Source organism: Paenibacillus sp. J22R3, from assembly GCF_056269305.1.
Genome location: NZ_JBWDNS010000002.1, coordinates 1,095,758 through 1,153,428, shown reverse-complemented (window position 1 = coordinate 1,153,428; position 57,671 = coordinate 1,095,758). Strand labels below are relative to the sequence as shown.

The following is a 57,671-nucleotide window of genomic DNA, read 5'->3' as shown; positions in this document are numbered from 1 at the left end:
CATGGAGCTTCTCCACGATTTCATCGTTCTATGATTCTCTTTAACCCATTTCTATCAGTATACCGATTCCACGCGCAAATAGCGATTTCACTCTAGTTGCCACTAACTTCCGATAATTGCAAAAAACCGGCCAAGCTCTGCTGGGGGGCGAGAGCCGGACCGGGTGATACCGAGCTATTATATTATTGTTTCCGGAATAGTCTTGGCGGCAAGCTGAACCGTTTCTTAAAGGCACGTTCAAAATGCGGCAGCGTATTAAAGCCGGAAGCGAAGCAAATTTCCGTGACAGGCAGCTGTGTGGTCTTAAGCAGCGACTTGGCAAATTGCAGCCTTAGCTCCTGAACGTAGCTTTGGAAAGTGGAGCCTGTCCCTTTACGGAAGCATTCGCTAAAATAATTAGCGGACAATCCGCAATAGGACGCCACTTCCTCGAGCGGGATAGCCTCGCGGAAATGATGCTGGATATAAATCAGCGCTTTGCGCACGGATGATTGAACCGGCTGCATAGGGTCAGGCGTAGCAGTCTGCGTCGGCTGAGTTCCTTTGCATTTGCGTGACAGGTCAATGAGCAAGCGCTCTACGCTGCCTTGAATCAGCAAATCGCTGCCCGCTTGCCAGTTCAGCGTCTCATCCCAAATGCGTTCATACTCCCGCTCAATTGCATCAATTTCTTCACCGACATACCAGTACGTATGCTCCGTATTCGGACCGAACAACAGCTCGAAGAGCGGTTCACGGATGAATTGTTCTTTGAAAATAAAATCGTACAGCTGGAGTGTCTCTCCCGGATCGGACTTTAAGCTGTGAAAATCCGCTGGAGTCAGTAGAAAAGCCGAGCCTCTCGTAAGCCGAGTAGGCACGCCATTCAGCACATGCGTACCGCTTCCCGATACGACAAAGCCCATTTCAAAAAACTCATGCCAATGCGTATCGATCAATCCGTCAATGGAATGCTTGAAGAGGCGGAAGGGAGCAGACAAAGTCATATAACTGTCGTTTAATAATCGTTCTGGGCCTTTATAGACGGTCATCCCACTCTACCTTTCGCCTGTTGTTGTTGTTCGTATGGTATTTAAACCGTTATCCGTATTATACGTTAACGAAGTCGCTTCCTGCGATATCTTTGCCGCGAGCAAGCCAAATCTTGAAGTTCGGGTTCTTCTCCGGAATGACGCGAGCTTCGGTCGAGAAGTAACGCATGGTGTATCCGCAACGGCGGAACGGGCTTGGATTCGGTGTTGCGCCGTGAATGATCCGCGAATCGTGAATCGAGCATTGTCCCGGCTCAAGCTCGAAGTAAACGGCTTTGGATTCGTCAATGTTCTTGATCTGCGTTGTGAAGATGCTGTCATCGGTATCGATGTCTTCGTAATCGGAGAAACCGTTGCTGTGTGTACCCGGAATAACGCGCATGCAGCCATTCTCTTTCCAGCTGCGGTCAATCGCGAGCCATACGGTAGCGATTTTGTCATAGCGGCTCAGACGGCCTTTCCAATACGCGGAATCTTCATGCCAAGGTGTCTGTTTGCCGATAAGCGGCTCCTTACAGATAAAGTGACTCGACCACAGACCGATGTTCGGTCCAAGGATAGGTTCTACCAAATCAAGCACTTCATCACTTAGCAGAAACTTCAAGAGACGCTCGTCGCGGAAATGCGGCGTGTCGAGCTCACTGTTCAGACGACGTCCTACCAGCTCCCATTGTTCTTCGAAGATAGCGGATAATTCTGCTTGTTTCTCCGCACCGAATACTTGGTTCTTATACAGCGAGTACCCATTTGTATTGTAAAAATCCACTTCTGCTTGTGTCAATCGACCGTTTGCGATATTGGACATTGTAATGCCTCCTTAGCGATATGATCTATGGATCTATTATCGCTCGGTTCGCCATCCATCCGCTTCGCATCTTCACCGATAAACTATGCATATCTTCGGCAATCCATACAAGCCGCATCACCATCCGGTGCTGCGGCTCGCATTATCAGCTCATTTAATGATACGTAAATTCTCCCATTTCCACGCCGCACGGACCGCCATCCGGATTTCCTTCCAGCTCGACCTTCGTTCCATCTGCTTTATAGAGCGGGTTGTAATGCACATTAATCCGGCTTGCGGAAGAATTCGCATAATGGCAAATGAATGCACGACGGAACTGGTCCTTCGTCTTGTTCCGATAGGAGCCGTGGATCAAATTGCCGTTAAAGAATAGCACGTCGCCCTTCTCCATGATGACCGGCATGACAACACCGTCTTTGGGCGGTTTCACGTAGTGGGTCGTAAAGGATTCATTCGTATCCGCCTGATCCGGACATGAAATTTCATGTGCATGCGTCTTCGGAACAACTAGCAGGCCGCCATTGTCTTCATAGGCATCATCGACTGCCGTCCATGCGGCAATGCAGTTGCCGGGTTCGACCTGCAAATAGAAATTATCTTGATGAAGCGCCTGGCCTCTGGAGCCCGGCGGCTTGTAGTAAAACATACTTTGTGCTGCATACGCCTCTTCGCCGTATAGATCTGCCAGCACTTCCATAACCGGTTGATGAAGCATATATTTCATCGCTGTATCGTTGTAACGATGCGGATGCATGACACGCGGAAAACGCTGCAGCGGATCGGTAACATTCGGCTCAAGGTTAGGCTCAAAATAACCCGGAATCGTCTCGTGACTCATGGTATCGAAGGTCTCTACAATTTCAGAAAGATGTGAAGGCGCGAACAACCCCTTCACAATGAGATAACCTTCCTTATCGAATTGCTGCTTTTGTTCCGGCGTGAGAACTCGCAAAGCTTCTGACATTCTTCTTCCCCCTAATAAGTAGATGATGACAGTCCATCACTGTATCTTTATTGTAGAGAATTTTGCGGTTATGCAGAAGTAAGAATGTTGCTAATAATTCCTACTATCCTGCTATAATGAGTGTCAGAGGAGTGAGCCGGACATGAGCACAAAGGGACCCGAATTGCCTTCCTACATCAGGGAACAAGGCGGAAATATGGTTATCGCCAACCATTTTCAACAGCCTGACAACTACTCCATTAAACGGTCGGAAGGGATGGGGGATTGGCTCATCACCTATACGATTGCAGGCGAAGGTTATTTTCTGATTGATGGAGAGGAACGATTCTGCCAGACGGGCGATGTTACCTTGATGCATCCCGGTGTACCGCACCAATATGGCACGCGTAAAGGAAGCAACTGGAATTTCGTATGGGCACATTTCACGCCGCGGTTCATGGAGACTAGTCTGCTCCCAAGCGAGAGGCTGCTTATTCATGCGATCGATAGCAACGTGGCAAGGACTCGCATCCATCAAGCATTCAATCGGCTGATCTCCGATTCCATCGAGCGCAGCTTGTACTGGAACGAATTATGCGAGAGTACTATGCGCGAAATCCTGCTGCTGCTGGCTCAGCGGTTATCCAAGAAAGTGGATCCCCGTATAGATGAGATCCAACATTTGCTCTCCTCGCGTATGCAGGATCCCATTCGAATCGATGAGCTAGCTCGGGCAGTCGGTCTATCGCCATCACGATTGTCCCACTTATATAAGGGATCCACAGGGTCATCCATCGTTGACTCACTTAACGACATGCGCATCCGCCAGGCTGCCCTCCTGTTGGAGCATACCGACCGTCAAGCCTCCGAAGTCGCGCTCGATGTCGGCTTCCAGAACTACAACCACTTCGCCGGCCAATTTCGCAAACGGTATGGTATGAATCCACGAGCGTATAAGAACCGCGAGTTGTGATTATGCGAGCTCGGGGCACCAGCTTTCGCATCAACCTCAGATTGTTGCATAAACTGCAACAATAATACGCTAAAGTAGCTGAAAACTACTATTTGTTGCAGAAAATACAACATTTTTCTATCTATTCCCCTCTAGAGGTTACATTCCATTATTATTGTTGCATTTTTTACAACATTCGCTTCGAAACTCCTTCACGGTGAGCTAAATGTTGCAGAAACTGCAACTTTTGACTGCTTGCGAGACTGCTTGCGAGAGACAATGACTGTATTAAATCACTCATTCCTCTTGCCAGCTGTCATGTGCTATAATTTCCCTAGACGAAGAACGTCCTATTTAGCCGAGTGCGGCGATGGGGCGTTCTTTTTTTATTTTATTATGGAAATAGAAAGGAATAGGTGGTTAACATGCCAGACTTTGAAGAAGAGCATGCACTGTTTCTGGAACGACATCTGTCCAGACGATCTGGTGAGCGTAGAGGGAGATTATTAAGAGGGCATCAATATGCGGAAAAACTATTGCTGCAAAATGTTTGGTGGCCGCTCTTCGGCAGCTTCGATCACTTGCATCCGGAATATGAAATTCATGATTGGAACCGCAAGTCTCAGTTTCTTGACTTCGCGTTCCTCCCGCCTTACGGACGTTTTGGCTTAGAATGCGACGGTTATCAAAGTCATATTAAAGATATGGATCGGGATAGTTTCAGCTATTCTCTCAATCGAGATACTTATCTCACAGGAATGGGCTGGAAAATGATCCACTTTTCATTCGACGATGTACAGAAACGTCCAGATGTCTGCCGTATGCTGCTGCAGCTGGTCATCGGACCTTACTTGATTCGTCCGAATTCACCGGAGTTACTCCCAGCCGACGAAAAGGATGTACTTCGGTTTGCGCTTCAGTTGACCAAACCAATACGACCTAGGGATGTTATGCTTCATTTAGCTTCCGAAGCGCTCGAAATCTGTTGCAAAACCTGGTCCGTCGTAGTCTGATGCACCCCATAACTCGTAACAGCTATACCACCTGCCGCCCCCTTCAGAAAACAAAGAAAGCCCGAACCCGGGCTTTCTTTGTTCAACCGATCATCCTTCAGACATGGATGCTTCCAATTGTTCATAAACCGCGACGCGGTTACGTGTCTTCTTCGCTTCGTAGAGGCATTTGTCGGCGTAGGCCACAAGCATCTCTTCGTCTTGTTCGAAAGTTGGGATCAACGTCGCCGCTCCCAAACTGATTGTCAGATAACTGCTCACGGTCGACTTGCTGTGAGGGATGCGGTTATTCTCCACGCGTACCCTCACGAGCTCCGCCAATTCGGCCGCCTCTTGTTTCGTTGTATTCGGAAGCACAATGCCGAACTCTTCGCCGCCGTAACGAGCGATGAAGGAATCCGGTATCAGGAGCGCATCCCGAATTTCGGATGCGACTGTCTTGAGGCACATATCGCCGCCTTGATGACCGTAAGTGTCATTGTAGCTTTTGAAGAAATCGATATCCAGCATAATGAGCGACAATGGCGCTCGATCAACCACATGTTTCTCCCACTCCACACGCAGCTGCTCATTGAAATATCTGCGGTTGTACACGCCTGTCAACCCATCCATGGAAGACAGCTTCTTCAGCTCCTCGTTAGCCAGTTGAAGCTTGGATTCCACGGCAATTCGGCTGGTGATATCCGACAACGAAACCAGCACGCTTGTAATCTGCCCGCGACTGTCCAGAACCGGCGCAGCATTACAGGATACGATGACCGTGGACTCGTCGGCCCGTTTATACACGAATTCGGAATTGGATACGACTTGCCCCGTGCGAAACACATGTGCAACCGGATAATCCACCTTCGGCATCAGATTTCCGCTATAGTCGTACAACACCCAAGCATCGTCCGCGTAAGTCCGACTGAGTATCGCATCTTTATCTAGTCCGAAAATATCCTCAGCCATCTGGTTGGCCATCGTAATTTGACCGGATCCATCCACGACGACAATCGCATTCGGGACGGTTTCGATAATGGTGCTTAGTCGCGATTCGCTCTCTTTTGCCGCATGCTCGAGTTCTTTACGCTGGGTCACATTCTGGAAGTAGATAGAGAGTCCATCCTTAGACGGATAAATATGCACCCCATACCACGCTTGCAAGAACGGAAGATATTCCTCCGTAAAGATGGGCTGCTGCTTCTCCATCGCTTCGCGATACGAGCTGAATATGGCAGTTCCGATGATCTTAGGGAAACAGTCCCACAGCAGTCTGCCCATAATGTTCTCGCGATTCTTGCCAAGAATTCGCTCAGCTTCACTATTAACGTAAGAAAACGTCCAGTCATTGTTCAGTGCTATAAAAGCATCTGTAATACTTTCCAAAATATTATTCAAGCGGGTCTGAGTCACCTTGAACGCTTCTTCTGCTAGCTTCAGCTGCGTAACTTCTCGGCTGACGGAGACGACACCTTTCACCTGGCCGCCGTTATCACGTAAAGGCGAGTACGAGGTTTGATGATAGGTAGAACCTGTTGGCGAGCTGATCGACCAGTCGAGCACGGTGTGTCTCTCAAGCAGCGCTTTCTGCTGAGCTTCTTCATGGAGACATGCGTTGTCGGCATTGAGCAGCTCATGAATGGTTTTGCCGGAATAGAATGCATGCGGATCATGGATAATCGAATCCATCGATCTGCCGTATATGCCCGTGAGCTTCAACTCCCTATCAAAGGTAGACACCACTTCGTCCATCGACCCGACCAGCAATCGAATCCGTTCTTCATTCTCAATCATTGCCTGCTCAACCGAACGCTGCTCCGTAACATCAATGCCGATGCTTATAATCGAATCACGCTCGCCCTGCTGCCCTTTCAGAATCGTATTGGACCAAGCAATCAGCCGAAGCTCTCCGGTCCGTGTCCGCCAATGATTCTCATGACGAATCTTCCCGTTCGCACTTATCAGGTTATAGAAATGCACGCGGACAGCCGACTGTTCTTCAATCGGAACCAGAAAATCAAAGATCGAACGCCCCTGAACCTCTTGAGAGTCATGACCTGTAATTTGTTCACAGCTTTGATTAAACCGAATGATATGACCATCCGGATCGATGACGACAACAAGAGAAGCAGCCGTCTCGATGATCGAAGAGACAAAGTTTCGTTCCGTACTGAGAGCCCCGATCTGTTCCAAAATCGTATCCGACATGGAGTTATACAATTTGCACAGCTGCTGAAACTCCAGCGTTGCGTTTCTGAATACTTCCGGTTCGATGCGGTAATGGTATCCGCCTTCTTTGATCTGTTTCACGCCTGTTAGCAAATGGTTCAGCGGATCTGTAATCTTCCTGGCCGTTCGAAACATGATGAACACCGCTGCCGCCATCGCGATTAGAATAAATAGACTCGTATATTTGAGTTCGGTATAGAGCGAAGCAAATACATCTGCCTTGGCCGCTTCACCAATTACCAGCCATCTGCCGTTATTCGCATAAGTGTACGCACCATAGACGGTTTCACCACGGTAGTTCGTATAAGCTGACTTGGACTTGCTGCTCGTCTTTGCCCTGTCTACGATGGCAGAATCAATCGCCTTCGAATCGAATTCAACCGTTCCTGCGCCTGCGCCCGTAATTAATTGATCATCCGAATCGACCAGATAGGTTTGTCCACTCTTGCCGTACACGAATTGCTTCATTAAATGCTCGATTGTCGTGAGATCAACCGTACCCGCGACAACGCCAATGAACTGTTGATTCGCGTCTAGTACAGGAGCAGCGAACACGATGATCCGCTTGCCATCCTTCCTTGATACAATCACATCTGATATGGACTCTTGGCCTTGCTGTGCAGCGATAAAATAAGGACGGTCCTTCACATTCAAATCACTCTTCGATAAAGCGCTGTAGCCTTCATTATCGATCAAACCCATCGCTTTAAATTCTGCATGTTTGCTCTGGGATAAGTTAAGAACAGAAGCAATTTCAGTAAGCTCCCATTTCTTCACAGCAGACAGGCTGGCGATCATACTCATTTCCGACATGCGGTCGGACATCCATTTATCAATATACTGCTGCTGCAGTCGAATCGTTTGTTCCAATTGATTATGAATATCGCGTTCTTGATGATCCTGCTCGAAGTAGGAGAAGATAGCTGTACAGAAAACACCAACGATGAGTACGAAAACGACACCTAGCATACGGAGTCTGCTGTTTAACATATGGAGCTTGATTCTTTTGTGAAGAATGGTTTTCATTGGCAGTCAACTCCCCAGCTGTAAGTCGTAAACATATTTATCCTTCTTTTAGCATTTATTCGACATTCGTTCGGGCAAATCCTCTAAGCGAAAGCTTAAATATTGTCGAGTTATGTCGAGGAAAAAAGCATCAAAAAAGCCCGCAACGAGGCGGGCTCTCTCCGATCTATTTCTCACAAGCAATGCCGTCGCGATCTCCGTCAAGCTTCGTACTGTAGCCGGGATCGCCTTTGCGCAGCGGGGCTTTGCCGGCTTCCTTGACGGCAGCGCAGCTCCGATAAACAACGGTCTTGTCTGATGCTGATTTTGCATCTTGAGTAACGGCGGAATTCTCTGCTTCGTCTAACGGAGATGTAACTTCAAGTGCATCCTCCGCGATAATCGGCGTTATCGCTTGAAACCCACCCGTGTCCTCCCACATCTCTTGAAATTGCGCTGCGAAGGACTGTGCAACCTCGCTGTTTCGAAGCACCATCAGCACTTCATCGTTGTCGGTGCTTGCCGATTTCGAATAATTGAACGAACCTGTCGTCGCTATTGCGCCATCGGCAATCGTCATTTTCAAATGCATCAACCCGCTGTGCTTGTTGACCTTCATCGGAATGCCCGCGCTGCCGAGCAGCTTGAGCGCTTCCTTCTGTGCTTTGCCGCCTGACTGCGTCTTGTCGGTGATGATCCGAACGTTAACTCCGCGTTTCTTAGCCTTCTTGATCGCATCGACGATGTCCGGTTTCGTCAAGCTGTAGATCGCGATATCAAGAGAGGTTTCTGCGTCATTGATCACGCCTATAAGCAGTTGATCCGGCTGCCCGCCATCCTGCGTAAAAGCCCATTCCGCTTCGATATTTTTCACGGTAGCGGGCTGGGAGGACGAGGAAGAAGCATAGATAACGCCCACTGCAGCACAAGCTGCCAGAATAATAACGGAAAGGATGTATTTCATGATTTTCATGCTGAAGAGACTCCTTCATTTACCCGTTTTATCCTAGTCTACCACGAAGCGGCTATTATCAGCCAACGAACCGTTGCAGCTAATCCTACCTAATACAGTGCTGACCCTTCTATTTGCATAAAAATCCCAGCCGATCTTCATACTAAAGCGAAGCCATTATAGGATACGAAGAAAGTGTGGAATTCGTTGTGAAGGATGCTGGGAAGAAAACGGAACCGGAACTGCTTAGCCGTACGCTTCAAGCGCTCGATCATTGTGCGGACCTCGTGCATCAGAAGTTTCCCCTTCATGCCATAGATCTGATTTATTTCGCTCATCTGACGGGAAAAGAACAACTGCGCAAAGATGTGCTGGAACCGTTCGGTGCAGTTGACAACCACGAAGCTGTAATCAAAGAGAAGCTTACGCAAAGCCAATATGTCCAAGCCGCTACTTCGGAGCAGGTAACGCAAGGCATACTTGGCGGGCAAGTTGCCATTTACTACGGCGGGCAAGCTTATCTGTACGACTCGTATTCGCCGGATGCCCGCTCCATCACGTCATCGGATACTGAAACCGTCATCAGCGGACCGCAGGATTCGTTCACGGAATCGCTAAGCACCAATTTATCCCTCATCCGCAGACGACTGCAAGACGCGCGGTTAAAATCGCTCTCCTTCAAGCTCGGCAGTAAATCAGGCTCTACGATGTCGCTTCTCTATCTCGAAGGCGAAGCCGACCCTGATGATGTGCAGCTGATGTACGAGAAACTGCGTGGCAATCACACGGATACCGTACTGGATACGAACACGCTCACGCAATATTTGGATCCCAGAAGTTTCACGGTTTTCCCGCAGTTTCTAACAACCGTACGTCCGGACGTAGCTGTAAGTAAGCTTGCTAAAGGCAAATTAGTCGGCCTGCTGGACGGAAGCCAGGTCGCATTCAGCGCACCGGCTACCTTCTATGAATTTTTCTCCTCAACGGACGATTACTATATGTCTTGGCTTGTCTCTTCCGCTATACGGCTTCTGCGGTATATCGCATTGTTTATTACGCTGGGCTTTACGGCGTTCTACGTTACTGTTGTCACCTATCACTACGAGATGATTCCCCCTTCGCTGCTAAATAACTTGATGGAGTCTCGTAACAAGGTTCCGTTTACGCCTTTAATGGAAGCCATTATTATGGAATTCACCATCGAGCTGCTGCGAGAAGCAGGAGCCCGTCTGCCAACCAAGGTCGGGACAACCATCGGTACCGTCGGAGGAATCGTCATTGGCCAAGCTGCCGTACAAGCAGGGATAACAAGCAACATTCTCATTATTTCCGTTTCGATTTCCGCAATTGCCTCCTTCGTCATTCCGAGCTATTCCATGAGCTCGGCGATTCGGCTGTTTCGGTTTGGCATCATCGTACTGGCCGGTTTGCTTGGCAACTTCGGATTCGTTATCGGGCTCGCATTGTTCGTCATCCAGCTGTCCGGTAAAAATGCCTTCGGCGGTGCCGGTGCGTACATGTCCCCCGGCAATTGGCTCGATATAATCGTACGCGCGCCGGTGCAATGGATAGATAAAGCCAGAAAGCACGTCAAATCGCCCTTAAGCTAGGAGTTCCATATGAATGCGAAACTAACCTTTTCTCAAGTCATTATCCTGGCCATTACGTTGCAGTACGGCATTATTTCGTTCGAAATGCCGCGCCTTCTCGCCGAAGAATTTGGCTATAATGGGTGGCTGGCCCTGTTCGGATTCGGTGCGATCGCATCCCTAAATCTATGGCTGATTGCTTTAGTCTATCGGTACGGCAAAGGTGTCAGTATTTATAAGATCGCAAGACGCGTACTGCCTTCCGGCATTGCGGTTCCGCTCTTCAGTTTGCTTACCCTGCAATGGACCGTGTTAGGCGTCCTGATCAGCAAGCAGTATTTACTTATCTTGCGTTCCACGTCGTTTCCGACGATAAACCCTCTCTACTTATACATCCTGCTCGGAGCTCTAGTTCTATTGATGCTTAGCAAAGGCATCATCGGTATCGCCACGGCTTCCGTGATTTTCTTTGTTTGTGTGTTCTGGCAGCTTATTTTGGTACCAGAAACGTTACTCAATCAATTCAGCTTTGCTCGCTTCACACCTTATATGTTCAAAGATGCGGGGCTTACCTTACGGGGTATACTCAACATCTATTTTGCATTTCTAGGCTATGAATTAAGTCTATTGCTGTTTCCCTATTCAGGCAAAAAGACCCGCTTAATGACTGGTTTTCAAATCGGAAACCTAGTTGTGACGCTGGTTTATTGTTTTATTGCCCTCCTGACCTTCAGCTTCTATAGCTTTGAACAGTTGAAACAGCTTGCCTATCCGTCCTTAAATACATTATCGTTTATCCGCTTCCCGTTCGTGCAGCGCGTCGATGATTTCATCTTCAATCTCTTTCTGCTGCGGGCACTTATTATTACGACCATGTATCTTTGGGCGGCAATTGAACTGGTCAAAACCATGGTGGCAAGTGCAAAGAAAAGACTTATTCCTTATCTGGCATTTGCACTTCTCGCTGCGATTTCCGTGACGTGGAATCGCGGTGATTTACAGAAAACAGAACGATTGCTTCACTATATGGGAATTACAGAAATCGGGGTCGCGTTCCTTCTGCCGGCATTGCTGCTTGTACTCCTATATATTCATCATTGTAAGGGGCGTCGAAAACATGTATAAACGAGGTTTTATATTGCTTCTGCTCCTCCTGCTAACCGGATGTATCAAAGAACAAAAGCTTGAGGACTTGGGAATGGTAACCAGCGCTGCTATCGATGCGGTGAAACAAGAGGATGGCAATTCGAAAGGTCACAAAATCTCGGTTGCCATTGCAATACCCCGTATTGGCCTCGGGGGACAGATACAAGTAACCAATTTGCAAACAGAATCGGAGTCTACAAAGGAAGCACGCCGCAAGCTTTCACTGAAAACAAGCCAAATACTCGTCTCCGGCCAACTGCAAAACTTGATTTTCGGCAATGAACTAGCTGCAACCGGCATATGGACATACTTGGATTCCTATCGTCGGGATTATTCGGTTGGTGAGAAGATCCGTATCGTCGTTGCAAATGGGAACTCTGTTCATTTACTAACTTATCCATACCCTGGCATCCCCTCGATTAGCGATCATATCAGCGCTCTCGTCGAGCAGAAAAGTAAAATAAACGAAGTGCCTCCCGGCGGCCTATACGAATTTGTGCGCGATTATTACGATGACGGCATCGATCCGATCCTGCCGCTCATTGCACAGGAGAAAGACTATGTAGAAATTGATGGGATCGCACTGTTTAGTGGAGATAGCTATAAGGGAAAGATGGCTTCCGACGAGGCTGTCCCGTTCTTCGTGCTGCTCAGAAACGTGAAGAACGGTGAGCTGCTCATTAAATTTTCCAATAGCGTAACGGGCATACAAGAAAGGGCCATGCTCTCTCAATTGATTACGAAACGCTCGATCTCCGTTAATAAAGTCGGTTCCTCGCACGAGGTTACGGTAAACGTCCGAGTTAGCGGCGTTATCCTCGAATATGAAGGCAAACAGCATTTGGACAAAGATACCCCCTTCACGCAGCTGGAGCAAGATATGTCGAAGGCATTGCATGAAGAATTACAGATCATCGTTAACCGGCTGCAATCGCTTGGCACCGACAGTTTAGGTTTCGGCATCGCCGTGCGAAACAGCATGCCATATGAAGCTTGGAAACGTCTCGATTGGAAAACCGTCTATCCTACAGTTCCCGTCAAAGTTAACGTCGTCATCAACGTCCGAGATGCGGGGATGATTGAATCCTAAGAGACAGCAAACAAGGATGACCCAGGGCCATCCTTGTTCATTCCGCATAAAATTCGTCGTCAACCCAAATTCATTCCCTCTACATAGAACTGCTCCGGCGTCACCGGACCATTCATCGAAGTAACGGTAAGTTGTTCCCCCGGAAGCAAAGTCAAATAATTGCGATCCAGATGAATAAGCTGTCCGGCATCCCGCTGAATCAAATACACGCCAACTGCGGCAAACTCTGAGCGATTGACCAAAATGAGCTGTTCCGGAAGGTCGCCTTGACGAACGCGAACATCTGCCGAAGGCAGTCTCCTGAGCGGCTCAAGCGGACAAGCAGCGTTCACGGTAAACAGGTACTCATTCGTTGCAATCTGCTGATTATGCTCGTCGCATACAGCCAAACGCAAGATCAGCACAGAACCCGGCACATCCTCTACTTGCCATTCCAGCTTGCCAATATAATCGTTCACACGCCCGACTGAAACCAAGAAGCGTTGGCTCTCAAGTACCGGTCCGTCTGCCCGCACCAGTTGTGCTTCCACTGCAAATGGCACCGACTGCTGATCCGCACGATCCGCATGCAGGAAAATCTCGCCGCCAAACGATTCGCCAGCACGGTATGAAAGGCAATCATACTGCGCAGATACATGCAAGCCGCCAAACACTTTCTTCATTGCATAGTAAACCGGCTTTGGCATCCCGTCATATTCAAGCATGGAGGTGTTGGCATTATTGGCGAATGGTTCATTGCCCATCCAAATAATGAAGCCCGAGGATCTGGGCTCTCTCCTACGTGTCGCCTCCGCCATGTACCGCAGCGATTCCAGCTGCAAATACCGGCTAGCCTGACAGTACTGCTCCAGCTCATCCCGCTCCTTGTCCCAAGGACCAAACATATCGGAGAGCTGCTCCCACTGAATCCACCATGCGCCGCGATGCAGCCAATAGGCGTTCTCCTTCGTCGGCGGCCATGGGGACATGCGATCAGCTAACCCGCGAATCCGCTCCACCCTTGAGGTTCCCGGCGTTCCTGTCTCCGTCTGCACCAAGCTGTCATTGTGATTGAAGAATCGATAGTGGTTCTCTTCCCCCAGATACAACCACGGACCATGAACATCATGATGAAGCCCTTTGCCGAACTCCTCCTCGGTTGCGCCGAATCTCGGGCCGGACGCACTTGACGGGAAGAACGGACGACCGGGGTCCAGCTCTTCTACCAGCCTCTTCAGCATCGCAATGTTCCCATGTCTCTCATCGACCGGAGAGAAATTCTCCCACATCAGCTCATTGCCGCCGCACCATGCCATCAGACTTGGATGCGAGCGCTTCTCGAAGACGGCCGCCCGCGACACGCGCGCCAGTTCTTTCAGAAAAGCAGCATTATCCGGCGGACAATTATTCAGCCCGCTTGAGGACTGCAGAAACTCCTGCCAGACGAGCAGCCCATTCCGGTCACAGTACGCATAGAAATCTTCCTTCTCCGTAATCGCGCCGCCCCATACGCGGAGTACATTTACGTTCATCGCCTTAAAACGACCCAGGTAATGCGCATAATCTTCGCTCGTTACGCCGCCGAAGTACGGTGAAATCGGCACCCAGTTCACGCCATTCAAGAATACCCGCATACCGTTCACCAGCAGCGTATAAGGCAGTGCATCCGTAGGGGAGTCCTCGTTCTGAACAAACCGAAGCGTGCGAAAAGCAACCGTCTTCCCATCTGCGGCACATACTCGATCCTCCTCATCATAAACGGTGACTCTCGCCTGATAGAGCGGCTGATCCCCATAGCCATTAGGCCACCAGCGGCGAACAGCTTCAAGGGACATTTCATGCTCTATTCGATGTATTCCGCCGCGACGGAGCTCACAGGTATTCTTTTCCCTATGTACGATATCGCCCTCTGCATCGACTAATTCATAAGCCAGCATGTAGCTTCCGGGCCGCCAAATCTCAGCTTCCACACTATACAACACCGTACCGCCGTCGCCATCCTCGGCCGGAACAGCCTTCGGATAGCAATCAATCAGCTTCAGCGCAGAGTAAGTCCGCAAACTTACATCCTTCCATATCCCAACAGGCACGATGCGCGGGCACCAGTCCCAGCCGTAATTGAAGCGAGACTTCACCTTGCTGATCTCATTCGAGTATCCGATCTGCCCATCCACCTCAGGACTCGGCAGGAATACAAGCTGAAGCCTGTTCTCATTTCCCGCCCCTACACGCAGCTTAGCCGCAACATCGATCGTTACCGGAAGAAACATCCCTTCAAATTCTGCAATTTCCTCGCCGTTTAGATAGATGAGTCCCCTATAATCCAATCCTTCAAACACCAATTCGCAGCGGTCCTGCATCCAGCCATCCGGCACCTCGAACCTTCGCTCATACACCCAATCCCGATGGTTCACCCACTCCTGCTCCATACTGCGCAAGCCTTCGTTTGGATCGGGCAGCCAGCCAGACGCGATTAAATCACTTTGCACTGCCCCTGGAACCTTAGCCTTAATGGCCGGGAGCATCGGATTGATGCTAAAGCCCAGCTCCATGCTCATGCCAAGCTTCCACTGGTTGCGATTCCATCCGGTCACTGTCCATTCACTGCCGCTAAGCGATATACGACTGCTCATTTAACAAGCCCCTCTCGAGAGTTCTTGTGCTAGATGGAACGACTGTCCACCTTATGCTGCTTGTAAACAGAAAAGGCGGGACAATGCCCCGCCTTCCCTACTGGCTCCCCTTACTTCCCTGCTGTAAACGCTGCATATTGCTTATTCAATTCGTCAACGATGACTTGTCCTCCTGCTTCTTTGGCCGCATCGACGGCAGATGCAAATCCTTTCGAGGAATCCAGCACGCCGAGTCCGAGCGGCTTCAGAATATCGGTTTCGATCGGTGTCGCTTTGGCAAGCTCGGTCTTAATGGAATCTGTGTTGGCTACAAAACCATCATAAGGAGATGCCGTAAAGTTGTTTGCATCACGCGCATAATCGAACCATTTCTTATCATCCGGCATCATGGTAACGGAAGTCCGAACAAGCGTCGGTCTCCAAGTCAGCACATATCCGGGGAAAGAATAGCCGCTGCCTTCTACGATTTCGTACTGATCGTCGCCGACGGCTTTCCAATGCTTTCCTTCAATACCAAGCTCAAGCAGGTCATGATTCTCTTTCACGGATAACCAGTCGGACAGCGCAAGCACTTTCTCCGGATGCTTCGAATTTTTGTTCACGACAAGGAAGTTCCATTGTTTAAAGTCGGAATAAGGCTTCGGCGTATCCAAGTTGTAGGCCGGCACGATCTCCAGCTGCGCACCCGGAAGCTTCAGCGCATCCAGATACTTCTTGCCTTCTTCGCCGTCTGCTACGTATTTGATCGCAGCGAACTTGCCCAGATTGAAGAGCGAAGGAGCATTCTCTTCTTGTGCGATATTGTTGGAAAAGATACCGTCTTTATAGAACTTCGTCATTTTCTCCGTAAAGGATTTGTACGCCGGTACATCTGTCAATGCTGTAATCTTGCCTTCTGAAGTGCCTACGAAGAACGATACGCCGATCGGCATATATTTGTTCAGCGCTTCCCATGAAGTTTCGGAGAAATAATTCTCCCAGAGCAAGCTGGCATCCATTGCATTCATGCCGAATGGCGTGATATCCTTCTCGTTCTCTTTCACTTTATATAAGAAAGCTTCCATATCCTGCAGGCTCTTGATAGGACCTAATCCGTATTTCTCTCTAAGGTCTTTACGAATGACAAAACCATTGATCTTCCCTTGTGCGATACCGAGCGGAATACCGAAAATCTTACGCTCGAACTTGTTCGCTTCCCACATTTGCTGCGGAATGGCCTTAACCAGATTCGGTGTTTTATCGCTGTTAATATATTCATCCAGCGGAATGATCGAGCCGCTTGTAATCATTTGGTTCATGTGCAGCCACGGTGCATCCAGGAACATATCGAAATCTTCGCCGGCGGAAGCTTTGACAGAAACAAGATCGCCATAATCCGACCATGGAATAAATTGAATGTTTAATTTCACGCCAACGTTATCTTTCGCCAGCTTCTCGTTCACTGCCGAGAGCACGGTGTCAAAATCCTGCGGGGGATCTCCAGGAAATAATCCTTTCACTTCTACCGTTTCAACCGAGCCCGTATCATTGGCTGGAGCGTTTGTCTTCGTTTCTTCTGCCCCATTCGCAGTAGGCGTATTGGCACCATTATTGCCGCCGCAGCCCGAGAGTACAGTTGCAATCAGGATTAGGATCGTCATCATGGCGAGCATCCTATTGTGTTTCATGAACCCCTTCTTAGTTGCAATCATCGCGAAATCCCCCTCTAAGTTATATACGCTTAACTGAGCCTAAACCCAGGAACAGCCGTCTGTCTAGCCCTTAATGGCCCCAATCGTCAGCCCTTTGACAAAATACTTCTGAAGCAGCGGATACAGCAGCACGATCGGCCCGATCGTGATAAGCGTCGTCGCCATTCGAACGGCGAGGCTTGGGAAGTTCGTGACATAATTTGCACCCGCAGGCATTAACCGCTTGGACGCTTCGATGTTCGAAATCAAACGACGCAGCACAAGCTGCAGCGGGAACTTGCTGTCGTCGGTGATGAAGAGAAGGCCCATAAACCAATCGTTCCAATAGGCCAGTGCAAGGAACAATCCGACAGAAGCGAGAATCGGCTTCGACACCGGAACGATGATGCGGAAGAACACCGTCAGCTCATTAGCACCATCAATTCGCCCCGCTTCCTCCAGATCATCCGGTATCGTCCGGAAGAAACTAACCATGAGGAAAACATAGAAAGGCTGAACCGCAATCGGCAGAATGAGTGCCCATAATGAATCGGACAAGTGAAGCCAGTTGGACATTAGAATATAGAACGGCACCATGCCCCCTTGGAAGAGCATCGTGAAGTACACATAGAATCCGATTCCGTTACGCAGCGGATTCCGCCGGCTTGCGATGGAGTAGGCCAGCATAGAACTGATCGTTAGACCGATCAACGTTCCGGTAACGGTAATAAACGCAGTGACCATATAGCTGGACTTAATAACCGGTGATCGAAGTACTGCTTCGTAAGCAGCCGTCGACAGTTCCTTCGGAATGAGCGAGTAACCGCTTAACAGCAGCTCCTTCTCCGTGCTAAGCGAGCCTGCAATCATAAGCCAGAACGGAATCAGGCAAAACAAGGCAAACATCGCGATAAATAGGTAAGAGATAAGTTTAAAGGTTTGATCGCCGCGACTTTCTTTCATGTTGCATACTCTCCTTCTCTAGAACAATGCGGAATCTCGCGAGAATCGCTTCACGAGGCCGTTAGCAAGCAGTACGAATAGAAAACCCATCACCGATTGGAACAAACCGACGGCCGATGACATACCGAAGTCATGCAGCTGCCTCATTGATCGATACACGAACGTATCGATGACATCCGTAGTCGGGAACAGGATCGAATTATCTTGAATAATGGCGTAGATCATCCCGAAATCGGCGTTAAAAATCCGTCCTACCGCAAGTAAAATCAATATGGAGACGGTAGGCGTTAACAGCGGCAGAGTGATCCGTCGCATGATTTGGAAGCGGGAGGCTCCGTCCATTCTGGCCGCCTCAACCATATCCTCCGGTATGCCGGAGATGGCGGCTAAGTAGATAATCGCCAGATACCCTGCTCCTTGCCAAACTCGGATGACGGTTAAGATGTACGGCCACAGCTCCGCATTGAAATACCAATTGACTTCGGGCAAGTGAAGCGAGATTAACCAGTGGTTCAAGGTAGGCTCCTGCCCGCCTAGGAAAGCATTCACAATCATGCTGATGACGACCCAGGACATGAAGTAGGGCAGGAAGATCAGCGATTGGGAGACGCGCTTAAACCATTGCACTCGGATTTCATTTAACAACAGGGCAATCGCAATCGCGAACACGGTCGTCGATCCGATGAACAAGGCATTCAGAAACAGCGTGTTCTTCACGACGAGAAGCAGCTTATCCGAGGATAAGAAAAACTCGAAGTTCTTGAAACCTACCCACTCGCTTCCCAGTATGCCTTTGGAAATATTGAAATTCTTGAAGGCAATGAGTATTCCGTACAAAGGAACATAATTGAATAGAAACAGAAACAGCATACCGGGCACCGCCATCAGAAATAAGTACGGGCTCTTCTTCATCGTCTTCCATAAGTTAGCGTACATGCTCATCGTTTCCTTTCGTGCAGCACTCGTTGTGTCTGACCCTCATCGTTTCGGGTACAACCTAAGCCTATCAAGCCCTACCTCTTATGAATATTGCCTGGAAGAACAGAAGAATCTAAATTGCTCGGAAAACTACATCTGAAAAGCATAGATTCATCAGATAAACAAAGGTCATAAAACGAGAGCTATAAGAAATGCTAGTCTTTCGCGTTAGCCGACAACGATTATGCTATAATAAGCGCTAGCATAAAGGCCTACGGAGGGAAAAGAACTTGGCACGCAAACGACTATTACTACGCCTACAGAACCGGCAAACCTACTTGCGTATCCTGCTCTATTTTGTCAGCATCAGCTTAGGTGCAGTGACGATCAGCACTTTCTCCATCTATACCATGTTCTCGCGTTCGGCATCCGGGGAGATCGGCGACCACTCCGTTGTATTAATGAAGGAACGTGCCAGCATTGCTTCTTCATTGCTCGAATCCACCGCGACTTATGCCATCAATTGGAGCCGAAATACCGATTTCGAAACGTATGCCTTGCAGAACTTCAATGACGCTTATCGAGACAATCAAATCTGGGTGAAGCTCAAGGATGTGCTGAAATACAACCCGTTTATTGATTCCGCGTACATTGTAAACGGCTATACGAATCAAGTACTGACTTCCAATTACGGACTCCTCCCCATAGAAGGCTTCTGGGACAAAGAGGTGCTCACGAACATTCGTGCGACGGACAAGGTGTATAATGTATCGTTTCTGCCGCGGCAGCTCACGAAGTTTCCGATTGGCCATCCCGCGCCCAAGAACCTGCTGTCTGTTATTATTTCGTATGAAACGAACCGCTCCATCTCTTCCTTTGTCTTAAACGTCGATATGAAGAAGCTGCATTCCTATGTAGGGAATGAATTCCAAAACGGCGGGACTGCGAACGAAATCGCGTTCTTCGACGAGCGACGTCAGCTCGTAACAAGCAGCAATTCACTGCCGGTCATGCAACAGCTGCCGGTATTATCTGAACCTGGTGAGGGTTGGACCAACGTAGATATTGGCGGCGATGATTACTTGCTCGCGTATGTCGAAATTCCTTTCCAAGGCATAAAGGGTTGGACGATGACAGAGCTCATTCCGAAGAACAAACTGTTCAACCATTTACATCTCCTGCGCAATTTAACATTCGTTTTCTATGGGGTATTCTTCTTAGCCCTGCTTATTACGATCTGGCGGTTGTCGCGGCGCATCTACTCCCCGCTCGAGGAATTAATTGCGGATGTGAAGAAGAACCATGCCAGCCTCAGTCTCACGCAAGATGATTCGAATCAGCAGACCGATAATGAACTCTCTTATTTGTCCCAAATCTTTAATCGCCAGAGGAGCCAGTTGGGTCAGCTATCCAACTATTGGCGGGAGAATCGGCTTGCATCCAAGGAATCCGTCATTCGAGAGCTGCTGCTCCATCCGGCGGAGAAGCATTCCGATCGCATCTTGGAGCTGCTGCGGGAGCAGGAAATTTCGTTGAACCCGGATCGTCTGTGTGCTGCCATATTCCGGATCGACCACTATACGGCTTTCTGCGAAACGAATAACACGCGCAACCAGCGTCTGATCAAATATGCGATGCAAAATATCGTGAAAGAGGATCTTGCGGCAGCGCGCCTCATCGAAACCTCCAGCCTGGACGGCGATCATATCGCGGCTGTGTTCAATCTGGAGAGCGATGTAGCGCCTAATGATTTACTGCCGCAGCTCAATCAAATCCAAGCGCATTTCAACCACTATTTATCGTTATCCGCTACGGTGGTCATCAGTGAAATCTGTCATTCTTTCACCTCTCTTCATAGTGCATATTCGGATGCAGTGGAACGTTCGAATGAGCGGTTTAAACGCGGGAGGGGGCAGGTTTTCTTCCTTGAAGTACAGAGCGAGGGAGCCGCTGACTATATTTATCCGGAAGAACAGGAACGTGCCGTATTGTCTGAACTGCGATTAGGCCATCAGGAGGAATGCATCTCTCATCTGGAGCAGTTTGTCGGGCATTTGGTTCCTTACTCTTACTCCGAGTCTAGGCTTGCATTAACGCATTTCATGCTCAACCTTGGCAAGACCGTCCGTCAAATCCGGCATGATTACAGCGAGCCGCATCTGTGGAGTTTCACGCATATCGAGATGCAGCTTGACCGAATGGAGACAATCAGCAACGTTATGGAATGGCTGCACTCGGTAATCGCTTCCGTGCTCGAGACCAATCAGAATGCCAAGTCAAACCGCCATTCCAAATTAATGAATGACATTCGCGACATCGTGGAATCCAACATCAGCAATGTGAATCTCTCATCCAAATTTGTCGCTGATTCACTGGGCATGTCCGTCCCCTATTTACGGCCATTATTCAAAGAAATTATGAACCAATCCTTGTCCGACTACATTACGGGGCTGCGCCTCGAAGAAGTCAAACGGCAGCTCGTTGATACGAACCGGACAATTGAAGAAATTTCTAGAAACGCCGGATTCTCGGCACTGAATTCCTTCTATGCGATCTTCAAGAAGAACTACGGCATTACGCCGGCGCAATATCGTAAAGAAAACCAGCATGTCCGAGATGAACTGGCCGTGAAATAAGAAAAGGATACAGCAAGGCGACGTTAGTCGCTGCTGTATCCTTTTTCATCATTAATTGATCGTTATTTTATCGAGATTACCTGCTGTAATGAAGCTGCCGCCCATCGTAGTCGCATCATCGGCATCGATCTGAATCTTAATCGTGCCTTGAACCGCTGCACTCACCGTTACCGTACTGAACGTATTCCAGCTTCCGGTAGTCGGTAGTACGATTTGCGCCACATCTACACCATTCACGTAGAGGCTTGCACGTCCTGTAATCGTCGAGCCGTTGGCATAACGCACAGTCAGACTGCTTCCGCTCGCTGCTCCGCTGAATGTCAACGAACCTCCTTGGTAGAAGCTGCCGACGATCTGTCCGCCGGATGCAACGCTGTTCGTGTAGATTGCAGCTCCACCGACAAGTGCAGCTGCCTCTGCCTCGAAGCTTGTTTGACCTCCGCCGCCTCCGCCCGTGCCGGAAACCGTGATTTTATCGATATTGCCTGCTGTTGTGAAGCTTCCGCCCATTGTCGCCGCATCATCGGCATCAATCTGAAGTTTAACCGTTCCGCTTACGGCAACATTTACCGTTACCGTGCCGAACGTATCCCAGCTTCCTGTCGGCGGCAATGTTACTTGCGCGACATCCGTGCCTCCTACATACAAGCTTGCCTTCCCTTGAACCGTCGAGCCGTTCGCATAACGAATTTGCACGGAACTGCCTGACACGACATTAGCAAAGCTGATTGCCCCTCCCTGATAGAACGAGCCGGCAATTGATCCACCTGAAGCATAGCTGTTCGTATAGGTTGCTACTCCACCGGTCAATGTTGCACTTTCTGCTTCATAATTGCCTGAAGGTGCTGCTGGAGAGGAGTAAGCCTTCCAAGTTGCCGCTAAATCGACCGGCCTTAGAAAATGATAGTTTCGGCCGCCGGCATTGTTAAGCATGATTGCCTTCGCTAGTGCAGCATCCTCCGAAGGGTCCCCCGAGTGACCGCCGTCTCCAACCGAAACAACGACAAACGCAGGCGTTCCTGCAGCAGTTTGATCGGCTACGTATTTGGCAGCATTGGCGATCTCTTGCGGTGTTGCAGTGGATTGCGTGGAGCCGCTAATCGTTGTATTCGGAATCTGACCAATGGAAGACCAAGAAACAGGATTGCCGTTCGTTCCCCCTTGGTAGCCGCGAATGGAGAAGTAAGGATTGATTGTGGTAATGATGCTATTCGACGCTGCCGAAGTATCAAAATAGTTCATGGTTCTAAACAGCCCATTGGAATTGCTTATATAATCCTTATACGCAGTTATGAATGCCGTTTCGCCTGCTGCCGTATTTGGCGCGCTTCCATCATTGTAATTGGCGATAAGCTCATAGTTGTTGGCGTAATTGTTCGCCGATAGCCACTGCAGCTTCTTCGGATACAGATCAAGCAGCATCGGCGGCAAGGACCAGCCCATCGGAACTTGACCTTTATACGGTGAATTACGCCAGTAGTTATGGTGATTATACTCCGCAATACTCAGGTTATCGCCATCGGTGACATAGAAGGCAACGTAGACACCGTTATTGTCGATTGTCGATGCTGCGGGAGCAGTTGGTGCCGTAAACGTCGCAGGATCAGATGCGTACGAGCTATGGACGGAGTAATTCGCACCATCTAGGAAGGTGAAGAAATAACCGCGATCCTCGATTTCCTGCAGCTCCGAAGTCTCACCATTAATCTCGCCGAGCACCGGTATGCCTGCAGGGTAGTTCGTTGTATTCAGCAAGCTTGCGACCTCAGCCCTCTCATTGGTTTTGTTCGCGTCAAGGCTGTAGATAAACGCTTTGCTCGCCACATAATAGTCGAAGGTCATCGGTACAAGCGCCGGGCTGCCGCCCCAATACTTAAAGCCATGCTTAGCAACGAATGCTTTTGTCGTATTCGCATTGAAGTAGTTCGCTTTGGCCCAGCGGAATGCGTCGATTTCATTCGCAAAGCCGCGTGTGTCCGCAAGCGAGGTATACGTCTTGCTCTCTGTCGTAGACAAATAGCTCTGTATGGCCGAAGACAACGGAATCGCATCGGTTTGCGCTGCAGCCGTGATCGCCGCCATTACGGCGCTGTCATTTACTGTCGTGGACAAGCTTGGGTACAATACACTTCCTTTAATATAAGAAGCGTAATTTTGCACCAAGTAGCTGAGTACCGGGAAACGCTTGGATTGATTCAGTGTCGGGTATGTTTTCGTACCGGGTACGAGCCCATCGTCGAGCGCCCACTGATCTGTCGCAGGAGGATTCCAGATGCCCGTCCATTTCTGCGGCGCGTTTACCAAGTAAATTTTCGTACTGCTCGTACGATTGACGATCCCTTGAATCGTCGTGATTGCCAGCAGCGCCTCTGTGGATTCCCACGAATGCTCGCTTTTGTCCTTCGTAATGTCCAGAACAATAACAGCCGATGTCGCTGGCATTTTGGGCAGCTTCGGTGTGTAGCCGGCGGCTTCTGCTTTCGAGCCTTGATCTACAGTAAGACTGAAACCAAACAAGGTGAACACCATGGAGCAGGCTAACATGATAAGCGTCATTTTCTTCTTCATTGTTATTCTCCTTTGTGATTCGGTTAGTTGGTCCTTTCTTCTAATGCCAATTTACCTTCAAGCCTCTCCCTTCTTCCAGTGCTGGAATGAGCAATATTGTATGCGCTTACATATTCACATCATAATTTTACAGCCCCTTCGGAGCAACTCTGTTTTCCATAGATTCATCATATTTTCGAAGCTTGGAGACTACGAATTACACGGTTAATAGCGATGGCTGCACAAAAAAGTCGAGAAAGTCTCAGGGACTCTCTCGACACATGACACGACTCGACTCGTTAACCTATTCCGATAAGAACCAGCGTCACAATACAGAGCAGCACATTGACAAACATCACGATAAGCTGCGTTGGTTTTCGCTTAACCGCTGCAATGAATGCAGTGAGCGAATCGTTCCGGAGATTCTGTTCGAGGTAGTTTTTGCATGAAATTTGAAAAATCCCCGCAACCGTCAAACTGTTAGCCCGCATGATTAGCCATAATCCCGGATTCCAAGCTCCGAGCACAATCAGCATGGGGGCAATAAGCACCGCAATATGGTAGAACCCGATCTGCTGCTTGAAATTATAGATGACAAAGTTCCAATTCCATAGTGTGTAGGCAATCGCCCAATAAATCATGGCCTCGTTTGTCGTGACGTAATACGTTCCGAGCCACTCTCCTTGAAGAACAAAGGATGAAGCGATCAACGCTATGCCTGAGATAATGTTGTAATAACTGCGATTCTTGTAATCGGTCAATGTCGCTTCCAAGATATTGATGCGCAGCAGCCATACAATGGTTGGGACAAGCCAATTATCCGGGAAGAAACCTAAGAAGGTCACCACTACCAAAATTCGGCCGATCAGCAGGGTGGAAAGTTTGAGCTTTTCAAAAAAATCAGCCTTCAAGGCCAATAAAATAACGATTGGAACGACGACATTAATGATGCCATTCCCATAAAGCGGTGAGAATGCGGTTATGACCGTTCCACCGATAATTACAGCAAGAATGATCTCAAACAGAATGGATTGTGGAAGCTGTGCCGGCTTCATCGACATCGGAATTCCTCGCAGTTCATATATGTTGGGAAGCTATTCGATTGATATCATCGCTTTCAATGAACGGAGTAGCATAACCCCGCTGCGAGACGACAATCATGGCGCGTCCGACTTTATCCGATGATGTCATGGCGCTCTTGAACCCTCTCTCCAGCAGCGGATAGAACGGTCTCATCAGGATGTAGATCGCTTGATAAAGCTTGGTCTTCGACCTCACGCCATGCCGAGGTATAATCCCGCCCGGCCGGAACATATAAGCCGCTTTAAACGGCAGCCTCAGCAGCTCGTTCTCCGTTCTGCCCTTAACACGAGCCCACATACTGCGGCCTTTCTCCGTACTGTCCGTACCTCTGCCCGTCACATAGATAAACGTCATCTGCGGATTCAATCGCGCCAATGTCTTCGCCACGCTGAGCGTCAGATCATAGGTAATCGCCGTATAACGCTCCTCGCTCATTCCCGCAGACGATATGCCAAGACAGAAGAAACAAGCGTCAAAGCCCGTTAATTGCTTCTCGACTGCAGAGAGGTCGAGTAGATTCGCCTGCTGGATCTCGATCAGCTTGTCATGCATCTGACCGGTCACATTCCGTCCAACTGAGGTGACCGCCGTAACTTGTGGATCTACGAGACACTCACGAAGAGCGCTTTGCCCTACCATGCCCGTTGCACCGAATAGCAGTACTTTCAATATGAAATCCCCCTCTCGTTACTTCACCTTGGTATCTACCAACGATAGCAAATTTAACGGTCGCTGAACAGTAGATTGCTAGGATGATCGTGTCGATCGTCAAGATTGCGCGACATAAGCAAAAGCTGAGCAGGTTTCCCTGCCCAGCTTATTATGCCCCTTCGATCTCGATCTCTTCAACGACTCTGATATCAGGATTATAGAAGAACAGCTTCTTATCCAAAATATGCACATAATAGACTTTATCATCGCTAAGCTTCAGTGTGGTATGATCCAGCAGATTCAGCCGATATAGTTTCTTGCCGTATTCACTATAGTTGCTAAAATAGAGCCGATTACCTTGAATATTAATATTGCGCGCATCCAGATCAGAAATTTTCGTTAATGCCGTACCGTCTGTGTGCATCGTATACAACTTCCCTTTGAAATTGAAATACAGCGATTGTCCCTTCACTTCGACCCATGTGATGTAATCCCCCGTGAGCAGCTTCTTCTTATTGCGCCCGTCCGCGTCCATCACGAATAACTTCTGCGCTTCGATCGTATAGTAAATTTTCCCGTTCATCACCGCGATGCTGGATACCTGATATTTCTCGAGCAGCTCTATTGATGTTCCGTCCAGCTTCATCCGATAGAGCGGCTTATACATATAGGTGCCCTGCGTATAGTAGATCCAATCTCCGACTACGGATACCAGATTTGCCCCCAGCCCAAAATCATGCACAAGCGTCCGGTTCGCCCCATCGATATCACACTTGAAGAGCTTGTTGTCGCTTGTGTAGTACAATTGCTTGCCAACGAGATTCAAAGCCCCAATATACTTGTCGTCACTGACCAGCTGATTCTCCGAGCTGTCATATTTCTCTTTATATAGCCTTCCGCTATCATTCTGATTGTTGTAATAGATCCATTCTAAGTCACTCACATACCAGCCGCCGTTATTGAGATTGCCGATAGAATTGCCATAGATAGGCTCCGAAATAGCTGTGTGGATGTGAACTTGATGGTTCTCGTAAAGGACTGTGGCCCCGAACACCTCCGAGAGAACACGAAGTGGCACGAGCGTTCGGCTATCCATTAACTTAGGCGCTGCCTGAAGCTCGAGCTGCTTGTCATCAATCGTTATCTTCTTGGAACCAATCTTCATGCTGATCGTTGTGGTTCCTTTCGTGACGATTACTTCATTGTTGCTCCAGCCTGCAATTTGGCCGCCAAGCTCATCCACGACAAAACGAAGTGGGACAAATACGGTTCCATGATCAATCATTGGTTTGGTATCAAACGTTATGCTGCGATCGTTTACCGTAACTGTGATGGCAGTAGCAGCAGCTTGCGCCTCGGCTGCTGCTGCGAAGCTGCTCCCCGAGCTTATGAGGCATGTGCATGCCAGCGTACCGATCAACCATTTCTTCATGATTCGAACACCTCGTCTATTGGAATGAATAGGGAGAAACAGCGACCCTTTCCTTTCTAGACGAAGCCCCGAATAGATTGTTGCATAAAAAAGCTGTCCCAAAAGTCATAAGTTGCACTTTTGAGACAGCCTTCGCTAGCTTCCTATAAGGTAAACTCTTTGTCGCCTGCATAAACTTTCACGCCTGAAGCATCGCCGTACAGCACCTTCACGTCGACCTCATACTCGCCATCAGTTTGCTTCTGGCTGTAAGTTCCCCACGCACGTCCGGTGCTCCAGAAGCCGGTATAATTCTCCTCGTTAATTACCGGCTTAAACTTCATTTCACCGCGAGCCATATCGAATTCGAAGCCGCTAAGCGCGATCAGAAGTCCCCAGCTGGACAACGACCTTGCATAATGATGGCCGCACTCGACCTCATTCCAAGGGCTGCGGCGGAATCCGTCTTGACGGTCGCGTACCGCTTTTACAATCGTAAGCCCTTCTTCAATAAAGCCTTCATAGATCAAATGCGTAGCCACGTGGTACTCGATACCGGTCCACACCTCATCGGAATACACGAATGGCAGCTTCGGACGGCCGCCTTCCGGCCAAGAGCACAGCACTAAGCCCTTCTCATCATTAAGCGTGTACGTCCGCTGGCAGTTGACATGGTTGTAGAAATCCTCTTTGAAATTATGCTTGAACACCGCATGGATCGCGCTCTGCACACGTTCCTTCGGAAGCAGATAACCCAGCCCGTACAGATGTGCAAGCTGCTGGCCGAGCAGCTGATCCGACAAACAACCAATCCCATGCTGATACTTATGTGCATCCACGTCTTCCAGACGCTGCACATAGTACTCGCCGTTCCAAGTCAGCTCATCAAGTCGCTTGGAGCTCGTTTCGAATGCAGCCGCATACTTCTTCGCAGTTTCCTCTTCGCCGAGATAAGCAGCCATTTCAGCCCCTGCGCGAAGCGCGCCTAAGAAGAATACGCCGGTAAGCGGGTTCGGTCCATAGAATTCGATATCATAGGTGTTATGCTGCACGCCATCAAACACGAGGTCGCCATCCGTATCCCAGTGCAGCGGCGCATAATTCAACGTCTTCTGAATCGAAGGCCACAGCTCACGGAGGAAATCATCGTCGCCTGTCAGCTTCCATTCGCGATAGGCGCGCATGATCGTGCCCATCTGGCCGTCGGCTGCGGCAGGCGCAGAAGTTCCTTGCCACGTCCACTCGGACTGGAACATCTTGAATGCACGGAAATTCATTTTGCCGTCTTCTTCGACTTCGGTCAGAAACTCTGTTCTACGCATGCTCTGCTCAAGCTCTGGGAAGAGGAAGGCAAGCGTTTGCGCGTAGTTCCATACATGCGTGCAGCTTCCGTCGCAGCAGCCTTGATGATCGAAACACCCCTCGTAGCCGAAGAACCGTCCGTCAATAAACCGGAAGCAGGTCGGGCTGCGGAGCACCGTGATGTTGCTCGATAGTGCGTCGAGTACATGCGATGGTAGCGTGGACTCGAACAGCGCACTGTGGAACAGCTTCGTTTCTTGCGTCAGTCGAGTTTGATTGCTCACCAGATAAGAGGCTGCAGACCAAGCGCTATCGAACAAGCCGGCGTAGTAATTCTGCGTAATTTGCCGTCCTTCTTCCTTCACGCATATATGATCATTCCAGCCATTGACGCGGTTTGGAAAATGCCATGCAAGCACGAATCCAAACGTCTTCGTCTCGCCAGGCGCCAACGTCTCGCATACGCCAAGGGAGCCGGTATCCGTCCGGTTCTTCTCGGAAGGCGTATCGTAGCCAAGATCATTAAGCTGACCATCTTGGACAAAATCATCCCAGAACTCCTGCAGAAAATCATACCAGCCGCCGCGAAACCATGCGCGTTTATGAGTTACCTTCGGATTCGTCGTTACCATTGAAAGGCTGCCGTAGTTTAGCTCCCCATCACCAAATGCATGCGATGTGAAGTTCAAGCCGGTGAATCCGTTATCTTCACGGAACTCGTTGAAATTCCCGCCGGTATTCCGTACATCCAAGTTACCGAATGAGTCATAATTAATGCCGCCAATTGGATTCATCAGCGAGCCTGCAATCGTAACATCAACTGTTGTATCCGATGTATTGGTGACTGTGTACGTCATATACGCGCCTGGAATGCTGGAATCGTTCGTATTCAGCGGAATAAACGGCGTGAAGGCTTCAAGCGAAACCTGTACAGGCAGCTCCTTATCTTCAAAATCCACCCAAACGAGCGGATACTCACCGCGCATCGTTGATTTCTCAAGACGAGGAAGCCCGGCGCCTGTAATCGGATGGTAGCCATGCGAGCGGCTGTGAGGCAGCGGCAGTCTCGACTCCAGCACTTTCGCGACAGGTGCTTCGCCTTCTTGCTTCGCCCAGATGGAGAAATACGTATTTGGCAGCAGATCGCCTTTGCCCGGGCGATTGAAAATCTCCCAATCTCTAAACTCGCCGCGGCTGCCGATCGAGATATTACCCGTTCCGATGCCGCCCAGCAGAAAAGCCGCTTCCTTCGCTTCCTCCGAGTACGTGCGCTGCCCTGATGAATCGAATAATTGCGCTTTCGAATAAACCATTTGTCGATCGCTCCTTGTAGGCTCGTTTATGGTTCCGCTATAAGTGCTGTGTTGTTCGCAAGATGGAATTGACTATTCATTTGGCATGCACGGCATTACCGTGCACGTGAACGATTCTAATTGTATCAGCCATGTATATTTTTGTAAACGCTATTATTGGTGGGTTACACCTTAAATTTTCGCGCACCGTGCACATGAACGGATTGACCGGAGCCCTCATTTTATACTACGATTATCGCAAAACTATGAATCCAAAGTCGGGAGCTGCCGGAAGCTGATGAAAGTGACAAGCAAACAAATCGCGGAGCTGTGCGGAGTAACTCGGGGTACGGTCGATCGTGCGCTAAATAACCGTCCCGGCATCAATGAAGCTACTCGCGAGAAGATTATGAAGGTTGCCGGTGAACTGGGGTACCGACCGCATTTTCTGGCTCAAAGCTTGGTCAAAGGAGAAACGAAGACGCTTGGCATCGTGCTCTTCGACGTGTATAACCGCATCTTCTCGCAGCTGTTCCACTCTTTCGAAGCGGAAGCAAGAAGACACGGTTATTTCGTCTATCTTGTGCTGACCAACAAGGACAAAGCGCTTGAAATGGAATATATCAACAATTTACTGGACCGCAAGGTCGATGGCATTGCGCTGTCACCCGTTAATATGGGCACGACGTTCGATACGTTCTTGAAGCAATCCGGCGTTCCGATCGTCACGTTCGCCAATCGGGTATCGACTAAGGTGCCTTTCGTCTGGATCGATGACAAACAAGCGATGAAGACTGCTGTTCACCATATCGGCTCCAAAGGCTATAAGCGTATTCTGTACGTAAGTCCGCCGCTGCGTTATAAGGGCAAGAGCAATATCTACGTTCCGGAGCAGCGTCTTAAAGGCTTTCTCGAAGCCTGTGCCGAGCTGCCGGATATCCGTTATACCGTAATTACGGACTATGATTACATGGAAAGCATGCTTCAGCTACTATCGGAATCTGATGAGAAGCCCGCAATTCTATGCAGCAGCGATGTCTACGCCCTTGACATGATGCGGTTTCTGAAGGCGAATCATATCCGGGTACCGGAGCAGGCAGGAATCATGGGCTTCGATAATATCGATATTCTTCACTATGTGGATCCTGCGCTGACTACGATTGATTTTCACGTCGACGAGATCGGGCGCAAAGCCGCTGAACAATTAATCGCCAGCATCCAAGGCCGGGACATTCCTCAGCGTACGAATGTAGCTTACTCTATCATCGAACGAGATTCGCTTTAGCTATTGTCAGGGACGGGGTGAATTTGGTCTTCTTGCCAGGCTGTCGCTCATACTTATAGGGGATGTACTCAGGATAAAGTATAGGAGGAATCGCGTTCATGACTAATCCTACCCCGGACGATAGGAAGCCTTTTGTTATTCCGCAGCCGATCAGAAGCGATGGCGCAGGCGGTCTCGACTTAGGACCGCGCGATATTATGAGAGATATGGAGAATCCGAATATGCTTGTACCTCCTGCAACGGATGCAGGCTTAGTGCCGAATTTGAAAATGTCGTTCTCCGATACCCATATGCAGCTCAATCATGGCGGTTGGTCGCGTGAAATTACCGTGCGTGATCTGCCAATTGCAACAACACTTGCCGGCGTGAATATGGCCCTGACACCGGGTGGCGTTCGCGAGCTGCATTGGCATCAACAAGCGGAATGGTCCTATATGATACGGGGCTGCGCGCGCATTACGTCCATGGACTGGCAGGGGCGAAATTTCATTGCTGATGTCGGTCCGGGAGACCTGTGGTATTTTCCGGCGGGTCTGCCGCATTCCATTCAAGGATTAGAGGAAGGCTGCGAATTTCTGCTCGTCTTCGATGACGGGAGCTTCTCGGATTTGAACACCTTGACCATTTCCGACTGGTTCGCTCATACGCCCAAAGACGTGTTGTCCGCCAACTTCGGCGTACCGCAAAGTGCATTTGACGCCATTCCAGACGAACAGGTTTACATTTATCAAGATAATATTCCAGGTCCTATTGCGGATCAGGCCGTTCAATCCCCATACGGCACCGTGCCGCTAACCTTCAAGCACAGCTTACTCGCCCAGACGCCGGTCAAATCATCAGGTGGTAATGTCAGAATCGTGGACTCCACCAACTTCCCAATATCACGAACCGTAGCTGCGGCACTCGTTGAAATTGAACCCGGCGGCATGCGGGAGCTGCACTGGCATCCCAACAATGATGAGTGGCAATATTATTTGACCGGTCAAGGAAGAATGACCGTGTTTGCCGGGAACGGTACAGCGCGGACCTTTGATTACAGAGCCGGCGACGTCGGTTATGTTCCTTTCGCGAACGGCCATTACATTCAGAATACAGGCAGCAACTCCCTCTGGTTTCTTGAAATATTCAAGAGCGATCGGTTCGAAGATATTTCGCTCAATCAATGGATGGCACTTACGCCTCGAAGCCTCGTTGGGAGCAATCTGAATGTCGGTCCTACGGTGCTGGACGCGCTGCGCAAAGAAGAGCAAGCTGTCGTCAAATTTCCGGGCTTCACTTATTACCCGAAGTAAGGCTCGCGCCGCCTCCGGAACGTCTTGGCTGAAACTGACTATAATTCTTCTTCCTGCTTCTTTCGCTTCTTTAAGCTGTAATTGAACAACATCCGAAGCAGCGGCGGAACGGCGAAGAAAATAAAAAAGGTGCGAAACAGCTGATAACCCGCCACTATCGACAGATCCGCCTGAATTTCATGCGCGATGATGCCCATCTGATCCATGCCTCCCGGTGCTAGACTGAGCAGTGCTGTAGGCATGGAAATCGGATGAAGCTTCGTCAGTACAAATCCGAATGCAGAGGCGCCTAGAATCAGCAGCATCCCGCTTCCAAGCGCAAGCGAAATCGTCCGAAGCTTATTCGGCAGCTGTTGCGGTTTCAGGAGGAGACCTACATAAGTTCCGATCATGAATTGAGCTGCATCAATGAGGAGTGAAGGCAGCGCCGGACCATGTAATCCGCTGAGCTGTAGAATCGACGTTCCCAGAGCCGGTCCGAGCAAATAGGCGGTAGGAAAGTTCACCCTATTGCCTAGAACAGCGCAAGCCACGCTTACCGGAGCGAAGAGGAGAATGTTCGGAAACAATCCGCTCCAATCAGCAGCAGCTGCGGCTGCTATAGACTGCGATACTGCCGCTGCTCCATCCGTATGCGCTTGGCCGAAGATCGGATTAAATATGAGAAGCGGCACGCAAATAATGATCATCATCAGCCGGATGACCTGCGTCACGGTTACGACCGTCAGATTAACCCCTTCTGTCTCTTCCGCAAGCGCAAGGACCTGTGTTAACCCCCCCGGCACGCTGCCTAGCAGCGCTGTTTTGAAATCCGTATGCGATAGTTTCGAGACGAGATACGCGATTCCCGTACAAAATAGTAATAATAACACGATCATCAGCGTCATGGACGGCAGCTGATAGGACATCTCCCTCAGCGCTTCCGCTGTCATCGACAGACCGATCGTATACCCAACGATGATCATGCCGGCATTTCGCGCTTGCATCGGCCATTTATAGGTTCTGCCTAGCAGATTTGTTCCAAGCAACACCGCAATCATCGGTCCGAGCAGCCACGGAATCGGGGCATGCATCAGCTTAAATGCAAATCCTCCAATCAGTGCCGTCAGCAGCGCACTCCACATTAACTAACACCTTCCTGCTTCTATAACATCTACTTACCATACAACGAGTACATCTATTACGCAAAAAAACGCCCCTTAAGGCGTGTTCGACCACTTTGAAGACGATGCATTCTTTAAAACGGAAACACCTTCTTGCCGCTGCCGTCATAACATATCCCATGCCAAATGCCTATTTAACCTAAGAAAGCAGGGAGAGCTATGACGGTTTCATACATGGACTACACATCCCCGTCTGTCCAATTCACCTATAATCTCAATAACAATACCACGTTTAGAAAAGATGGCCGCAACTACATCAATACGTTATCCAATCAACAGTTGAATACGCTCGTCGATGTATCGCTTCTGGACATCTTCATGAGCAAAGGAAATGTCATCGAGCCCCACTATCATCAGAATGCGGCAGAACTCGTTTATCTGATCTCCGGTGCGATGGTTGTCTCGTTAATCAATCCTTTTACGAATGAGCTGCTCAACTTCCCTATCAGCCAACCGGGACAGGTGGTCAATGTTCCGCAGGGATGGTGGCATTACGAAGTCGCAACGATGGATAATACCCATGTATTAGCCATATTCGACGCACCGGTACCTCAGTTCATTGGGGGATCTGATCTGCTGAGACTGACTCCGGCGAATGTGCTCGCACATACCTATTGTCTTAACGAAGCCATGGTGAAGGAAACGCTGGCGCCAATTACGCAAACCGTACTTATTGGCCCGCCGGCTGATTGCAACAAAACAGGACAAATGGTGCAAGGCGTGGCAGCGGCGGCACCTAGTATTCCTGTACCTGTAACCGGCTATACCGGTCCGAAGCGCTCCGTCATCGGAAATGGCTGGTATCAGTATTAATTAGAATTGAACAACAGGCGAGGCAAGCAGAACGGCAGCGATAAAAATAAGCTGGAGCAGCGTCCGCAGCGCAAGTCCCGGCACGGGTCTGCCGCCGATCGTAAGCTTCTCCCTTGCCGCGCGTACATTCGCCGGGAACATAGCCACGAAGAGGAGCGCTAAGCAAACGGATGCGGCAGGAGCGACGAACGGAATGAGAATAGCTGCCGCTCCTGCAAGCTCCAGCCATCCGGTTGCAGTCACGAGCCATTCTCGTTTCCGGAACGACGGTGGGACCATCCGAATCAGATCCGGCCGCCTGCTCCCCCAGTGAGCGGACGCAGTCAGCAGCAGCATAAGGGCAACCGCTGCTTGAAGCGGCGTCTGCCAGCCGTCAAAGTAGGACAAGCCTACCCATCCCAAGCAACGAAACAAGAACCATGAACCTGCCAATACGATAAAAGGTGCCATAATACACATTCCTCCTAGTTATTAATTAGTAGGTTTAAGCATGCCGGCAATAAACTGAATGAAATGTTCGGCATTGAAATGACCGCTCACGATGGAGAATGAAGAGCGGACTCGCAGTCCAAACGAGAGTAAGACGAACAGCTCTGCCGTACGATCCGCATCGATGGCTTCCGGGATTACGCCATGCTGCTGCCCGGCGGTAATCCAACTGCGAGACAGCTGAACAGACCGTTCATAGAATTGATTCAGTGCCTCGGCTACAGCCTGCTCTTCCTCCTTGCCAAGCAAATAAACAAATACTTTGTTTGTAACGTCATCCTGTTCTTCCAAACTGTTTAAGCGACCGGCAATACTCCCCATCGGACCTTCAAACTCGCCGCCTTTTCTACCCACCTCGCTCATAAATCGGTTGTTCGTTTCCTCAAGCCGTTCGAGCAGCACCCAGGCAAACAATTCATCCTTGCTCTTCACATAATGAAAGATGGCCCCCTTCGATAGTCCCGACCGTTCCATGATGTCCTTCAACGTTAACGATGAGCAGCCCTTCTCTCGAACAAGGGATTTAGTCGCCTCCAGCAATAAGCGAATGGTTTGCTCCCTGCGTTCCTCTTGCTTCATATTGGATACCTCCATGTTGGTGTATGGTTTGTGCATTTCCATTTGTTGGCTGTTGCTCTTATTATATAAACCGACCATCGGTTTGTAAATAGGGTAAAAGCAGAGACCAAACATTTTTTTTATAATGCCTGGCCTCACCGCTCGATTCTCTACCCAATCGTCACATATTCCCTCTTGCTGCCATTCACTTCAATCGTACAATCCGCATCGCTAATGATCTCGACTACACGGTTCCCTTCCAAGCGAATGCCAACGAGAACGCCATCTGCAATTGCAATCGTATTCCCTCTAAAGGTAAAGCTGCAGTTGATTCGCGCTCCCCATCGTTTTGTCATAGAGAGGACAGCATTTTCACCATCGTAAGATACTTTGCTGAGTAGATCCGGAGGAAGATCCAGCTCACGTGCATGCGTAAGCGTAGCCAATAACGTTTCAAAATACGACGTGAGCGGCATCTCAAACGAGAAGTATTCCACATTCAATTTGCTGACTCCTATGATGTCACCATCGTGAACCAGCGTCGTTTCGCCATCTAACGGCGTTAGCGGGAAGACTTTCATGTCGATTTTGGTTTTGGCGAACCAAATATCCCATTCGACGTATTCATAATCGCCGTTATAGAGCCTGCCAGCGAATGGGCTCCCGCTCTGAGCGCCGGTTAACTGTTCGAATTCGCTGCGAATGTCGCGGCCCTCCACTGTACACTGTGCCGGCGGACCGATGAAGATCACTCTTCTGCCCGTTGCGGCATAACCTTGAATCGATTCCCATGCAGCCTCCGGCATCATGGTCGGCCATAGCACAATTAAGGCATCATACCGCTCCAAATCGGCTTCGCTCGTCGGAATCAAATCGATTTCGTAATGTTCTTGCATCATTTTATCGAGAACTGCCTTCATACTAAGCCTGTGGTAATGCATGTACTCATTGTTGAAGAACGCAACGGATTCCCACACATACATCATCGCAAGCTTCGGTCTGCTGATTGCCTTTCCAATAAACTGCTGGAAGGTTTTCTGCCGTTCAAGGCAAACCTTCGTATCCTCCCAAGTACTGTGATCGGGATATCCGGGGCCATAAGGACCGACGTATCCGTACGCATGACCGACCCATCTCACATTGCGCACAGCCAGCAGGCGCTGGTAATAGTCCAGTTTCTCCTTCGTCGTATTTCGATCCCAGCACATATTGTAGGCTTTTCCACTCGAAGAATATTTGGCAAGCGACTCAGCAAGCATCGTCATGGACACCATCGTTCGCTCGGCATCAAATTGCGCATCTACAAACCCGCCGCTCAAGTTATCCGTCAGTCTGAAATAATCGATATTTCCTGCCCATAAATCCCCTGAATTGCCTTCTCCCCACCATGTGCTGTGGAAGCCGCCGAACAGGTTGTCGCCGAAACGCTCCGTGTAGCGATCTTTGACATATTTCTGCAAGCCGTACGTGAGGTCGATCGTCAGTTGATAGTAATCGTATCGTACGTTTCCCGCACAAGCATCGATCGCTTCATTCTTCAGCAGGTAGATCCGGTCCAGCAAATCATAGCCGTATTTGGCTTCAAACGCGGCAAGAAAATGACCCCCGACAAAATAAACATCCTCGCTCGATCTGCTGCCCGCTCCGAATTCATCGATGGCATAACCGTCCTGCGGCAAGCCTTCATACTGCTCCAAGAACGAATCTACCGATTTGTGCATCCCGCTATATGCAAAATCCATATAATCCGTATCATACCTTGCGTATACTAGAATTTCTCCGTCCTGCTCACAAGTACCGGCGAGTGTTGTCTCGATGTTCATGTCGATGGTGAATGTAATCTGGTCCGTAATGTCGAAGGCTTCGACGATGCGACCGCTTTCATCTCTGATGATGTGAAACGCTTTGGCAACCCCTCGGACTCTGGGATCGGTATTCACGAATCCGACATTATGCACGCGTTTAATGGCTATGGAAAACCGACTATCAATGACTTGACCGCTGTGCTCGACTGCCCAAGATTGGCGTGCTTCCGGATGCTCCTTGACTATGTTTGGCCCGAGCATTGGCATAATCATCAGAAATTGGAGGCCAAGCCGCGTGCATTCCTCTGAAACAACTTGAATCGCTGCCTTGCCCTGCGAATCATATTCATCATAGATATTGTTGCGAAACTCCACGCAAACCGTATCGAAGCCTTTCTCGTTAATATCCGAAACGGCCAGCCGAATGCGTTGATGATCCATTGTCATGCTGGTATCCAGCAATAACATAATCGGCGCTGAGTACATGTAACCTTCCCCTTCTCTCCTGCAGCACTTGCTGCTCCCGCGTTAACTAATGATTAGCAGTCCATCCTTCTCAAAGGGTGAACTGCCTATAAATTCATTGCTGTCGAGATGACCCGCTGTCGACGCTATTCGTACTCCGTTCTCCGGACTCCACCAGATTACCGATTTCCCTTCCACTTCGAGCCCGGTTAAATCCAGACGAATCTCGCATTTCTCCGGCAAATAAACCAGCAGTAGACTGCCTGCTTCCGTGCATGCCACCGATACTGTACAAGAATGCGTACTGCGTAACCGCTCTGATGCTGGCCTGAGCTCGAACCATGGCAAAGCTGTCAGCAGCTGCATCATACGAACCAGATCTAAGGCACCGGGCAGCTCCATCGCATCTCTCCAGCTGTATGGTGATGGGGTTCCGTTAAGTGGAGCTTCACCGCTCTTCGCCCAGTTCCAAATCCAATAGGCACCATAAGTAATGCCCGTTAACGAACCCTCCAGCACGCTTCGCCAGCCGGCGCGCCGAACCCCGTATCGGTCGAAGCGCCGTTCACGTCCGCTCATGGGATGATGCTCGTAACATGGCTCGGCATTAAGCACCGGTTTAGGCGGCTGTTTATCCCATTCCTCACGAATCAGGCCCAGATTATAGTCCTGATTCAGCCCATGACCGCTTTGCACCATATTGAAATCAAGCCAGCTCGCATGATGGTACGTGTCGCCGGATTTATGCACCGGGTGGGTCGTGATCAGTCGTCCATACGGCTCGGCTTCCTTCATTGCCATGCCGACTTCGTTATAGAAGGCTGCGACCCCCTCACCTTTGAATTCATCGTCACCGCTGACGATCCATACGATATTCAACTCTTCCAGCTTCTCTATTAGAAAAGTTCCGTAGCGGATCGCCTGCTGCACCGTCATTCCCGGATGAACGGGGATCACATCAAGCCGTGAATTCGGTACATGCTCGAACCACAGCACGATCAGCGCAATTACCATCCCTTTGCCGTTGGCATACGCGATCATTTTCTTCAGCATGTCAAAATAATCAGCTTGAATAGCCTCATAATCCCAGTTGAAGATCCGACCATCCTCGCTCTCCTTTTTGAACAGAGCAAATGGTTGGCGGCCTTCTCGAAAAATCGGCTGATACGCATCATGCTGAGGAAGTGAGTTGAGCTGTAACACGTTAAAACCTTGCGCGGACCTGGCATCCACGTAGTCAACCCATTCCTCCCAGGTCGCTCGGCCCGGGCAAGCCCAAGCCGTATCCCCCAGCCAGAAAACCGGCTTTCCCTCCCCGTCTTGGAAGCTCCGCTGATCAGCCGCTACTTGCAAATACCCCTTAATTGCCACTGGCGTACATCTCCTCCTGCACGATATTCGCTGATTTCGCTAGCATGTAGACCTCTGGGTGGGCTTCTTGCGCGAACTCGCACGCAGGTCCTGCTCCTGCACCTCGCTTACCTATGCTGGATGACTCTCAGCTGCCAGCAACATCACTATCAGGTTAGTTTGCGTGCTGAGAGTCGGTTTTTGCTACTCTCAACATCATTTGGTCGGTGTTTGCGTGCTGAGAGTCGGATTTATCGACTCTCAGCATCATTTGGCCCGTGCTCGCAAGCTGAGAGTCGATCTACTGAATAACTAATTCCTCACGTTGCCCGACTTTCAAATCCACTTCCACCGTTGCCTTGCCCGCTGCTGCATCATATTGCACGCTCGCGCTCCTGCCCCCGATTGTGACGACGGGTTCTCGCTGCGCGATCAGCTTCAGTCTGCTCGTTCCCGCACCTTCCATCTGCGCGCGAATGACGCCGTCCACATAGGAGTAATTCGATAGCTCGATGCCGAATGCTTTTTGAATGGATACGGGGTAAGGGTTAGTTGCAACTCGGCGCACCGTTATCTTCGAAGCCGCCTCTACTTTCGCGCCGGTAACATCCACAGGCAGCTTATTAGTCGCTTCGAGCAGTTGACCATCCACTTCAATCGACTCCAAGAACGGACCCGAACCTATCATCGCGATATCTAGTCGTTGTTCACCATAATAGAGCCCCTCGAGCGTCATCTCTTCCCCGGCATACGGATGGAAGGTTAAGCCTCCCGCTTCCATGGAAACGCCGACCACGCCATGAATAGCCGCTTGATACCAGCCTCGCATGGAATAGGCATGCCATGTGCCATTCTCCGTATTCCAGCGGTCCACGTCCGGCTCAGCCGTATCGATATAACAAGAGATGCCCTCCGGGCAAGTCAGCTTCCCGGTCCAATAGCTCACCCAACCAATCCATTGTTCAATCAGATCAGGGCGATTGCCGTCATTGACCAGCTGCATGAAGTACTCACCGGTCACCGGCCACCAGCAGTGCAGCTGATTAGCGTCCATATCAAAGGCATCCGACCAGACCGGAATTTCACGCAATCCCGCTTTGCAGACGATATGGTTCGCGAAGAATTCAAGGGCTCCCGCATTCACCTCGTCCATCAAATCACTTAAATAATGGCTCTCCCATTTGACCGCATTGGAGTTATACGAATTGCGCTTCTGCAGCGTCACCGAATCGATAGAGCTGACAACGAACTGCTTCTCTTCGTCATAGAACAGCGGTAGAAAGTTCTTCTCAATTCCGCTGAAGACGGCTTTCGCGCGCTCTTTGGTCTCCTGATCACCTACAAGCTCTGCCAGATATTCCATCGAACGAGCCGCACAATAGAAGATCGTGTTGTTCAGACTGCTAATATCGCTCGTACCCGTTTCATGCATGAACGCCGGAAAATCCGGGAACAGTGAAGCCCCTTCGCAGAAGCCCATTCCTTGCACCTCGCGCGTCAGAATCAGGTTGAAGATCCGTTTTACAAAATCATAGCGGTCCAACACCTCTTGCTTATTCCCCGTTGTCGCATAATACTGCTGAAGCAGCGAAATATACATGCTCTGCGCCGGAAGGGCGCTGACACTGTTCAAAGTCATATCATGGCGGTAGCTGTGCGCAATGCCCCACTCCGCATCTGCCGTCTCCTCGTAGAAGCGAAGCATATCGCCGATAAACGATTGATCGCCCCAATATAGCGAGGCATAATTGCTCGTAATGCCGTCCCAGCCCCATACCCAGTACTGTTTGTTCTTCGCTTTAATGGCCCCGGGAACATCCGTAACTTTGCAGGACTCGTGATACAGTGGAATCAAACTCATAAAGTTATTCAATTCTTCATATGGACTGTTAAGAATCGGCGAACGCTCCCGAATACGTTCATAACGAGCAAATTGCTTCGATACGGATTCTTCGATACCATCTGACAGCTCATAGGCTTTATTCAGCAGCGCTTCCTTCTCACAATCAAAACTTATGATAAAGCTATAAGTCCGGTTAGGTTCCAACGGTTCGCTGCCAGTAAGAATGTACTTCGAGTTGAGCGGCCGTTTCGAATAGCCAATCGGAAAATCCGCGCCAATGCTAATAAATAGCGGAACCGGCTCCTCCCGGTCGTATTTACTCACATCCGGATTATTGATATTAATGTCATCGGGATGGCCAGCTTCCCTCTCCTTCTGTATTTCGAGGAAGGAACCGTGCAGCAGACTGGCTGCCTCATCATAAGACCATTCCTGCCACACACGGCTTGTGCCGCCGGCGCTGAACCGGAAATCCTGCGAATCAGCCGGGATTAAAGCAAAGTCTTTGTAGAACTCCATCTTGTATCGCAAAGAAAGCGGGAGCTCCTGAGGCGTAGTCACTTGAAATACGATTGACTCTTCTACGGCCATAATCCGATGTTGAAGCTTTACACCGTTAACCTCACACTCGGATTCGACGCCAAATGGCCATAGCTTGGAATTCGTATAGGGGAGCTTATGTGTCACACCGTCAAGTTCGACGAAATGTCTAAACCCATCCCATAACCGCTGCAGAAATATCGTGTTACATCCGCGGATGGCAAGCGGATTATGATAATTCACTTGAGTGACGGCATTCTCATTGATCTGAAAATTCATCCGACTGTCCGAGAACCATCTCGGCGATTCCGGGATGCCTTTCTCGCTTTCGATTACGCCTCTGTCTACGCTATAAGTCTTCATCTTGTCAGTTCTCCTCTTTAACTCGTCTTATGCTGAGAATCCAATCCTCTTGATCCGGTGTGAACGTTCGCCACATCATCCCGCTGCCGTAGCCGTGATACTGGAAGTCCTCGACCTCAACTGCATGCCAATCTCCCGTACGTGGATTCATCCATTGCCCCGCGTAGGTTTCACCGTCTTTTTTTGCACCCATAATCATAACGAGAACAGGTACCGCAGCTTGACCGCCTGTACAATAGATGATGTATTGCTCCCTCAGAATGGCAGCACAATACACATTGCTCTCAGCCACCGTACTCACCCACTCCGGATGGGGCTCAAGCTCCCACCAATTGACCGTTTCCATGAGATCCCGCACGTGCTTCATCTGTCCCGATCCGGGCAGGTTTAAATCCTCTTTCCACAAATCCGGTCTCATCCGATCCGTCCATTTATCCTTCTGCTCCCCGTTATATATGGACCAAATTCCATGTGCGCCATACGTCTGCCCGATACAGCCTTGCAGCAGCGGAACGTAAGTGGCGAACCGAATGTGTTTATCGTTAATGCGTACGCCGTCATCCAGCACACAGTTTGGATGATTCTCATACCAGGATTCGCTCATAATCGATGGTTTCGGCGGCTGCATCCGGTAATCGAGATAGGGCAGCATCTCCATAAAATTCTTAAATCCGAGCACATGCCCCACTTGAATGAGGTTGAAATCGTACCACTCTTCCCCATGGTAATGACGACTTCCGCTGTGCGGGGCAACGGAATGTACAGAGGTCGGATGCCCGTATGGATCGCAGCGATGAATTTCTTCTCCCAGCTCGCGCCAGCCTTCCACATCATCCGTGAACAGATACTCGCCTGCCGGGGACCACATCACGTTGAATGCAGCATAACGAGCAACTAGATAACGGAGATATCGCTTGCCGCCTTCCACCTTAATCCCTTGCAAATCCTGGCCCCACATGGCCATCAGACATGGCACGAATCCCATGTTCAGCATCAGGCGTATACGCAAATCCAGATGGCTGAAATAAGCCGGATTGATGAGCGTATACCGCTCCAGATATGGCGCTCCGCCTTCATTAAGAAAATACTCCGGGTCATACCTGACGTAGCTGCTCGTTTCTTCGCCGAATTGGTCTGCCGTCGGATGGCCGACAACCAGCTGAATGACATTGAAGCCTTTGTTTCTGCGATCTTCCAAGTAAGTCGGAAGCGCTTTCTTCAAGTCACAGCGCAGGGTATGCGCGGACCATAACGTATCTCCCAGCCAATAGAACGGTGTGCCATCCCCATACTCGAACCATCTGCCCGATTCATGGATGCGCACGAAGCCTCTTCGATTCGGATTATGCTGAAGTTCCTCTTCTTGCCAAACGGAGGCCGTAACGAGGCCCGTACAACCGTGAAGCCCGGCATCCGCTTGATCGGAGCAACTCGTTGTATAATGCCATTCCCCAGCAGTAACCGGAGCAAAACGGACCTTCCACAAATTGCCCCCGTCCCAGAAGCCCGGAATCATCAGCAACTGTCCATCAGGACCGACAAACTCGGCACGCAGCTCCACTTCCAGGAAAGGATTATCATAGGTTTCTGCCGCTTTGAAAACCAGCTCTGCGCATTCCCATACTCTCGTGTCCACCTTGCGGTTCAAGCCCGTCACCTCCTCTTCAATATTACCCGCTTACTTACAAGTGCACCTTGTCGCCAACTCTATTCTAGTGCAAGCGCTATCACGGAAAATAGTGAATATACGGCTGACTTATGCTGCAATCTGGAAATCTGATTAAACAAAAAAACAGCCAACCGCATCAACGCGGCTGACTGTTTGGAAGCGACATCATTAGTTCGTAATGAGTACTCTGTCCGCTACTACCCACGTGAAGGAAGAGCTTGCGTTCTTCGTTCCGGTCACGCGAATCTTAACGGTATGGCTGCCGCTCGAGAGTGTAGGACTTGTGTAGATCAATGTATTTTTGAGCAGCGTCGCATTGTAGAGATCCACCGTCGTTTCAGTGCCACCGTCGATGGAAATCGCCGCCATACCCGAAGAGTTGTATTTCTGGCCATACACTTCTACCTTTGTTCCTGTGAAATCCACCTGATAGTAATCGTTCGTATTGCCGGAGTAATGCTCATCATCCAAATATGCGCCAGTGCTTGCACCTGAACCCCATGAGCCAACATACTCAAATTGGTTCTGACCTGTACCTGTGACGAAATCATTGACAGTCGTCGTGATCGTATACGCAGCGCTTGCTACGGACGAATCCGACATGCCGGACTTGACGGCAATCGCCTTCAGCGTCATGCTGGACGAAACGCTGACCGGACCGGTGTACAGCGTTGAAGAAGCTGTCGGCGTGCTGCCGTTCGTCGTGTAACGAATATCAGCGCCGGAGGTTGCGGTTGAAATCGAGACCGATTGTGTACCGCTATACGTGCCTGCTGCAAGACCAAATGTCGGCGTAGCCGCAGGTGTTGCTGAGGCTGTCACGACAATGCGGTCGGCAACAAGCCAGTAGCTCGACGAGCTGGCATTCTTCGTGCCCGTTACGCGAAGCTTCACGGTATGCGTGCCGCTCGTCAGTGTAGGACTGGTGTAAATAAGCGTATTCAGAAGCAGCGTAGAATTGTAGAGGTCGATATTCGTTTCCGCTCCGCCGTCAATCGAAACGGCGGCAATACCGGATGAATTATACTTCTGTGCGTACACTTCTACCTTCGTTCCTGTGAAATCGAATTGATAGTAGTCGTTCGTGTTTCCCGAGTAGTGCTCATCATTCATGTACGCTCCTGTACTCGCGCCAGAGCCCCACGATCCGACATACTCGAATTGGTTCTGCCCCGTACCTGTTACGGTATCGTTCACTGTAGTCGTACCGGGCAGGTTAATCGTATAGGCCGCGGTAGCAACTGCTGAATTCGTCATTCCCGACTTGATGCCAATCGCCTTCAAGGTCTGAGATGACGAGACGTTGACAGCACCTGTGTACAGTGTCGAAGAAGCTGTCGGCGTGCTTCCATCGGTTGTATACCGGATATCTGCTCCGGAAGTCGAACTCGAAATCGTAACCGACTGTGCAGAAGTGTACGTTCCCGCCGCAGGACTGAACGTCGGTGTTGCCACGGTTGAAACAGGAGCTACATATCCCGGAACCCAATCCGTGCCGCCGAACTCATAAGCCCCAATGTCTGGTGCAGTGCCAACATAACCGTCTGTTACGCCGGAGATGACTGCCCCGGTGTCCTTGGCCGGAGACGAAGTCGTGATGCGGTATTGCAATCCGCTAGTCCCGCTTCCGACAAACAGCGGATTAGTCGTTTGGAAGATCGAAGTCGTCGATGGATTGTAGTTGATGACATCATCGCGGAAAATATTATTTTTCATATTATCCGTTGCTTCGTTGGAGTAGGTCACATAGGATGCATAGCCTGACGTCGCCAGCGTGTTGTTGAATATCTTCTGAACATCGACAGCAGAAGTATGCTGGATATAAATATCCGCAACTACATTGTTCCAGAGGACATTATGATCGATCTGCGCCAGACCTGAGCCTTGGTCAAAATAAATACCGACTTGGATGCCTTCTCCCGTCGAAATAGCGGAGGAGTCATGGATCCAGTTGTGGTGGATACGCAAACCATCGGTAACATAGTCTCTGGAGGAGTAGATCGCTCCCATGTCCATATTCAGCATGCCGAAGTTGTACATATCGTTGTAGCCGACGTTAACGTTCTGGCTGTTCATGAAATCGATGCTCGCACGTCCGGTGCGATAGATGGTATTGTTCGTAATCGTCTGACCATTCGTGCCATCTACAGGCATAACTGCACTTGCGTATGTTCCCTCATAATCAATATCGTGGATCTTATTGTTATAAGCTGTCGTGTTCGAGCCAAGCGCAACACCGACACTGGAACTGTACGCAATTTCACTGTTCTGAATAATGCTGTTCGCACCCATCAAGCGAATTCCCGTACCTACCCCGGTTACCACTTGACCTGTATGCGTGTACGTGAGGTCAGAATCCGTAATCGTAACCCCATGATTGATATACTTCGCATTCAGTCCGTCAAGCGTAATGTTCGTGCTGCTCGTATTGGACGTAATGGAAGCCGCGAACAGTTTCAAATTCCGAATCGTAATATACGATCTGCCGCTCAGGTCAAACGCGTAGTTCCGTTTCTTGACTTCTACGTTCGTCGGACTTCCTCCGCCCGGCGCATACAGATAGAGCTGCGTGCCATCATAGAAAAATTCCTTCGCTACGTCAAGCGCTCCAAGACGTCCCGTTAAGTAGTAGAACTTGCGAAGTCTGTCATCTGCGCCGATGATGCCACCGGACACAGTCAGCTGCGTTCCCGTTTGTGCCGTGATGGAACGGGTTTGCGAGATAAACCAGCCGTTCACCCACATCGTGCCGCCTACCCAGCCGCCGCTGATGCTCGGAATGCCGGAGTCATTTACCGTTTGCGCCCCTGTTGTCGACCATGTACCGAGTGTGCCGTTGCGGAAATCATTACGGTTAAACAGATCGTTCGAGTCCGGCAGGTTCGGCCAGCGGGCTTCGATCATCATTTGCCCGTTCACGAACACTTGGTTCGCGAGCAGTGTTGTATTGTTCGTCATATTGGCATTGTAGCCGTTAGTCATTGTAATGGTTTTCTTGTAAATGCTGCCGCTGTGTACCGACCAGCCGCCATCTGCCGTGTCGGCACCGCTTACCGTGACATCCGCGCCGCCATCCGGCTCATAAATAATCGGATTACCGGCGGAACCGGAATTCGTCGGTGTGATCGTCTCGCGATAGATACCGGTACGGATCTTAACGGTGTCACCTGCTGTCGCAACGGTCGATGCTTTCTGAATGGTCGCAAAAGGTTGCGAGGATGAGCCCGGATTGCTGTCCGAAGCGCCGGTTCCGCCTACGTAAAAGGTGGCTCCTGCCGCCTCTACTTGCTGTGGAGGAGAAATAAAAGGAATGCTGATTGTTGCAGTCATTGCCAATAAGACCATTTTGCGAAGAAAGCTGCTGCTTTTCATTGAAAAGTTCATACGCACATAATCCCCCTCGAATGATGTTATGCTTCACTTGGCCTTTCATTGTAAAACTACCACATTACCGAACTCTCTCACATGCAGCGTACGGAAGCGCTTACTTCTTCTGGAATCTCGAAGAAAGCTGGTTCATTATTCACCCCCTTTAGGTGGAATTAACTATAATGACGGGAGGGCAATAGTCTTACAAATACGACCACAGCCCTCCCGGTAAAACCTGTTATACAAGCTTGATAACTTAGTTATTCATTCTGCACAAATACGGACGCTTCCGAAAGCAATGTTCCGTCTTCACCTTTCACATACACTTTCACCGTGTAATGCTGCCCATTCTCGTTGAAAACCACTGACACTTGCTGCTCAGTCGTAATATCTTTTGTTACGGTTTTTATCGTTTTCTTGCCGTTTTTCTTTGTCAGCTCAAATACGATAATTTCATTACCAGAATGCTGTCCAACCGGTTTGACGGTCACTGCTGCCGTAAACCCTTTCTTACCAACTAAACTTCCGTTTATGATTTCAAACGGAATTGTCGGTTCCGGCTCAATAACTTCCTCACCTGCAATGCTGATATAGTCGATGTTGATGAGACCCGTATCGCCGGCATCCTTCTTAATGGCGATCGTGTTTTCTCCTTCGGCAAGTGTCAGCTTCACGGTTCGATTGCCCCATGTATCCCAGTTTCCGGTGCCGGAGAAATGCACTTGCTTCAGCTTCGTTCCGTTGACATATACAGACAACGTTCTGTCATCGTCGCCGTCAGCGTAACGGATCGTCACATCTTTGCTGCCTGCCGCAGCTGCATTAACCGTAAAGGTAAGGGATGGGTTATCTCCGTGGAAGCTGTCAACAAATCCGGTACCGGAATAACCGGGATGATCGGTGTTTTCTTTGACATTCCCACTAAATGCGGAAAGTTCCGCTTCATACTTCATGCCTGGTGCGTGTTCTTGATTCGCATCCAATGGAATGCTGATGTTATCGACGTTTACAGCACCCGTATCGCCTGCGTCGTATTTGTAGGTAATGGTATTCTCGCCTGCTTGCAGGACCAATTGCTCGGTTTTGTAACCCCAACCATCCCAGCCGCCGGTACCCATCAAGCTCGTTTGTTTGATTTTGACGCCATTAAGATAAACGCTGAGCGACCGAATATCGGAATCACCGTTGGCATAACGAAGCGTAACATCCTTCGTTACGGTCGCAAAGGTGTTCACGGTGAAGCTTACTGACGCTCCTTGACCGTTAAAGCTATCCACAAAGCCTGTTCCCGTATAATCGTCATGGTTGGTAGCTACAGCAGTACCGCCTTCAAGTAAAGCAGCCTCAGCTTCATAGACCACCCCTGGGTCCGGAGCCGATTCTGGAGTCGGTGCCGGCGGATCTGTCGGATCTGTAGGATCCGTTGGATCTTCCGGTGCAGGTACCGTTGTAGGCGTTGGCTCATCAATCGCTCCGCTGGTTGTAATGACTATTCGGTCAGCGGTCGTATAAGTGCCACCAGAGTTGTCATTCTTCTTACCGGTAATTCTCACTTTCACCGTATGCTGCTCAAGCGGTAAGCCCGGGCTTGTGTACAACAGCGTATTGGCACTGCGAGAAACATTATACAAGTCAACGTGCGTTTCGAGTCCGCCGTCCACGGAGACCGCAATGATACCGAAGGCATTGTTCTTCTCTCCGTATACTTTCACTTGGGAACCCGTAAATTTAAATTGGTAGTATTCATTCGTTGTTGCATTGAAATGATCGGTTTCCAAGTAAGCCTGACCATTCGCGCTTGCATTCCAAGAGCCTACGAACTCATACTGATTCTCGTCCGTACCAGTATCCGTATCGTCGAACGTTAATGTCTGCGCAGCCTCAATATCACTGCTCGTAATAACAACACGGTCTGCCGTTGTATAGATGCCTTTCGATAATGCATTCTTAAGTCCGGTAATTCTGACTTTAAGTGTATGGCTTCCGTTAGACAACGTATGGCTTGTGTAAAGCAGCGTATTGGCTTTACGTGTCGGATTATAGAGATCGATCAGTACTTCAGGACCGCCGTCAATAGATGCGGCGACAATACCAAAGGCATCGTTCTTCTCGCCATACATTTCAATTTGTGTACCCGTGAATCTCACGTGATAATAGTCATTTGCTGTTCCACTGAAGTGGTCGGTTTGAAGGTAAGCTTCGAGGTTCGCGCTTGCATTCCAAGAGCCGACAAATTCATATTGATTCTCTTCTGTACCGGTGTCATCATCGTCAACGGTTGCGGTTTGTGCATCAACAGAACCTAGAATAACGACAACCTTATCCGCTGTATGCCAGTAACCTCCCGAGTTCACGTTCTTCGTTCCGGTTAATCTGACCTTCAGCGTATGCTCGCCTTTAGGCAGCTCCGCACTGGTGTAAAGCAGCGTATCTACAATTCTTGCAGCACTGTAGCTGTCAACCAGCGTTTCTTCGCCACCGTCAATAGAGAATGCCGCAATACTAAATGAACTGTTCTTCTCCCCGTATACTTGAATTTGCGTACCGTTGAATTTCACTTGATAGTAAGCGTTTGTAGTTCCACTGAAATGGTCTGTTTCCATATATGCTTGATCGTTTGGACTCAAATTCCAACCGCCTACGAACTCGTATTTATAGAGACCTGTACCAATCTCATTATCATCCACCGTCACCGTTCCCGTAGTTACGACTACGCGATCGGCAGTTACCCAATTTCCGCCGGAGATTATATTCTTCTCTCCGGTCAGTCGGACTTTCAACGTATGGCTGCCGAGCGGAAGTGTCTCGCTGGAGAATAGCAATGTATTAACCGACCGCGTCGCACTATACGTATCGACCAATGTTTCCGGTCCGCCATCAATGGAAACGGCAGCAATACCGAAGCCGTTGTTCTTCTCCCCGTACACGCGGATATGTGTTCCGGTGAACTTTACTTGGTAATAATCGTCAGCTTTGTTGTTGTAATGATCGGTTTCCATATATGCTTTGTCATTTGCGCTTGAATTCCAAGTGCCGACAAACTCATATTTCAATTCACCGGTCCCTGTCTCTGCATCATCGATCGTAACCATGCCAAGCACAGGAGGAGGCGTCGGAGGCTGAGGTGTTGGTTCGAGCGGTTGTTCTGTAGCGTAATAAGTCGGTACGTAACCGTCGGCCGTATAGCCAGGTACCCACTCATCGCCGCCCAGCTCGTAAGCTCCGATATCGGGAGCTGTCCCTACAAAACCATCCGTTACGCCGGCAACAATACCGCCATGATCCACGGCAGGAGATTCTGCTTTCAGGCGGTATTTCAGCCCGCCATGACCATCATTGACGAATTTAGGATCTGTCTTTTGTCTGATGGTATTAATCGCATTATCTACGGAAAGAATGGCATCACGGTGAATGTTATTCTGATTCACATCGATCGCCGGGCTTGTGTAAGTGGTGTAAGACGCTGTTGCCATTGAACCGAACGTATTGTTATAGGTATTAAAAATCTTGATGGGCTTGCCTTCACCAAATTCATGCTGGTTGTAATAGTCAATCATATTATTCCAGAGGACATTGTGATCGACTTGTGCCGGACCCGATCCTTGATCGAGGTAAACACCGGTTTGGATACCGGTATCCGGGATATTATAAGGTGCTTTGTTATCATGAATCCAGTTATGGTGAATTCGCGTCCCCGTTAGATCGGAGGATCTGGAAGAGTACACCGCACCTAAGTCCATATTGGCTAACCCGTAATCGTATAAGTCGTTATAGCCAATCTCTACATTCGGATTGTTGTACATGTCGATGCTGGAACGGCCTGTTCTGTAGATGGTGTTATGCGTAATGATCTGATTGCCGGTAAACGGCTTCGGAACGATACCGCTCGCATAGGTTCCATCATAGGCAATATCATGAACCAAGTTGTTGTTCGCCGAATTGCCTTCACCGAGTACGATACCCGCTCCGGAGCTGTACTCGATAACGCTGTTCTTGATGCTGCTTCCGGCACCAATCAGTCTAATGCCGGTTTCATCCGAGTGAGAATAGGTCAAATCCGGACCTGGCAGTGTTACGCTGTGGTTGATATATTTGGCTTTCAGCCCGTCAATGGTGATGTTTGAGCTGCTGCCATTCGTCACCAATGAAGCCGCTTCTACATGAATGTTGTTAATTGTGATATTGGATTTGTTGTTTAAGTCAAAAGCGTAATTACGTTTCTTTACCTCAACGTTGGACGGGCTGTTCCCATCCGGCGCCCATAAATAGAGCTTCGTCCCGTCATAGAACCATTCCTTCGCACTATCGAGCGCGCCTAGTTTACCTGTGAGATAGTAATAATCACGGAATGCTTCAACCGTATTCTTCGATAGCGTCAGCTTCGTGCCGGTCTGAGCCGTTATTTGTGCGGTCGACGGTATAAACCAGCCTGTCATCCACATTTGTCCGCCAACCCAGCCGCCTTCGATATTTGGAATAGCCGTGTCATCGACAGTCATACCAGTGCCTACTGAAGCCCAAGTCCCATTCTTCGCTTCTCTCCAATCCGCACGATTCATCAAATCATCCGAGTTCGATACGTTCGGCCAGCGCGCTTCGATCATCATTTTGCCATCGACGAACACTTGGTTCGCCATCAGCGTATCGTTCGTTGTCATATGATCGTTATAGCCGTTTACCGGAAGCGAGATCGTCTTCTGATAGATATTACCTTGATAGACGGACCAGTCACCATCTGCAACATCTGAACCGCTAATTGTCACAACCGCATCGCCATCAGGCTGATACACGATCGGGCTGCCTTCGGCTCCGGAATTGGCAGGCGTAACCGTCTCCCGATAAGTCCCGCTGCGGATCAATACCGTGTCGCCGGCCGCGGCTACACTAGCTGCTTTCTGAATCGTTGCGAACGGCTCGGCGGATGTTCCGGGATTGCTGTCCGAGGCGTTGGCACCGCCGACATAATAACCCAGCTCTTCGGCTTGGACCTTCTCGATAGGAGCGAGAAAAGGAACGATAATCGTCATTGCCAGCAGCGTGGAGCCTGCAGCTCGCAGCAGCTTCTTCTTATTTCCTTGCAATGCGGACATGATCAAACCTCCTAAATAATTGTAATCGCTTTCACTCACGGGCGATTTTAAAGCCATTTTCACGAAAAAAGGCAAAAGAGATCCCTGACTACACATGAACGATAAATTCATATATAGCCAGGGAGCGTTATTCTAAGAAGCTATGCGTTACGGCAACATACCTTCGTTGCCTTTCAAGAAGTAATCATTGATTTCTTTTAGCGTTTGATCCGTTGCACCGTTCTTCGTAGCAATGTCGCTGAACGTTTTCCACAATTCTTCGAATTGTGCATCGTCTTTCGCAGCCATTGTTTTGGTCAGTGCTTTCTCGAATGCATCTCTGCCCTTCCAGAACTTATCTGCACTAGCTACCGGACCAAAGAAATTCCAAATCGCTGGGTCAACTTTAACCGTTGTCGTAATTGTTGAAGTTGTATTGTTAGGCAAGTTACCTGGGTTAAAGAAATTCAAGCCATCGGCTGGGGACAACACTCTGTCGTAAGCATAGCCAGGTGTCACACTGGAACCGCCCCACATGTAAGTTGGGTATGGCGGCCATTGTTTCGATGAGGAACCGAGTCTGTTGTTATGCAGGTTATACTTATTGTTGGCACCATTGTCTTTGTTGTACACCATTGCATCTTCAAGGTCTTTATCCTTAAATACGCGCTTGCCGTCTTTCTCATCGAACAAGCCTGCACTCTTAGGACCCCAAGTGTACATTTTCTCGCCGACTTCAGAGATCATGTAATCGAGGTAATGCACGATTTGCGGCAAATCTTCTTCCGCTACTTTGTCTTTGAAGATCAAGATGCTTTGGTTATTGCCGCTAGGTCCGGTTGGGGAGATGAACTTATCGGTATTCGTCGGTGCATCGATGAACAGCTTTCTGTATCTGAATTTCTTGCCAGCTGCTTGCAATACGCTCGCATCCGGAGTATCCCACAGATAAGCTACCGCATATTGACCGTTATTCATTTTCTCCGTATGCGTTGCTTGGTTCTCAAGCAGCGATTTAGGATCCATTACTTTATCACGAACCAGCTTATTGAATTCCAGAAGTGTATCCTTAAACCAATCTTGTTGGAACATAAACTCTACTTTTTTCGTTTGTTTGTCATAATAGGTGAAGTAGTTGTTATTAGCAGGAAGACGGTTCAAGTACGTTTGAAACATCGTCAGCGTGCTCCAGTTGTCGCCGCCGCCAAAAGCATAGGTCGTTTCAACTGGCTTGCCGTTCTCTTTAATGCCTTCTTTCTTGATCAGCGCCTGCATGTCATAAAGGAACTTGTAGACATCTTCCTTCGATTTGATTGGCACATCGTACAGCTCTTCTCTCGAAAACTTGCCGCCATTCTTCACGTACAAGGCATCGATTTCATCCTGCGATTTGGCTGTTGGGTACAGCTTCTTCAGCAGGTCATCACGTACCCAGATCGATCCCATACCATCTGGTCCTTGTTGCGAGTTTGGACTTACGAAGGATGGATCAAGCACTTTCAACGTGTTGTCCGGATCGCCGAGTTCCAGCGGGAAGCCATAGGTTTTGCCATCCAAATTTTTGACTGTAATATTTTCCAGTACTTTTGGAAGCTTGTCGAATGGAGTTCTCTTCGCCAGGTTTGGTGCATATTTGGAGATGACTTCTGTCAAATCGTATACCTTTCCTGCCTTTACAAGGTCAGCCAATGCTGTCGTATCCGAGCTCATTACGATATCCGGCCAATCGTTGGCCGCGTTCAGCATGCCCATCTTCACGTTCAAATCCTGGCCGCCGTTATCGAAGGAGTTTTCTTGGTCGATCTCAACGCCGGTAACCCGCTTTGCTTCTGGGGTTACAACGTCTTGCTCTGCTGAATTATGAGTAGGCTCGCCTGTACCGTGTGAATACCACATTTTCAATTTCAGCTGTTTCCCTTTCCAATCCGGGAAGTCCGAGCTGTCTGATACTTTATCATACATATCATAGTAGAATTGCTCGGCCGGAGCTGCATTTTCAGTCGTGTTCGCTGCATTCGTTGTATTGTCTGCTACAGCTTCCTTATTCGTATTTGTGGCAGCGCTTGTATCGTTCTTAGCTGGTTCATTATTATTATTCGAGCAGCCCGCCAGCATGGCCACAGACAATGCTGCTGTCAGCGATAGGCGTACGCCTGTTGAAAGTTTCTTCTTCACACATAATCCTCCCTTATTTATGTAGCCGTTTGATCAAATTAGGTATGGAATGAGCTTGTAAAGATATGCGATAATAGAAGTGCTACAATCTCGAGAACATATTCATGAGATCGGCCGGCTAGTAGGTTTGGCGACAGATTAGCCCGCTTTCGCTCTTTTGATATGTTCTTTTTCATGGCCTTGCCAATGTATGATCCCCTTAATCTCCAATACTTGTAATCCCCATTACTACCTTATCACAGACAACTGTAGGCCTCACCACCTTTAATAGATGACCTGCTATACTCGTTTACTCTTTCACGGCTCCGAGTGTAATGCCCTGTACGAAATACTTCTGTAGGAAAGGGTAGATAATGACAATCGGGATGGTTGTAATAATGATATTAGCTGCCCGAATCGCGGCCGGTGTCATTTGGCGAGGCGTGCTCGTTGTCATCGTACCCATTCGGATTGCTTCCTCCATAAGCTTCGATACTCTCTCGCCTTCCCTCAAGATTTGCATCAGAATATATTGAAGCGTATACAAATGCTTGTCGGTTATAAAATACAGCGTTGTCGTCCAATCATTCCAATGACCCACCGCACTCCATAAGGCCAGAACCGCGATAATCGGCATGGACAATGGGACATAGATTCGGAACATAATGATGAACTCATTCGCACCGTCAATGCGTGCAGATTCTGCAAGACTTCCCGGGATGCTGTACAAGTATGACCGGATGATAACCATGTTGTATAAGCTGAACGAAACCGGAAGTACGTAAACCAGAAAGCTGTTCAGCATGTGCATTTTGGAGAAGAGCAGGTATTGCGGGATCAGTCCACCGTTAAAATACATCGGGATCATCAGGAACATCAGGACAATTGCTTTACCTTTGAAGTCCTTTATCGTAAAGGCGTAGGCGCACATATATTGGACGACCAGCGCAATAAGCGTTCCGATGATCACCCGCAGTACCGATATGCCGGTTGCTGTAATGACATCCTTATTCTTCAGCAGCACTTTGAAATTATCAATCGTGAACACACGCGGCCAGAAGGTGATACCTCCGAATTGCGAATCCATCGGATCGTTAAAGGCTACCGCGAGTACATTCACATAAGGGAATATCATCGCTACGACCAAGATGAACAGGAGGCTGATGTTCCCGTATTTAAATAGTTTGTATGCACTAGATTCGTGACTCATCCGGACCTCCTACCATATCGATACGCCTGATATTTTCTTGGCTATCTTGTTTGCAATGATGATTAGCAGCAATGCGACCAATCCTTGTGCGAATCCAACCGCAGTAGCTAAGGAATAGCTGCCTTGTTGTATACCCGAGGAGAAGATAACGGTCGCGATAACATCGAAGTTAATAAATGCGTTCTGCATCCCATACACGAGCTCGAAATTGCTGGCGAACAGCGTTCCGAGCGTAAAGAGCAGCAGTAGAATCGTCGTTTGCTTCAGCCCCGGCAATGTAATATGCAGATGCTGTTTGAACCGATTGGCACCGTCCATCTTTGCGGCTTCATAGAGATGCGGATCAATCGATGTTATCGTTGCGAGATATACGATCGTTCCCCAGCCGACTTCCTTCCACACGCTTAGCAGCAGCAGCAAGGGGAGGAATAATCCTTGCTGAGACAAGTACATTTCCCTCTCCGTATCCGGTCCAAGCATGGCAACCCGCAGATCGTTCAGCGGTCCGTAGGAGTCGAAGAAGGAGTAGCAGAGTCCAACTACTGCGATCCAGGATAGGAAGTGAGGCAAATACGTCAGTGTTTGAACACTTCTCTTGTACAAGCCGTTCTTCAACTCATTTATCATGAGCGCCAGTAAGATCGGCGCCGGGAATCCGACGATAATGGTGAGTACGCTCAGCTTCAGCGTATTAATAATGGACCCCCACAGCAGTGGAATTTGGAAGATTTCCTTGAAATGCACCAATCCAACCCAATCACTTTTCCATAATCCGGCGAACATATTGTAGTCTTGAAAGGCTGACAATAATCCTGGCATCGGCAAGTAGGAAAATATGAAGGTCAAAACGATGGAAGGCAGCATTAGCAGGTAACCAAACATATTCGTCTGAATGTTTCTAAGCAGTCTGGCGCGTACCGTTCTCTTCATAGGCACTTGAGTTGCAATCGTTTTCAACATATTCCCTCCTCTCTCGTCACTAGCTTTTCTCTTGTATGATTGAATTATAGAACGCTTTCATTTATGGAAATAGTAAAAATACGGATTACAAATAACAGAATAAGGATCTCCTTATTTTCACAAAAATGACCTTATCCCGATATGGTGGTCGGAATAAGGTCATCGTTTATTACGCTGAAATGGATTTGACATCCATCCGATCAGCCTTGTAATTGGACGGTGTCGTAAGAATGACCTTCGTCCCTCGTCCGGGTTCGCTTTCGATTTCAAGGCCGTATCCTGAGCCGTAATAGGTTTCCATTCGATTGCGAACATTCTTCATCCCATAGCCGCTGTATTTGCTTTCTTCCGTTCCATCCAGTATTCGCTTGATTTTCTCAGGTCCCATACCCAGTCCGTTATCTGCAATTTCGAAGCGGATCGTTTCGTTATCGTCATTAGTGCTGACCCGAATCGTAATGAGACCGCCTGATTCACGTCCGCTTATCCCATGCAGAAACGCATTCTCCACAATCGGCTGGAGCAGATTCTTGAGTACCAGCTGCTGACCGGTGTCACCCTCAATGTGAATGTCATACTCAAATTCATTGCCATAGGCAAACATCTGCAGGCGCAAATACTCCCGGATCATTTCCGTTTCCTGCTCGATCGTAATGATACTGCTTCCTTTGTTCAAGGCAATGCGGTAATACTTCACCATCGAATCCACGACCTCATGAACCTTCGGGTCGTTATAGATCCATCTGAAGGTCGAGAGCGTATTGTACAGAAAATGGGGATTGAACCGCTCCTGCAGCAGCTGTGTCTCCAGTACCGTCTTCTCCAGCTCATAATCGGTAATTTGGCGGTAGTACTCCTTAATTCGCAGTGTCAGCTCGTAGAATACACGGCCCATTTTCCCGAATTCATCCTCGGTTTCTTCGAATGGCACGAAGCTATCGCTGCTGATTAAGCTCTCGACATTTGTGTTCATTTTCCTGAAGAGTGCCTCGAGCTTCTTGGTCAAGAAGTAAGAAACCATCTCGACGGTAACGAAGAGAATTCCCATGAGCAGGATGAAAATAATAAGAGCAGTGATCAAATAACCTCTTAACTCCTGCAGCACAAGACTTTTGGGAACAAACATGGAAACATCACCGATGCCCGGCTTAAGCTCTTTCTTGATCAGATAATAGTCGTTTACCGGCTTCCCCTCCGGAACCGCTTCGAGTCCGCCGCCTTTTACCCATTGTTTCTTCCCATCGACCTCGTAAACGATGTAGCTCCCAGCCGGAATATCATAAGTAAAGAATCGTGAAATTTGCTGCACCGGAATTTGCAATTCAATGATGGCCAGCGGAGTACCAAGCGACATAATCTTCTTATAACCGAACAGATAAGTGTTTTCCTCGGCGCTGAATTTGGCTTTGATCGTCCGATATTTCCATAGAATCTGGGAATCATCATTGTGCA

Annotated in this window: 36 protein-coding genes (1 of these 36 cut by a window edge); 9 read left to right on the top strand and 27 right to left on the bottom strand. The window is 49.2% G+C overall.

All coding sequences use genetic code 11. From position 1 onward, the window contains the following. Positions 1-182: 182 nt before the first annotated feature. The 3 genes from AC0YN4_RS13105 to AC0YN4_RS13095 all read right to left on the bottom strand — a co-directional run bounded on the left by AC0YN4_RS13105 (position 183) and on the right by AC0YN4_RS13095 (position 2,800). A complete protein-coding gene (locus AC0YN4_RS13105; RefSeq protein WP_475780162.1) occupies positions 183-1,031 on the bottom strand; it encodes a helix-turn-helix domain-containing protein in 849 nt (282 codons plus the stop codon). Between the two features lie 58 nt (positions 1,032-1,089). Next, complete coding sequence (locus AC0YN4_RS13100) at positions 1,090-1,836, bottom strand: phytanoyl-CoA dioxygenase family protein (protein WP_475780161.1); 747 nt, start codon at positions 1,834-1,836, stop codon at positions 1,090-1,092. A 154-nt stretch (positions 1,837-1,990) separates the two neighbouring features. Further along, the gene (locus AC0YN4_RS13095) at positions 1,991-2,800 is read right to left on the bottom strand and encodes a phytanoyl-CoA dioxygenase family protein (protein ID WP_475780160.1); all 810 of its coding nucleotides are present in this window, start codon (positions 2,798-2,800) and stop codon (positions 1,991-1,993) included. Positions 2,801-2,942: 142 nt separating this feature from the next. Here AC0YN4_RS13095 and AC0YN4_RS13090 point away from each other — a divergent pair, with 142 nt between their 5' ends. Together AC0YN4_RS13090 and AC0YN4_RS13085 are read left to right on the top strand one after the other, a co-directional pair. Further along, the gene (locus AC0YN4_RS13090) at positions 2,943-3,752 is read left to right on the top strand and encodes a helix-turn-helix domain-containing protein (RefSeq protein WP_475835975.1); all 810 of its coding nucleotides are present in this window, start codon (positions 2,943-2,945) and stop codon (positions 3,750-3,752) included. A gap of 404 nt (positions 3,753-4,156) precedes the next feature. Beyond that, positions 4,157-4,744 carry a PDDEXK family nuclease gene (locus tag AC0YN4_RS13085; protein ID WP_475780158.1) on the top strand — a complete coding sequence of 196 codons (588 nt, stop codon included), beginning with the start codon at positions 4,157-4,159 and terminating at the stop codon, positions 4,742-4,744. 90 nt (positions 4,745-4,834) lie between these two features. Here the strand turns inward: AC0YN4_RS13085 and AC0YN4_RS13080 are convergent, their stop codons facing one another. Next, a complete protein-coding gene (locus AC0YN4_RS13080) occupies positions 4,835-7,981 on the bottom strand; it encodes a PAS domain S-box protein (protein WP_475835974.1) in 3,147 nt (1,048 codons plus the stop codon). Positions 7,982-8,147: 166 nt separating this feature from the next. Next, complete coding sequence (locus tag AC0YN4_RS13075) at positions 8,148-8,933, bottom strand: phospholipase D-like domain-containing protein (RefSeq protein ID WP_475835973.1); 786 nt, start codon at positions 8,931-8,933, stop codon at positions 8,148-8,150. Positions 8,934-9,109: 176 nt separating this feature from the next. Between AC0YN4_RS13075 and AC0YN4_RS13070 the strand changes: the two genes are divergently transcribed. Genes AC0YN4_RS13070 through AC0YN4_RS13060 form a run of 3 tightly spaced genes read left to right on the top strand, consistent with a single transcriptional unit; the run spans position 9,110 to position 12,737 of the window. Continuing rightward, positions 9,110-10,522, top strand: coding sequence for a spore germination protein (locus AC0YN4_RS13070; RefSeq protein WP_475835972.1), 1,413 nt, complete (start codon positions 9,110-9,112; stop codon positions 10,520-10,522). Positions 10,523-10,531: 9 nt separating this feature from the next. Further along, positions 10,532-11,626, top strand: coding sequence for a GerAB/ArcD/ProY family transporter (locus AC0YN4_RS13065; protein ID WP_475780154.1), 1,095 nt, complete (start codon positions 10,532-10,534; stop codon positions 11,624-11,626). Next, positions 11,619-12,737 (top strand): Ger(x)C family spore germination protein, encoded by a 1,119-nt coding sequence (locus tag AC0YN4_RS13060; protein WP_475780153.1) that lies wholly within the window; start codon positions 11,619-11,621, stop codon positions 12,735-12,737. The genes AC0YN4_RS13065 and AC0YN4_RS13060 overlap by 8 nt, the downstream gene beginning before the upstream one ends. 59 nt (positions 12,738-12,796) lie before the next feature. On the opposite strand, the gene AC0YN4_RS13055 is transcribed toward AC0YN4_RS13060, so the two are convergent. The 4 genes from AC0YN4_RS13055 to AC0YN4_RS13040 all read right to left on the bottom strand — a co-directional run bounded on the left by AC0YN4_RS13055 (position 12,797) and on the right by AC0YN4_RS13040 (position 18,918). Beyond that, positions 12,797-15,349: a glycoside hydrolase family 2 protein gene (locus AC0YN4_RS13055; RefSeq protein WP_475835971.1), complete on the bottom strand. Its 2,553-nt coding sequence runs from the start codon at positions 15,347-15,349 to the stop codon at positions 12,797-12,799. Between the two features lie 110 nt (positions 15,350-15,459). Next, positions 15,460-17,040 carry an extracellular solute-binding protein gene (locus tag AC0YN4_RS13050; RefSeq protein WP_475835970.1) on the bottom strand — a complete coding sequence of 527 codons (1,581 nt, stop codon included), beginning with the start codon at positions 17,038-17,040 and terminating at the stop codon, positions 15,460-15,462. 63 nt (positions 17,041-17,103) lie between these two features. Continuing rightward, entirely contained in the window at positions 17,104-17,982 is an 879-nt protein-coding gene (locus AC0YN4_RS13045; protein WP_475780150.1) for a carbohydrate ABC transporter permease, read from the bottom strand. 18 nt (positions 17,983-18,000) lie between these two features. After that, on the bottom strand, positions 18,001-18,918 hold the full coding sequence (locus AC0YN4_RS13040; protein WP_475835969.1) for an ABC transporter permease: 918 nt from the start codon (positions 18,916-18,918) through the stop codon (positions 18,001-18,003). A 272-nt stretch (positions 18,919-19,190) separates the two neighbouring features. Here AC0YN4_RS13040 and AC0YN4_RS13035 point away from each other — a divergent pair, with 272 nt between their 5' ends. Beyond that, positions 19,191-21,536, top strand: a complete 2,346-nt coding sequence (locus AC0YN4_RS13035; protein ID WP_475835968.1) for a helix-turn-helix domain-containing protein — start codon at positions 19,191-19,193, stop codon at positions 21,534-21,536. A gap of 51 nt (positions 21,537-21,587) precedes the next feature. On the opposite strand, the gene AC0YN4_RS13030 is transcribed toward AC0YN4_RS13035, so the two are convergent. The 5 genes from AC0YN4_RS13030 to AC0YN4_RS13010 all read right to left on the bottom strand — a co-directional run bounded on the left by AC0YN4_RS13030 (position 21,588) and on the right by AC0YN4_RS13010 (position 29,843). Continuing rightward, positions 21,588-24,104, bottom strand: a complete 2,517-nt coding sequence (locus tag AC0YN4_RS13030) for a carbohydrate-binding protein (protein WP_475835967.1) — start codon at positions 24,102-24,104, stop codon at positions 21,588-21,590. A gap of 278 nt (positions 24,105-24,382) precedes the next feature. Then, positions 24,383-25,144: a DUF5692 family protein gene (locus AC0YN4_RS13025; RefSeq protein ID WP_475835966.1), complete on the bottom strand. Its 762-nt coding sequence runs from the start codon at positions 25,142-25,144 to the stop codon at positions 24,383-24,385. 16 nt (positions 25,145-25,160) lie between these two features. Then, entirely contained in the window at positions 25,161-25,835 is a 675-nt protein-coding gene (locus tag AC0YN4_RS13020) for an NAD-dependent epimerase/dehydratase family protein (RefSeq protein ID WP_475780144.1), read from the bottom strand. Positions 25,836-25,986: 151 nt separating this feature from the next. Next, entirely contained in the window at positions 25,987-27,249 is a 1,263-nt protein-coding gene (locus AC0YN4_RS13015) for a DUF5050 domain-containing protein (RefSeq protein ID WP_475780143.1), read from the bottom strand. Positions 27,250-27,392: 143 nt separating this feature from the next. Beyond that, the gene (locus AC0YN4_RS13010; RefSeq protein ID WP_475835965.1) at positions 27,393-29,843 is read right to left on the bottom strand and encodes a GH116 family glycosyl-hydrolase; all 2,451 of its coding nucleotides are present in this window, start codon (positions 29,841-29,843) and stop codon (positions 27,393-27,395) included. A 277-nt stretch (positions 29,844-30,120) separates the two neighbouring features. Between AC0YN4_RS13010 and AC0YN4_RS13005 the strand changes: the two genes are divergently transcribed. Continuing rightward, on the top strand, positions 30,121-31,107 hold the full coding sequence (locus AC0YN4_RS13005) for a LacI family DNA-binding transcriptional regulator (RefSeq protein WP_475780141.1): 987 nt from the start codon (positions 30,121-30,123) through the stop codon (positions 31,105-31,107). 98 nt (positions 31,108-31,205) lie between these two features. Beyond that, entirely contained in the window at positions 31,206-32,399 is a 1,194-nt protein-coding gene (locus AC0YN4_RS13000) for an oxalate decarboxylase family bicupin (protein WP_475780140.1), read from the top strand. 38 nt (positions 32,400-32,437) lie between these two features. On the opposite strand, the gene AC0YN4_RS12995 is transcribed toward AC0YN4_RS13000, so the two are convergent. Further along, positions 32,438-33,523 (bottom strand): AbrB family transcriptional regulator, encoded by a 1,086-nt coding sequence (locus tag AC0YN4_RS12995; protein ID WP_475780139.1) that lies wholly within the window; start codon positions 33,521-33,523, stop codon positions 32,438-32,440. Positions 33,524-33,721: 198 nt separating this feature from the next. Between AC0YN4_RS12995 and AC0YN4_RS12990 the strand changes: the two genes are divergently transcribed. Next, a complete protein-coding gene (locus tag AC0YN4_RS12990) occupies positions 33,722-34,375 on the top strand; it encodes a cupin domain-containing protein (RefSeq protein ID WP_475780138.1) in 654 nt (217 codons plus the stop codon). Here AC0YN4_RS12990 and AC0YN4_RS12985 read toward each other — a convergent pair whose 3' ends face one another. From AC0YN4_RS12985 to AC0YN4_RS12930, 12 genes are all read right to left on the bottom strand, one after another. Then, positions 34,376-34,825, bottom strand: coding sequence for a DoxX family protein (locus tag AC0YN4_RS12985; protein WP_475780137.1), 450 nt, complete (start codon positions 34,823-34,825; stop codon positions 34,376-34,378). Between the two features lie 21 nt (positions 34,826-34,846). Next, a complete protein-coding gene (locus AC0YN4_RS12980; RefSeq protein ID WP_475780136.1) occupies positions 34,847-35,443 on the bottom strand; it encodes a TetR/AcrR family transcriptional regulator in 597 nt (198 codons plus the stop codon). 149 nt (positions 35,444-35,592) lie between these two features. After that, positions 35,593-37,713, bottom strand: coding sequence for a hypothetical protein (locus AC0YN4_RS12975; protein ID WP_475835964.1), 2,121 nt, complete (start codon positions 37,711-37,713; stop codon positions 35,593-35,595). A 42-nt stretch (positions 37,714-37,755) separates the two neighbouring features. Continuing rightward, on the bottom strand, positions 37,756-39,063 hold the full coding sequence (locus tag AC0YN4_RS12970) for a glycoside hydrolase family 140 protein (RefSeq protein WP_475835963.1): 1,308 nt from the start codon (positions 39,061-39,063) through the stop codon (positions 37,756-37,758). A gap of 280 nt (positions 39,064-39,343) precedes the next feature. Then, the gene (locus tag AC0YN4_RS12965; RefSeq protein WP_475835962.1) at positions 39,344-41,788 is read right to left on the bottom strand and encodes a glucosidase family protein; all 2,445 of its coding nucleotides are present in this window, start codon (positions 41,786-41,788) and stop codon (positions 39,344-39,346) included. A gap of 4 nt (positions 41,789-41,792) precedes the next feature. Then, entirely contained in the window at positions 41,793-43,436 is a 1,644-nt protein-coding gene (locus tag AC0YN4_RS12960; protein WP_475835961.1) for a glycoside hydrolase family 140 protein, read from the bottom strand. Positions 43,437-43,625: 189 nt separating this feature from the next. Continuing rightward, the gene (locus AC0YN4_RS12955; RefSeq protein ID WP_475835960.1) at positions 43,626-46,841 is read right to left on the bottom strand and encodes a chitobiase/beta-hexosaminidase C-terminal domain-containing protein; all 3,216 of its coding nucleotides are present in this window, start codon (positions 46,839-46,841) and stop codon (positions 43,626-43,628) included. Positions 46,842-47,086: 245 nt separating this feature from the next. Beyond that, on the bottom strand, positions 47,087-51,916 hold the full coding sequence (locus AC0YN4_RS12950; protein WP_475835959.1) for a CBM35 domain-containing protein: 4,830 nt from the start codon (positions 51,914-51,916) through the stop codon (positions 47,087-47,089). 147 nt (positions 51,917-52,063) lie between these two features. Then, positions 52,064-54,070: a type 2 periplasmic-binding domain-containing protein gene (locus AC0YN4_RS12945; RefSeq protein WP_475835958.1), complete on the bottom strand. Its 2,007-nt coding sequence runs from the start codon at positions 54,068-54,070 to the stop codon at positions 52,064-52,066. Between the two features lie 289 nt (positions 54,071-54,359). Further along, a complete protein-coding gene (locus AC0YN4_RS12940; RefSeq protein WP_475780128.1) occupies positions 54,360-55,259 on the bottom strand; it encodes a carbohydrate ABC transporter permease in 900 nt (299 codons plus the stop codon). 9 nt (positions 55,260-55,268) lie between these two features. Then, a complete protein-coding gene (locus AC0YN4_RS12935) occupies positions 55,269-56,216 on the bottom strand; it encodes an ABC transporter permease (RefSeq protein ID WP_475835957.1) in 948 nt (315 codons plus the stop codon). Between the two features lie 172 nt (positions 56,217-56,388). Next, on the bottom strand, positions 56,389-57,671 hold the 3' portion of the coding sequence (locus AC0YN4_RS12930; protein ID WP_475780126.1) for a sensor histidine kinase. Its footprint extends 454 nt past the window's final position; the window shows 1,283 of its 1,737 coding nt (coding positions 455-1,737); the start codon falls outside the window, past its right edge — the gene reads right to left on this strand; its stop codon occupies positions 56,389-56,391.

Coding starts and splice junctions, on each gene's coding strand:
- AC0YN4_RS13075 (WP_475835973.1), bottom strand. CDS start 8,933: ATGAAAATCATGAAATACATCCTTTCCGTTATTATTCTGGCAGCTTGT.
- AC0YN4_RS12965 (WP_475835962.1), bottom strand. CDS start 41,788: ATGAAGACTTATAGCGTAGACAGAGGCGTAATCGAAAGCGAGAAAGGC.
- AC0YN4_RS12980 (WP_475780136.1), bottom strand. CDS start 35,443: ATGAAGCAAGAGGAACGCAGGGAGCAAACCATTCGCTTATTGCTGGAG.
- AC0YN4_RS13055 (WP_475835971.1), bottom strand. CDS start 15,349: ATGAGCAGTCGTATATCGCTTAGCGGCAGTGAATGGACAGTGACCGGA.
- AC0YN4_RS13090 (WP_475835975.1), top strand. CDS start 2,943: ATGAGCACAAAGGGACCCGAATTGCCTTCCTACATCAGGGAACAAGGC.
- AC0YN4_RS13015 (WP_475780143.1), bottom strand. CDS start 27,249: ATGAAGAAATGGTTGATCGGTACGCTGGCATGCACATGCCTCATAAGC.
- AC0YN4_RS13080 (WP_475835974.1), bottom strand. CDS start 7,981: ATGAAAACCATTCTTCACAAAAGAATCAAGCTCCATATGTTAAACAGC.
- AC0YN4_RS13045 (WP_475780150.1), bottom strand. CDS start 17,982: ATGAAAGAAAGTCGCGGCGATCAAACCTTTAAACTTATCTCTTACCTA.
- AC0YN4_RS13040 (WP_475835969.1), bottom strand. CDS start 18,918: ATGTACGCTAACTTATGGAAGACGATGAAGAAGAGCCCGTACTTATTT.
- AC0YN4_RS13010 (WP_475835965.1), bottom strand. CDS start 29,843: ATGGTTTATTCGAAAGCGCAATTATTCGATTCATCAGGGCAGCGCACG.
- AC0YN4_RS13025 (WP_475835966.1), bottom strand. CDS start 25,144: ATGTCGATGAAGCCGGCACAGCTTCCACAATCCATTCTGTTTGAGATC.
- AC0YN4_RS13100 (WP_475780161.1), bottom strand. CDS start 1,836: ATGTCCAATATCGCAAACGGTCGATTGACACAAGCAGAAGTGGATTTT.
- AC0YN4_RS13060 (WP_475780153.1), top strand. CDS start 11,619: ATGTATAAACGAGGTTTTATATTGCTTCTGCTCCTCCTGCTAACCGGA.
- AC0YN4_RS13105 (WP_475780162.1), bottom strand. CDS start 1,031: ATGACCGTCTATAAAGGCCCAGAACGATTATTAAACGACAGTTATATG.
- AC0YN4_RS12955 (WP_475835960.1), bottom strand. CDS start 46,841: ATGAACTTTTCAATGAAAAGCAGCAGCTTTCTTCGCAAAATGGTCTTA.
- AC0YN4_RS12990 (WP_475780138.1), top strand. CDS start 33,722: ATGACGGTTTCATACATGGACTACACATCCCCGTCTGTCCAATTCACC.
- AC0YN4_RS12995 (WP_475780139.1), bottom strand. CDS start 33,523: ATGTGGAGTGCGCTGCTGACGGCACTGATTGGAGGATTTGCATTTAAG.
- AC0YN4_RS13005 (WP_475780141.1), top strand. CDS start 30,121: ATGAAAGTGACAAGCAAACAAATCGCGGAGCTGTGCGGAGTAACTCGG.
- AC0YN4_RS12975 (WP_475835964.1), bottom strand. CDS start 37,713: ATGTACTCAGCGCCGATTATGTTATTGCTGGATACCAGCATGACAATG.
- AC0YN4_RS12940 (WP_475780128.1), bottom strand. CDS start 55,259: ATGAGTCACGAATCTAGTGCATACAAACTATTTAAATACGGGAACATC.
- AC0YN4_RS13030 (WP_475835967.1), bottom strand. CDS start 24,104: ATGAAGAAGAAAATGACGCTTATCATGTTAGCCTGCTCCATGGTGTTC.
- AC0YN4_RS13065 (WP_475780154.1), top strand. CDS start 10,532: ATGAATGCGAAACTAACCTTTTCTCAAGTCATTATCCTGGCCATTACG.
- AC0YN4_RS12950 (WP_475835959.1), bottom strand. CDS start 51,916: ATGTCCGCATTGCAAGGAAATAAGAAGAAGCTGCTGCGAGCTGCAGGC.
- AC0YN4_RS13085 (WP_475780158.1), top strand. CDS start 4,157: ATGCCAGACTTTGAAGAAGAGCATGCACTGTTTCTGGAACGACATCTG.
- AC0YN4_RS13000 (WP_475780140.1), top strand. CDS start 31,206: ATGACTAATCCTACCCCGGACGATAGGAAGCCTTTTGTTATTCCGCAG.
- AC0YN4_RS13095 (WP_475780160.1), bottom strand. CDS start 2,800: ATGTCAGAAGCTTTGCGAGTTCTCACGCCGGAACAAAAGCAGCAATTC.
- AC0YN4_RS12985 (WP_475780137.1), bottom strand. CDS start 34,825: ATGGCACCTTTTATCGTATTGGCAGGTTCATGGTTCTTGTTTCGTTGC.
- AC0YN4_RS13050 (WP_475835970.1), bottom strand. CDS start 17,040: ATGATTGCAACTAAGAAGGGGTTCATGAAACACAATAGGATGCTCGCC.